Genomic DNA, 57,671 nt, shown 5'->3' with positions numbered 1-57,671 from the left:
AATATCCTCTGTAATGCCATAGCTGTAGATCAACTGGTCCTGGATGTATCTTCTTTGCGAAAGAACGAGTCCGGCCATGTATAATGTACGATTGGCAAAAAACGGACTAAGGTCAGGTTCTACCATCGGATCTTCAAAAAAGCGAAGACCGTGAATGCCGCCGGTTACGGAAAGTTGAGTGAGGTGGTCGTGGTCGTCGCCCAGGTTAAAGGCACGCCCGAGCCAAAAGCTGTTGTAGCCTTCGTCCAGTGGTTCTTCAATGATGATGGGATCGTCTTCGGTGATGCGGTCGGTTCTGAACAGGCGCGTAACATGGGCGCCGTAGCCCCATTTTATTTCGTTGGTCAGTAAGGGTTTATTCAGATCGAAAACAAAACCTTCGCGTCGGAAAGTATTCATGTATCCCAGCTGAAGATCGAGGAACTTACCGCCAATATTGTTGATTTTATAAAAGGTTTCCAGTCCCAGGTAGGGTTCCTTGTTGACATGGCCGACAAATTTTACCGAAATTTCATGTCCGATACCAAAGATATTTTTGTTGTAAACTCTGATGTCTCCCGATTGCGTCCCGCTCACTCCGCCCGATGCTCCAAACGAGAACCGGTCTTTCGTAAGGATAGTGACGTTGACAAAACCGGAGTAGATACTATCCTGATCAATCAAAAAGCGTACATCCTTTATGTAGGGTAGCTGACGAATAAGCCTTTCATTTTCGTACATTTTCTCGGCATCCAGCACGTCGCCCACTTTAAAAATCAGTTGTTTTTGAATTGTTCTCAGATTTGATTTGGTGTGAACGACGTTGGCTGTTCGTTCCATCCATGTGTCAGCTTTTGAGGTTGTGTCGGAGCAGGAGGGGCCAAAAACATCCAGCGCCTGAATCTTAATGCTGGCGATAATTTTCCCTTCGTACTGATTGTAGTAGTCCATGGCCAGCGCCTTTTTGTCGACATAAGGGCGGCGTGGAGTGATGAGTGCGTCGTACAACCAACTGGTCAGTTTTCTTTGATTTGCTTTGTACTGGAGGCTGTCATAAAAAACTTCCTGCCTGTGGTTTTTTTCAAGAAGCATGGAATCGGGCAAAATGATTTGAGCACAAACAGGCCGGGTCTCTAAAAAAAGATTCCCCAATAAAAGCAATATGTACCATGCATTCTTCATCACAAAGTTCCGCCACATTCAGTATTGGAATCCGGGTTTCATAATAGCGAAAAATTAGGCAAATTATTTTTAAGGCCGAAAATTCGCTGTTAAATTTCGTTAATGCAATGCCAAAAATTAGCCATTATCGGGGAATATAGATTCAACGTTGGACTCAATTATTTTTTATTCGCAGCGCGCTGTTTTACTTTTTCCTCATGATCGAGGTAGGCTTTCAGGTACTTTTGATCGTATTCGTCGTTGTCGCCATACAGTTTCCGGGTTTCGTCCAGTTTTTTATGAAGGTCTTTTTGCACTTCTGCATAAGCCGGATCGTTGTACACATTCTTCATTTCATGCGGATCTTTTTCCAGATCGTAGAGTTCCCATTCGTCCACATCGTAGTAGAAGTGAATCAGTTTGTAACGCTCTGTTGCAATGCCGTAATGCCGTTTTACCATGTGTACCGCCGGGTATTCGTAATAGGTGTAGTAAACGGCATCTCTCCATTCATTGGTTTCGCCGCTAACCAGGTGTCGGAATGATTCTCCCTGCATTTCTTTCGGAATAGTAATCCCGGCGTAGTCGAGGAAAGTTGGTGCGAAATCAAGATTCTGAACCAGTTTGCCGATTTCTGTTTTGGGTTTTATTTCTTTTGGATAGCGCACGACCAATGGAGTACGGAACGATTCTTCGTACATAAACCGTTTGTCGAACCAACCGTGCTCACCCAGGTAAAATCCCTGATCGGAAGTATAAACCACAATCGTATTTTCAGCCTGGCCGGTTTCGTCGAGATAATCCAGAAGCTGTCCTACTCCGTCGTCCACCGATTTAATGCAACGCAGATAATCTTTGATGTAGCGGTTGAACTTCCATTTAGCCAGCTCAACACCTTGTGGCATATTGGCCAGGAATTCCTGGTTTTCACTTTCGTAGGCAGCCATCCAGGCGGCTCGTTGTTCTTCGTTCATTCGTTTCAGATCGGGCACAAAATTGGTGCTGTCGCCGTTGGGATTAACGATAAGTTTAAAATCGTGTCCCCACATCATGTCGCGGTTAATTTCCATTTCCTGTTCTTTTGCCGCGCTGCCTCTTCCTTCGTAATCGTCGAAAAAGCTTTCCGGAAGTTCAAAGGTCTTGTCATCGTATAGATTCATGTACTTGGCGGCGGGAAGCCAGTTTCGGTGCGGAGCCTTTTGGTGATAAAGCATACAAAACGGCTTCGAACTGTCGCGTTTATTTTTTAGCCAATCGAGAGCAGAGTCGGTGATAATTTCGGTTACGTAACCTTCCAGCCTTTTGCGCTCTCCGTTGATCAGAAAGTCCGGATTATAATATTGTCCTTGTCCGGGAAGAACCATGGAGTAGTCAAAGCCTTGCGGTAGCCCGTCGAGATGAATTTTTCCGATCATTGCAGTTTGGTAGCCATTCGCCTGTAGCAGTTTGGGAAAGTTATCCTGGTTCCAGTCAAAAGTCTGCACATTGTCTACTTTTCCGTTGATAAAACTGTGTTTCCCGGTTAAAAGCACGGCACGGCTCGGTGCACATAGCGAATTGGTAACACACGCCCGGGTGAAAATAGCGCCTTCTTCGGCGATACGGTCAATATTGGGTGTTTCGTTCAGTCCAAACCCATACGCGCTGATGGCCTGGTAGGCATGGTCGTCGCTCATAATAAAAAGGATGTTGGGTTTTACGACCTGCCCTTTTTCGGTGTTGGAGCACTTCCAGAAAAAAAACGCCAGTGTCAGGAGAATGAGCGGAGTAATTTGCTTTAGTTTCATAATGTTGATTTTAATCCGGTTGAATTTTATTCAAGTTTACAAAAAGAAGCAGAAGCTAACAAATGAGGATTATTGCTAAAAAAGACTGTTTTCTATTAGTGTGTGGTCAAATTAGTGTAAAATTCTTACAATTTTTAGGTGAGAATCTTTAATATTGTGATGGAAATCAATATTTTTGCAACCAAACAATCTTTGTAAAAAATTTTAACAATTAATAAATTTTTGATTAAAAATTTATTTAAATTGCACATTCATTAATACGTTGGCTAACTTGATAACCACACAATGATTCTTATCAACAATATAAATGAAGTTCAGCTTAGCGGTAATGAGCTTAAGAATTACCGTCGTAAAAAGAAAATCCTGGATCTCTTGTATCGCGAGGATACACTTTCTGCTACCGAGATCGGAAAGAGGATAGGCGTGAGCGTACCTACCTCGCTGTCGCTTTTAAAAGAGCTCGGACAAAAGGAACTGGTCGAGTTTAAAGGAACAGGCGAATCGAAAGGGGGACGCCGGCCTGCCTTGTTTGGGTTGAAACAGGATTCCATTTTTGTATTGGTGTGCGAATTGGGCCGTTATACCGGGAGAGTGGGGATTTTTGATTCGCACAATAAGTTGGTAGCACCCGTGGTGAGGTTTAAGGCAACGATCGACGACGAAGATCTTCTCGAAAAAATAGACAATGTGTCGCGCGAAATGGTTGCCACTCATAAAATTGATGCGTCACGGATTTTTGGAGTTGGATTGTCGATGCCCGGATTGATTGATGAAGTAAACGGGATTAATTATACCATTAAAGATAAAAAGCTTCAGAATATAGCCGATCGTATCAAGGCAAAGTTTAATAGGCTGGTATATGTAAACAACGATGCCCGTATGCAGGCGTATGGAGAATTTATTTTCGGACATGCCAAAGGGCACCAGAATGCGTTGATCATTAACTGGAATTGGGGCCTTGGTATGGGGATGATCTTTGACGGAAAGCTGTATAACGGAGCAACCGGATTTTCAGGCGAACTTTCGCATACTAAATTTGTGGAAGACGGAGATCTTTGTATATGTGGAAAACGAGGCTGTTTGGAAACTGTTACTTCGGTTTATGTCTTAATCAGGCAGGCACAGGAAGCTGTTCGCGAAGGAAAGGTTTCGCAGCTGACCGCTAAGTTTAAAGGCCGGGAAGAGGAAATTGGCGTAGATGATATCATTCGCGCTGCCAAACAAGGCGACGAATGTTCGATCGCACTTCTAAATTCCGTTGGAATGGCTTTGGGAAAAGCGCTTGCCAATGCCATTCAGTTACTTAATCCCGATATTATTGTATTGGGGGGTATCGTATCGGAAGCCAATCAATATGTATTAACACCGATCCAACAGTCCATCAATAAACATTGTCTGGAGCAAATCTCCGGCAATATTCAGATTGTAATTTCCGAAAACTGGGAGAAATCAGGATTGTTAGGCACAACTGCAATGCTCTATCAGAAACTTTTTAGTAATATGATGGTTTAGTTTGCAGCATAGCTCCAGAGGGGGGGTAAAATCAGATCAAATTCATTTTATATTTTGTAAGGAATAGTTAAGCCGCTGTAATAAAATTGCAGCGGCTTAACTTTGTGCCAATGATGTGGGAGAGTAGTGATTTCTGGATCAGGAATACAGAAACGCATCCCATATAACTTTATTCGTACTTCCTGCGAAATCTTAACCCAAAGATACTGTGTAGCAGGTGAACCGGATACGGCGATTCAATGTCGATGGCCTATTACTGATTTCGACACCATTATAAATCATTCAAAACTTGCCAGCTAATGTTGCCCCGCAAAGAAGTTTGGTCTCTTTTTGCCCTCAATGCTGATGTGATTGTCTAAGATCCTATTGTCAGCATTTCTACGAGTTAATACTTCGCGGGTAGGTCGGTATTGTTTTAAATGGTAATTTTTAATTCAGTTATTAAGATGTGTTTCCTTTATAAGGAATATTATTGCGATGATTATAAATAGAAAATAATTAAATTAAAAAGTTATATAGCGAAGTGATTTTAAAATCGATGAAATGATTTTAAAATATTTTACAAATTATTTACGAAAATTAAAATAAATCCCTAATTTTACCCAGAATTACTTGAGAGATGTAATTGATGTAACTGTAAATTGAGTTGCAATTAAACTAACAGAATCGAAAAACTAGCTTAATGAAAATCTTAAAAGAATTTGATAGTCATCGAATCCTCTTATCAATTATCATAATATATACATCGAGTTTATTTTCTATTTAACAACTAAAATTTATTCTTTATGAGAAAAATTATCTTGCTTGTTGCATTGTGTTTTTCGCTACTTGGCAGCGTTTATGCACAGCAAACAGTAACAGGTACAGTTACTGATGAAGAAGGCCTAGGGATTCCTGGGACATCTGTTTTGGAGAAAGGAACCAGTAACGGTACAATCACTGATGTGGATGGAAATTACACATTGAGTGTTTCTTCATCCAAAGCAGTTTTGGTGTATTCATTTGTTGGAATGACATCAATTGAAGAAGCAGTTAACGGACGTTCTGTAATTAATGTAACGCTTAAAGCTGCCGCAATCGGTATTGATGAGGTAGTTGTAACGGCGCTAGGTATTGAACGAGAAGCAAAAGCTTTAGGTTATGCCGCTACCAAAGTAGTGGGGGAGGAACTTGCCAAAGTAAATACAGTTAACCCGGTTTCAGCGCTTCAGGGTAAAGCGGCCGGTTTGAGTATTTCAGGTAGTGATGGTGGTATTTTTGGATCTGCGAAAATTGAAATCAGAGGTGTTTCTACTTTGAACAGCCAAAATAACCAGCCAATATTTGTTGTTGATGGTGTAATTCTTGAAAACGACATCGCTAATGTTGGGCATTACGATTGGTCAGGAGATGCGAACGATTTTGGTAACATGTTGAAAAACTTAAACGTCGAAAACTATGAGTCAATAAACGTGCTTAAGGGCTCAGCTGCTACTGCGCTTTATGGTTCTCGTGGTATCAATGGTGCAATTGTAATTAAAACCAAAGATGGTAAAGGGGCAAAAGGTCTGGGTGTTGTCATTACACAAACAACGTCAATCGACCATGTATATGCTCAGCCTGATTTTCAAATGGTTTACGGTCCTGGAAACTATTATGGTAACCGTCCATACACCGGAAATTCATTCGGACAAGGTTTCTATACTACAGTAAAAGATGGAGCTTCTGTTCCAACTTTGATTGGAGCTGGTGCCAGCCGGATGTTTGGTCCGAAATTCGACTCTAGTATTATGATCGAAGATTACGATGGACAAATGATACCTTATAGCCCCGTGGATGACTTTTTCGTGAAAATGTATGATATTGGTTGGGGGTCAAGTACAAACATCGCCCTTAGAGGGGCAGACGAAAAAGGTAACTTTTATCTTTCAACCGGTTACACAAAAAGAAACGGTACATCGCCAAACAATACTTTTGAAAAGACTTCTTTATTCTTTTCAGGTTCCAGAAATCTGGCTGATTTTTTAACCGTAAATGCATCTGTTTCTGTAACAGGCTCTGAAGCAGGTAACCCACCGGTAAACTTAGGTGAAAATATTATCACCAATTTACAATGGAATAATATGTATGATGCTGATAAATGGAAACGACGTGAAGTTTACCAGGCAACCCACGGAGGTACACCGAGTAGTAATTTCGCGGATCAGTATGCAAATGTTCCGGCAAACGGAGTTTGGTTTAGTGCCTATCTTAATGAGAATATCAGAAAAGAAACAGTTGTTCGTCCAATTGTAAAACTTACTGCTACTCTTACCGATTGGATGAAGATCATGCTTGAAGGAAACGTAAATATTTATAATACACAGGGCGAGGGAAAAACGCTTGGTCAGGGATATCAGAATGAAGGTGGTGCATACAGTATTTCGCATTCAACCGATATTTCAAAAACCGGTAAACTATCCTTCCTTTTTGATAAACAAACCGGTGATTTCACTCATAGCCTTTTGCTACATGGCGAATTATGGAACCAGAGGGTTACACAAACAGGTGTTAGCACCAATGGCGGATTAATCGTTCCCGGACAATTTTTTATCTCCAACTCAAGAAATACTCCAAACTTGGGCACTAACGGAGTATCGGGTACAAAGCAAATCAATTCATTGCTTTTCCGTTATAGCGTTGACTGGCGCGGACAACTTTTTGTTGATGTGACCGGACGTAACGACTGGTCTTCTGCACTGGTTTATACAAATGGAAGTGGAACTTACTCCTATTTCTATCCTTCGGTTAGTGGTTCGTGGTTGTTCTCCGATACATTTGCCGATAACATGCCTTCTTGGTTAAGTTTTGGTAAACTACGTGCATCGTGGGCACAGGTAGGTAACGACACCAGCCCGTATTTCATTAACAGAGGATATGGGGTTGGTAACATTGAACATGCGAATGGAAACATTATTACAAACTACCTGGATGGAACAACTGTGGATACAGAATTAAAACCTGAAAGAAAAAATTCAGTAGAGTTTGGATTGACTTTGAATACATTGAGAAACAGGTTAAATCTTGATGTTGCTTATTTCGTTGATGAAACTACCAACCAGATTAGTACTATCCCTCTGCCAGCGGCATCGGGCTTCAACAATTTGCTGACCAACGTTGGTACGATTCAGGGGAAAGGGGTTGAATTGACTTTAACCGGAAAACCAGTTGACAACAGAAATTTCAAATGGAGATCGACTTTTAATTACTGGAATGTTAAAAATAAGGTAACCGAATTGCATGATCTTGTAGGAGATTATAAATTACTATACGGCGATCCGCAATATGGTAACTACAGGGTAGGCGCTGTTGCGTTCGAAGGAGGAGAATATGGTATACTGTACAGTGATTCAAAAGTCGCAACAGATGATCAGGGTCGTCCGTTAATGACCTGGCACGACGGAGTAAAAGCTCCTTATTATCAGCGTTCCGGGGTTGTTGAAAAGGTCGGAAAAATTCGTCCGGATTTTGAAGGATCATGGGAAAACGAATTCCAATACAAAAACTTCACTTTTAGTTTCTTGCTTGATATGCGCTTTGGCGGTAACGTTGCCAGTTTCCCGGCACGCTACGGAACAGCTTACGGCGTACTTGAAACATCGTTAAACGGTGGTGAAACTACTGATGAATATCTTTCCGACAGAGGCCTTTCATGGGTGAGTAAATATTCTGGTGATCAGTATGAAAATGGTGTAATTCCAGTTGGTGTTTTTGCTTCAGGAACTATAATTACTGGTCCTGACGGAGCTCAACACAATGTTGGTGGCATGACATGGCAGGAGGCAGCAAGTGCAGGTGCTGTTGACGATGCTGTTGATGAAGGTCAATGGGCTTACTGGTACAACTCATGGGGTGCTGGTGTAATCAATCCTAACTGGTTTTATAAGTTGAGTTATATCTCACTTCGTAACATTTCGTTTGGTTACAACGTAAAGTTGCCTCAGTTAAAAATTCAGAACCTGAATGTGAATCTGAATATCAGGGACGCAGGTTACTTATATAACTCGTCTCCGAATAACTTACATCCTGAAGCGGCACGTGGTACTGGTAGTGCACAAACAGCATTCCACAGAACACTGATGCCTTATACCAGAACCTATACATTAGGACTTCAATTCACATTTTAATCACTTAAACAGCAAGTAAAATGAATAAAAAAATATTTATAGTTGCGACGGTCCTTGTTTCTCTCTTATTGGGGATGCAAAGCTGCAACGAAGACAACTTTTTTGCAGACAAGGACAAATTTGCTGATCTAAACTCTGACCCTTCGGTTGTTTCAGAGCCTGATATAAGATTTCTAATTTCAAGAGCGGAGCAGCAGATGTATAATAATGATTACACGATATGGTTCTACACCTATAACGACTATGTGTTTCCATATTCTCAGGTTGCAGCATCTACAAATGGAGGTAACACTACCACGTTCAACGAAGGAGGTTTGACAGGACTTCATAACCTTTATGCTTCATTGGTTCCTGGTGTTGATGCCCGTATGAGAATTGATGGTTTGAATGAGGATGAAATGAACGCCAGTCAAGCCATGAAAGCGATTACCTACGCAATTCAGATCTACGTCGGTATTTCAAATTTTGATTATATCGGAGGTATGTCATATTCTGAAGCCGGTTTGGCAAATTACACTTCACCACCGCTTCTTACTCCAAAAATGGACACAGAACAGGAATTGTTAAATCTTTGGTTGACTGAGCTGGATGAAGCAATTGCTGACCTTGGAAAGGCAGATCAGTTTTCGTTAGGTAATCAGGATATGATGTACAAGGGAGATTATACGAAGTGGCTGAAATTTGCAAATTTATTGAAATTGAGAATTGCTGCCCGGTTGGTAAATGCAGACCGTGCGAAAGCATTGCAAGTTGCACAGCAAGTAGCTTCTTCAAGTTATATGGATGATCTGGGAGATGACCTGCTGTATAACTCCGGAGTGAATTATCGTGGAACCGGAAACGGTGTTGGCGATGGCTGGATCGGTTATGCCGGTAATAACCTTATCGAATTCCTTAAAGCAAATAGAGACCCGCGATTACGTTTTATTTTCAGAAAGAACAACTTTAATCCTGAAGTTATTGATGCGATAATTGAAACAAACGGAGTTGCAGGACTACCAAGTAAAATAAGGGATATAATCAACTTGAATGGCGAAGGAAAGTTCGACAGTTGGAAAACTGGTTTTGAAGAGCCGTGGGGCCGCTATTGGGGAGTTCCTTTATCAACGACTGCTACAACCAATAATGAGTATTTTCAGCAATCGACTTTGTTTTATGCAACAAAAACAGATGGCTCATCAAGAAAAACTTATACATGGTCTTCGGTTATTGAAGAAAAGAACCAACGTACTACTTTAACTTATACTTATCCAACTAAACCTGGAGGAGCAGTGATTCAGGTCGTTGGGAATCAAGTGCCACTTTATGTATTGTTAGGTAGTGCTGCTGAAACCAATCTATATTTGGCAGAATTTAAATTGTTGGGAGCTAACCTTCCCGGTTCTGCTCAAGACTACTTTACAAAAGGTGTTACATTGTCGATACAAAGAATGGATAATTTGGCGCAACGTCATCAAATTCCGTATTACAATGAAGATCCTGTTCTTGCTAATCCGGAAGAAGGTGCTGCGAAGCTGAAGGATGGCGAGATTGCTGATTTATTGACAAATGAAGCGTTCTTGTTGAACGGCACAGATAATCTTGAAAAGGTTTACATTCAGCAATATGTTCATAACCTAATCACGCCAGGAGATCTTTGGACAACCGTAAGAAGAAGTGGTATCCCTAAAATTGGAAGTTCGTATTTTGCATGGGAAGACTTTGGCGTTGGAAACATTCCACGACGGGTTGCAATTAATACTCCAAGTGAAGCTGATCTTATGTATGATATCCTAAAAGATTACTACCAGCAGGCAGGTATTACAACAAATACAAATACTGCATCTGTATTAAGTTCAGAACGCTTGTGGTTCGATAAAAATAATCCTGACTATGGTGCAGGTCCTAAAAACTAAATTTAGATTAATACTAGATAGGCAAATTTGTTAGTTGAATAAACCGCTGATCGTTTTTGTTCAGCGGTTTTTTCGCATTTTCACGTAAAAGGACGATATGCCCTTCCTGCGAAACCAAGCTTTGAGATGTTGTGCTTTGGGCTGGAGTAGTAATCATTAAAAATTCTTTCAAAATGAAAACTAAACTAATACTGCTGTTTCTTTTTTTTGCTGCTTCCTGTTATCAGCCGCTTGTGGCTCAAAAAAGAGACGTAAAAGGCAAAGTGACCACATTCGGGGAAATCCCACTTAATAAAGTACTTATCACAGGGAAGAATTTGGATAAGGAGTATTTTTCAGACGAGAACGGAAATTTTTCATTGGTTTGCGATGAAGCAGAGAAATTGACTTTTGAAGCACATGGCTTTACATCAAAAAAAATAAAAGTTTCGGGCTTTAATGAAGGCGATTCCATTAAGGTTGATTTGCCCTATAAAAAAGGCGAAAAGTATTTTGAAGCGGCTACGGGTTACGGGCATATCAGCGAAAAACAGTTGAATTATGCGATAGCACATTTGGAAGCCGGTCCCGATTACAGTGCCTACCGGACCATTTTTGAGGCAATCGAAGGAAGAGTTTCCGGGGTGTCGGTTGGTTCGAATATGGTCAATATTCGCGGCACAACAACTTTGAATGAAGGTCCTACACCGGCGCTTTTGGTAGTTGACGGCACGATTGTTGAATTTTCGGTTTTTGCGAATATTCCACCCTCTCAGGTAAAATCAATCGATGTACTGAAAGGAGCAGCAGCTTCGGCTCGCTATGGTACAAGAGGAATGGGAGGCGTAATTGTGGTGAAGACTAAATCCGGAAATTAACCCGCATGTAATTACCAGACCGAATTAAAAATATTTACCCTCGTGTGTATGATAATGCCGTACTAGCGTAGGATAATTCTGTTAAGTATTAAAACCGCTGTCCGTTGCCTAACGGGTGGTGGTTTTTTTTGTACAAAAGATCATTTGCTCCAACGCAACCTTCCTGTCACTTTGTGCATCTATACCCAAACCAAACTTTTGATCTGTGTTCAAAATTCTTGATTTTATTAAGCTTGGTTTCGAATCGTTTCATTAATAACCTGTAATCTAAAGCCAATGAAAAAATTGTGTCTGTTACTGTTTGCCCTGGTTGTATCGCTTGCAGCGTTTCCGCAAGCCGACAAAGGGTTCATCTACCTGAAAAACGGGACCATTCTGAAAGGAAAATATTCGTATTCTTCCGATCAGAAAAATGTGAGTGTATTTACCGCCGGAAATCTCTGGGTTTTTAGCCGAAGTGAGATCGATACCATCGCTGCAAAAAGGGTTGGCGATTGTAGAAGTGCAAAGCCTTTGATGCCCGATTCAAAATTCTTTTACCGGATCGAACTGGGTGTACTCGTAGGTAATTCCGATAACAGCCAGAATGCTCCTTTTAGTATGACCGGATCCATAAATTACCGCATAAATCCACATTTTTCTGCGGGACTTGGAACGGGAATCGAATTTTTAAAGGAGTCTTTTCTGCCGGTATTTGTCAATTTCGAGTACAAACTGCACCAGTACCCTTCGTCTCCCTATTTCTTTCTGAAAACCGGTTACCAGGTTCCTATCGAGGAATCAAACGCTGTGTATTACGATGTTGTACCCGACTGGATCAGCTACTGGCCCTGGCCGGGAACAAGCGGAACACAGTCGCTGGATAGTAAAGGCGGGTTTCTCATAAACCCCGGAATCGGCTATCAGCATATGTTTTCTCCCTCGTTTGGGATGAATTTCGCAGTGGGATACCAATACCACCGACTGAATTATTCCGGTGAGAACGATTACGAACTCGACATCGACTACAACCGCTTAACGGTTAAACTGGGTATCATCTTTAACTAAAAAATTAAATCAATGAAAACAATACAAAATATATTTGGCCTCCTTGTTTTGCTCTTCTCGTTATGGGCCTGTAAGGATGAATACACCGAAGAATTTACGGCAAACTCACCGGTTTATCTTACTTACGAAGAACTGCGGTCGGCCGTAAAAGTGACGGAATCACGCGAGTTGAAAGTTCCCGGTAAAATCTATTTCAAAGACAACCTCTTGTTTGTAAATGAAATGTTTGAAGGGATTCATATTTTGGATATGACCAATCCGGCTGATCCGGAGAATATTGGTTTTATCGAAATTCCCGGGAATGTCGACATTGCCATCAGAAACAACACGCTGTATGCTGACAGTTATGTTGATTTGGTGGCCATCGATATCAGCGATATTGACCATCCGGCTGAAGTGGATCGGGTGGAAGACGTGTTCCCTTACACCCTGCCACCTTACGACGAAAATTACCGACTTGCCGATATTGATGAAGAGAAAGGCGTGGTGGTTGATTGGGAAATTACACGCGTTCGGCAGGAAATGGAATACCACTATTATCCGATCTATTTCTATTCTGCCCGTGAAGATTTTGCCCTGGCCGATTTGGCCAACGGAGGCGGTTCCGCTGCAGGGGGAAGTACCTTTGGAGTGGGAGGTTCCATGGCGCGCTTTGGTTTGTATAACTCGTATTTATATACGGTTGATCGTTCCATGCTTCATCTTTTTGATGTGAGTGATGATGCCAAGCCTAAAAAGATTGGTCAGCAAGGTGTGGGCTGGGATGTGGAAACGATGTTTATCTACGACGATCACATGTTTTTGGGAACACAGTCGGGTATGCGCGTATTTAGCCTCGAAGTACCCACCGTTCCCAGTTATTTAAGCACGTTTTGGCATATCACCAGTTGCGATCCGGTGGTGGTAGCAGATGGTTATGCCTACATTACACTGCGCGGCGGGAACACTTGTGGCGGAAGCGTAAACCGGCTCGATGTGCTTCGGTTGTCGGACAATTATGTGAACAACACGCTGCTTGCTTCTTATCCGCTGGAAGGTCCTTACGGGCTGGGAATCGACGACGATATTCTGTTTGTTTGCGATGGAGACGCCGGACTTAAGGTGTACGATGCCAGTGATAAAACACATATTTCAGAGAACAAGATCGCCACTTTCCCCAACATCAATGCCTACGATGTGATTCCACTAAACGATTACCTGTTTATGATTGGCGAAGATGGATTTTATCTCTATGATTATTCAAATCTTCAGAATATTCAGCAATTAAGTTTTATTCCGGTTGCGGATGCCGATTAATTGATAATCAGTATTCAGGAAGAATGCCGGGAAAAGATAGTGCATAACTTCAGCAAAAGAAAAATATATTTTAAGGCTTGACAAACAGTCAGGCCTTTTTCATTGTTAACCAAGGGTAAAAATGTATTTTTGAAGATTAATTTTTGGCGCAGTCGGATGCAGTTATTTTGATGCCCTGGTGCGCCCGAAACAAAAACATGACACAATATGATGGAGAAGAAATGGTGGAAAATGTCAGTGCCGGTGTTATTGGTGGGTAATGTAGTTCTGATTTTGATGTTGCTGGGCTCGGCAAAACCGGAAGACCCAAAGGACACGTCTAAAAAAGGAGTACGTTTTGAGGCGGTTGAAATTCCTGAAAAAGTAAGTTTTGCCGGCGAACCCATGCCACTCGATCGTTTTTATGTGAAAGAAGCACTCGATCGCGAATTGCTTTCCAATGCCTATTTTCATTCGCAAACGATTCGCTTAATCAAACTGGCGCCCCGTTATTTGCCGATCATTGAGTCCATTTTGAAAGAAGAGGGGATTCACGACGACTTTAAATACCTGGCTGTGGCCGAAAGTGGGTTCAATCCGCGGGCCATTTCGCCGGCCAGTGCAGCCGGATTCTGGCAGTTTCTGAAAGGAACCGCCACAGATTATGGATTGGAAGTCAACAGCGAGGTGGACGAACGTTACCATATCGAGAAATCCACACGCGCAGCATGTGCTTACCTGAAGGATGGCTACAAAAAATTTGGCAGCTGGACCATGGTGGCCGCGTCGTATAACCGGGGAATGAATGGTGTGCAAAAACAAATGGATGTTCAGAAAGAAGACGACTATTACGATTTACTGATTACCACAGAAACTGCCCGCTATGTTTACCGCATTGTGGCATTAAAACTTATCCTCGAGAATCCCGAGAAATACAATTTTTATGTGGCCGACAAAGAAAAATATCCGGTCATTCCAATTAAAAAAGTTGAAATTACGGGGTCGGTGGCCAATTTTACCGATTATGCAAAAGAACAGGGATTGAGTTACAAGGTATTCAAAGACTTTAATCCCTGGCTGCGGGAAAATACATTGACCTATTCCGGTAAAAAAAGATATTGGGTAGAAATACCTCAGTTGTAGAGTTTGTTGTTTCATTGTCAGATAACAAACAGGAGAAGATTTTAGAAGCAAATGACCGAAAAAGTAAATGCAAATACCGAAGTTCAGTTAGCTGAACTTGAATCGGAAGAAAAAATTGTTGTACATGGAGCGCGTGTCCACAACCTGAAAAATGTGGATGTGGAAATTCCCCGTAACAAACTCACCGTGATTACCGGGCTGAGCGGCAGTGGCAAGTCGTCGCTTGCGTTCGACACGATTTACGCCGAAGGCCAGCGCCGTTACGTCGAGACTTTTTCGGCTTATGCGCGTTCGTTTCTGGGAAACATGGAACGCCCCGATGTCGATAAAATCACGGGGCTAAGTCCCGTTATTTCCATTGAACAGAAAGTGACCACGCGCAATCCGCGTTCAACCGTTGGGACGGTTACCGAGGTTTACGACTTTCTGCGTTTGCTTTATGCGAGGGCGGGCGAAGCTTATTCGTACAATACGGGTGAAAAAATGGTGAAGTACACCGAAGAGAAAATCATCCAGCTCATTAAAACCGATTTCGCAGGCAAACGCATTCACATCCTGGCACCGGTGGTAAAAGGCCGGAAAGGGCATTACCGCGAGTTGTTTGAGTCGATCCTTCGCAAAGGTTTTCTCACTGCCCGTGTGGATGGGGAGTTAACCGAACTTCGCCACAACCACAAGGTGGACCGGTATAAAAACCACTTTATCGAAATACTGATCGATAAACTGGTAGTGGATGAGGCTTCCACAAAAAGGTTGAAAGACAGCATTCAAACTGCTCTGAAACATGGGCATGGCGTGTTGATGATCCTTAACAACGACACCGGCGAGGCCAAATATTACAGCCGTTTGCTGATGTGTCCTACTACCGGGATTTCGTATGCCGAACCGGCACCACACAACTTTTCGTTTAACTCGCCACAGGGCGCTTGTCCCAAATGTAACGGGCTGGGGCGCATCACCGAGATCGATATGGATAAAGTGATTCCCGATAAAAACCTAAGTATCGGGAAGGGCGGTATTGCTCCGTTGGGGCCCTACAAAAATTCGCTGATTTTCTGGCAGATTGAGGCTCTCGGTGAGAAATTTGATTTCGATCTGCAAACTCCGATGAAAGATATTTCGGAAGAGGGGGTTGATGCTGTTTTGTACGGATCGAACGAGCGCATTCAGTTAAAAAATACGCCGCTGGGAAATAGCCTGAATTACATGATGACCTACGAAGGGGTGATCAAGTACATCGACGGCCAGCGCGAAGAAAATACGTCGAAAACGGCGCAAAAGTGGGCCAACCAGTTTGTGAAGAAAATCGAATGCCCCGAATGTCACGGGCGGCGGTTGAAAAAAGAGTCGCTGCATTTTAAAATCGACGGAAAAAATATTTCGGAACTGGCACAAATGGATCTCGACGAACTCGGAGTCTGGCTCGATGGCTTGGAAGAACGCGTGAGCGAACGCCAGCGTGTAATCGGTGTCGAAGTAATCAAGGAAATTCGCGACCGCCTCGGATTTATGCTGGGCGTGGGCCTGAATTACCTGTCGCTCGACCGTACCGCGCAAACGCTATCCGGGGGAGAATCGCAGCGAATCCGCCTGGCTACCCAAATTGGTTCGCAGCTGGTCAATGTGTTGTACATCCTCGATGAGCCCAGTATCGGGCTGCATCACCGCGATAACCTGAAACTGATACAGGCGCTGGAACAACTTCGCGACAGTGGAAACTCGGTGGTGGTGGTGGAACACGATAAAGATACCATGATGCATGCCGACCACCTGATCGACATGGGGCCGATGGCCGGACGACACGGTGGTGAAATTGTAGCCGCCGGAAAACCTCAGGAGGTGCTGAAAGCTAAAACACTGACCGCCGATTACCTGAACGATCGCCGGAAAATCGAAATTCCCGCTGAACGGCGAAACGGAAAGTCGGACAAACTCAAGATATTTGGATGCACAGGGAATAATCTGCAGAATGTGGACCTGGAAATTCCGCTCGGAAAATTTATCTGTGTGACCGGTGTTTCCGGTAGCGGAAAATCAACGCTGATCAACGAGACCCTGCAGCCCATTTTGAGTCAGCATTTTTACAAAAGCGTAAAAGATCCGCTGCCTTACACAAAAGTGGAAGGACTGAAACTGATCGACAAGGTGATCCGTGTGGACCAGTCGCCAATTGGACGCACGCCGCGCTCCAACCCGGTTACTTATACCAACGTATTTTCTGATATCCGAAACCTGTTTGCGCAGCTTCCCGAATCAAAGATTCGCGGCTACAAGGCGGGGCGTTTTTCGTTTAACGTAAAAGGCGGACGTTGTGAAGAGTGCCAGGGTGGGGGACTCAAACTTATCGAAATGAATTTCCTGCCCGATGTGTATGTGCATTGCGACAAATGCAACGGCAAACGCTACAACCGCGAAACGCTGGAAGTGCGCTACAAGGGAAAATCCATCAGCGATGTGTTGGATATGACGATCAATCAGGGCGTGGAGTTTTTTGAGAATATTCCGTCGATTTCCACCAAACTGGAGACTTTGAAAGAAGTGGGACTGGGCTACATCACACTGGGGCAGTCGTCGACCACGCTTTCGGGAGGAGAGTCGCAGCGCGTAAAACTGGCTTCGGAACTGGCCAAACGCGACACTGGGAAAACATTGTACATCCTCGATGAACCCACCACCGGGCTGCATTTCGAAGATATCCGCGTGTTGCTCGAAGTGCTGAACAAACTGGTGGAAAAGGGAAACACGGTGATTGTGATCGAACATAACCTGGATGTTATAAAAGTGGCTGACCACATCATCGATCTGGGCCCCGAAGGCGGAAAACACGGAGGCCGTATTCTTTGCACCGGAACTCCCGAAGAAGTGGCGTTAAACAAAGAGTCGCACACCGCCAGGTTCCTGAAACAGGAACTGGGGATCTAGGTGCTTGATACTTGATATTCGATACTGGATACTCGATGCTCGTGTTGCTTGATACTTGATAATTTCGGGATTAAGGAAGAAGGTGCACAAAAGTCCTTTAAACCAAGTTCTCGCAAAGGTGCATAAGAAGCGCAAAGATCGCAAAGTAATGAGTGTCAGTGCCTATTTTTGCGTGCTTTGTGTAAAACTTGGCGTTCTTTGCGTGAGTTTTTACTTTTGGACACCCGCTTCATTATTTGAAATTGATGTTTGATATTAGCCCCTGGATACTTGATTTCCGGTTAGTGGATCATTTCAGTTGTTCACCCAATAAAGATACTTTCTTTAGCCATTTGTTCCTGAATTTTTCACTCGAATTTTTTATGGGCGATATGTAGGTGACCTTTACCGGATCGATTCCGCAAAATTGCAGTGTTCCCTTTTTGAACTGATTGATGGCGGGCCGTCTTAAATACAAAACATCATACCAGCTTGGAGTATCCGATGTAATGATAATTCGCGAAGTTTTTCCTTTTAATAATTTTTTGGGAAGCGGCTTTCCTTCTACGGGTTGAAAAGTAACTCCCGGCAAAAAGGTCCGGTCGATAAATCCTTTCATCAATGCCGGGTATCCGCTCCACCACATCGGAAATATCCACACAATGTGCTGCGCTGCTTTTATTTTGCCGATCGCATTTTCGAGGTCGGGTTCCCAATCGGTTCTTTTGCGGTAGCCAAATTGCAGGTTGGGATTAAAGTCCAGATCGGCAATATTGAGCGTAGTGACTGATGCGTTTGTTTGAGCAGCCCCCGTTTTATAGGCCTCCGCCAGTGCGTGGTTAAAACTTTGTTTGTCGGGGTGTCCGTTAATGATTAATACCTGAGTCATACTTTTTTTCAGCAAAAAAAGGTATTGTATTGCCGGCACGAAAGGACATTTGTCTAATTCGCAACCGACCTGCGCAAACGGCTCAGGTGTCGTTGTGTAATGCCCAGGTACGATGCCAGGTAATTCAGGGGAATCAGCTTCAGGTATTCGGGATAGTTATTCAGCAAATCGTGGTATCTTTTTTCCGCATTTTCGCGTTGCAGCAGGAAGATCCTTTTTTCTAGGTTGATGTATTCGCGTTCGGCGATCATCTTCATTATTTTCATCCAGTTTGGACTGGTATTTTCCAACTGTTCCACTGCTTGCTTCGAAATGGTCATCATCTCGACATCGGCCAAAGCCTGAATGTTTTCCTCGGTGGCGGTTTGTGTAATAAACGACGAATAAGCGGTAACAAACGAATTGTTAAAGAGCAAACAGTAGGTCACTTCTTCACCCGACGAGGAGAGGTAAAACGATCGGAAGAAACCGGAAGAAACAAAAGCCACTTCTTTACAAACAGAACCTGCTTTAATAAAAAAGTCACCTTTTTTCAGTGTTTTGGGCTGAAGCAGGCTTTCCGGTAATTCCAGTTCTTCCGGGCTAAGTATATCGAACGATTTGAAATATTCTTTTATCATATTCCGGTGTTTTAAGGGTAGTAAAGATTAGAATTTGAATTTAACTAACCGCATTAGCTATTAATTTTTTCTTCAAACTTGCTGATCAAAGTGTCGAGTTCGTTTCCAAATACTGCCTTTGCATGTTCATAGCTTTGATCACCAAAAAATGCCATAAATTTTTCCTGGCCGAATTTTTCAATCAACGCTTTAACAAATAGACCAGAAAGCGGATAAGTCAGTTCTGTCGGGAAGGCTCCCCAATTTGACCAGATTTCTTTGATTGCTACTTTTTTACTGTTTGCTTTTAGCCAGCCTTTTACGATTTGTTCTTTATCCTGGGTCGACTGATCAAAACATACTGCTGTTCCTTCGTTAATCAGCTCCGTTTTCGCCAGCATGGTGGTTGAATAGTTTGAAATAACATGTGTCATTTCATGTCCTTTTGTTTGTAGGTAGTGAGAATGTACAACGCAAAATTCAGGCTTTGCAAAACCTAAGTTGGCTTTCAGAACACTTTTCGCATCTTCTCTTGATTCCCAAACAAAAAAATCAATCTTTTTGGGTAAGGCACTATTAAAAAAGCCATTTATTTTGGTAAAAGCCTTTTCTCTTACCGAAGTATATATCGCAATATCTTCATCATCCATCTTCTGAAAATGAAAACGAAAGTGTTCCGTTTCAACAATCTTCCAACTATTAAAGAACTCATTGTATCCCAAACGTAAAGACTTGCCGTATGCGTCGTTTGTAGCATTTTTTGTCGCATTAAGCCTTATGCATTCATTTAGAGATTTTTCTGCTTCCGCATATTTTTGCAACATAAAATAGCAAGTTCCGAGGTAGGTATACGCCCACGCTTTTTGCCACGAATTGTCTTTGTCGTTTTTTACGGTTGATTCAAGATAGGGAACAGCATTTTGATAGTCAGCCTTGTCTGCATAAGACCTGCCGATAATTAAGTTTAATTCAGCGTTGTTGGGTTCGTTGTTAAGAAGTGGCTTTGCTTTTTCTATAACCGATTCGAAATCGCGTGAGCTGTACAATTTCCATAAGTCGCCGATTGCGTTGTTTTGTCCAAAGGCAATTAAACTAATCAGAACAAAAATAGGTGTGATAATGGTTTTCATTGTTGTTGGGTTATGGTTTTCTAAAAATCAGTTTTTTCGTTCAATATTTATTTCTCTTAATGCCTTAGATTCTGACTTTGGGCCTATTCTTTGGTCCAGATTCTGGTATTCAGGTTCATCTCGTTAACAATTACCGAAATGGTATTGAACTGGTAATACATTTGCTCAATGTCGGAATAACGCACTCCCGACCGGAATAAGCGCGGTTCAAACAAATCCTGCGAAAACGACATGGCCACGTATACCCTGGTGCCCACAAACGAAAGGTAGATCTCGGTGTCGAACTGCTGCCGAATGTGTACGATGGCTTCCATTATTTTGGGTGTTAAAATATACCGGGCCTCGTTCTGATCGTGCGAGTACACCACAAAGTATTTTTCAAACTCAATGTTTTCGAGTTTTACCAGCTCGCCCCTCGGACTGAACTTTTGCAGTTTCTGTCCCCATTTCCCAAACATCCGTTCGGCTATATCGGGAAGTACAAATGTTTCGCCCCTGATTTCCTTGTTGAAATCGGCGTGCGCAAACAGTCCCTTAAAAATGGTGTGCCAGTGTTCCGACCGGCGTCCTTTGCTGTCGACCGACACCGTTTTGTACTGGGTGTGCAATTCCGACAGGCGGAAATCGGTTTTGTCGATCACGCCGCTAATCAGATCGTCGCCGTTGTAACGGTCCCAGTGTCGTTGGAAAAGCCCGCTTTCCACATATTCGTTTTCGCTGATGCACGCTTCGGGATGGTAGTTCCAGTCGGGATCAATACTCTCGATAACTTTCCGTACCACCTTGTTTTTAAAGGCTTGTTTGTAACTGTTGTACTTGCTGAATGCAAATCCGAACGAAACAAAGGCACCGATAACGATTAGCACACCGGGAATAAAGCCATATTCGCTTTGCTGACCGACGACAAAAGCAACAATGCCCAACAGAAGAATGGCGACCGACAGCAGGATGCGTTTTACCACGTCCTTGCGTTGCGATTCGAGCGAAAGTAAAGCGGGGCTTAATTTTGAACGGTAGATTTCTTTTAGGTTGACTGACGACATCATTTACGCCTGGTTAAACATTTGGCTGACATCGACATTTTCGCGCTCGGCTTGCTGAATCACAAAAACTTCCTTACGTTTCATTCCCATCATCCCAGCAATAATGCTGTTCGGAAATACCTGGATCCCGTTGTTGTAATCGGTTACCACCGCGTTAAAGGTCCGGCGGGCTGCCGAAATCTGCGATTCCACTTCGTTTAACGAGCGTTGCAGAAAAATAAAATTTTCGTTGGCCTTTAATTCCGGGTAATTTTCCACCGAGATCAGCATACTTTTGATGGCGCCCGATATTTGGTTGTCAAGCGCTATTTTTTCGTTGACCGACAAATCGGGTTTTAAGGCCGAAGCCCGAAGTTCGGTAATTTTGTTAAGCAGTTCTTTTTCGTGTTTGGCATATTCTTTTACCGAAGCCACCAGGTTGGGGATTAGGTCATAGCGTTTTTTTAGCTGCACATCCATTCCGCCAAAAGCGTTGTCCACTTCGTTTCTTCTTCTGATCAGTCCGTTGTACATCCCGATGAAAATAAGGGCAACAACTACCAGTATTGCAAGCAGAATAAGTAAGGTTGAATTCATGGTTGTTTATTTTTATTGTTATGTTATTGGTATCTATTTGACTACTTTATTACAGTTGAAACCTAATCACTGTTGTTTCCGATGGCATAATCCAGAGTCCTCAGAACCGTATGCGAAAGTTGCGTCCGTCAGCTGACGGATAGTGTGAAAGGCGCTCCGGTGAGCTATTGGCTCACCGGCCGTCTACTCGATAGTGTACTTTGTTTATTCAAACATAGATTCCCAGGTTTGAGTAACTTTATTCTCTTCTCCTCCAGCTTTAATTACTATCTGAATCCCATTTTTACCCATATAACAACTTAATTCAACATCTGCTGTTCCAATTAAGTCTTCAATTTCAACTGTCTTTGTTTTGTAATCACTTTCAGTCAACCCTGCTTCACTTAACATATTTTCTATAAGCGTTATTGTTAAAGTAGAAAAGATTGCAACAAATTGGTCTCTACTGATAAAACTATTGGCGGGTGCTTCTGCATAAGCTTTCACTTGCATTGATGTCCCATCCGCTAACATTGTTATTAATGTCAAATCAGTAGCAGTCATTTTTTCTGCTTTAATTTCAACTAAATCTTTAGCTAATTCATCTTTCCAATCTTGTGCATAAGCATTAACAGATAAAACTGCAAACAATACAAATAATAACTTTTTCATTTTTTAAGATTTTCTTTAATTTCCTACTCCTATGGCTTTTCGGTATTCTCCCCGTTTTTATAATGGTTCCTGGTCTCCATTTTATATTAGAAAAGTCTAACGTTTGTGTATTTTAAATTCATAGTAATGCAAATGTAAACCTCAAGATATCGGGAATTTATGAATTTGTGTTTTTCATCAAATCGGCGCGATATTAAAGGCCTTATTTAGCGTTAGCAAGAAAAATCAATGTTTCTGGCATTTGGGAAATTTGTTATAACGGTTGGTAAATGTTGTTGGGGCAGATTTCGGAGAGCGTTCCTGTCCGAACGACACGGAACTGCGATGCGAGAATTGGAGCGAAGCGGAAATCGGCCTAAAGCCAATCCGCAGTTGGTGTACCGCCGAACCCCGCCCTGCAATATGTACTTTGCTGTAGCCTGTATTTTATTCATCTCTTGAAATAAGTTTCTGGAAAACATCTGATTTTAATGATTGTGAAGGTGCAACCAATAAAGATAAATCACCAACACCAAATTCATTTTGCAATCTAACACGTATTTTTGCCATCAATTCTTTGCCAGGACACAATGTTTCAAGTTTAGTATTTACTTCGTTCGCTATTATTTCATCTAAAAGTTGTGTTTTGATTCTCTTTTTGTCATCCATTATTAATGCTGACCTTTCATTTAGAATGAAATCAGAAAGTTTCTGAGATGTTAAAGCTTTTAGGTTTTGTAGTTCTGTCGTATATAATTCTTGGATGTCAGGTAGATTTAAGTGATAAATGTTTGATATGTGTTCTGGATTACAGAAATAATTCTCGATTTCACTAAACTCGGTTATAAACAACAATACATCATGGGTGTTTGCTTTACTTGAAAGCGTGACAATATCTGCATCATTTTCATCCAAGCGTTGGTCTTTATCGATATGCACAATTACTTTAGCAGCAGGAATATGTTTGCGAACAAGAGCCTGTAATACACTAGCAGTATGCATATTTTTACAGCCTTGATAAGAATGTAACACAAATTCATTTTCGTTTAATCCATGCGATAGAACAAATTGCTTAATAAAATTTTTCTTCTCTTTTATGTTATCTACGTTATCCTCGGTTAATATTACATATTTCAAGTTTGGTTTTGAAAACAAATAGTCAGCATCTAGCGCTCCAATGTCCATTAAAACAGCACTCTCATTTTCAGTTAATTCAGCTTTTCCATTGATAAAGTGATATGTTTTTACTGTACTCAAGGATCTCAATAATTGCATTGAGTGAGTTGAAAATACGACTTTCATATCTGGATTCAATTCTGACCTTCTTTTAATTTCGCTAGCTAATAATCTCTGTTTTGTTGGGTGAAGGTGACTATCTGGCTCGTCGAGTAATAAAATTTTAGGTGAAAAATATTCCATATATGCGAATATTTGCATTGTTTGAAGAACTCCTGTTCCAATCGAATCTAATGGCAATGTTTCACCATCATAGGTTACATTACTTACGATAAATTCAGATTCATTTTCATTATAACTAACGGTGATATCAAGTTCCGAATAAATTTTGTTTAACGATTCAATGAAATTTGTCCATTTTTGAGCATTTTCATCATTTCTAATTCGAAGAAGAATATTCCTAAGAAAATTATTGCTATCTCCTCGTACGGCGGATTTACGTACTTTAATTTCTGGTTCATAAACTTCCACTATTGGTATCCCGGCTATACCTGGGACATACACACAAAATGGATTGTTTAAGTTGCAGAGTTCGTTTCCAAGTGGTTTATTAACTAATTTTGTTGATATTCCTTTATTTCTTCCCTTGCCAAAAGTTATAGTTGAAGTTCCTATTTCATTTTCAAAACTAATTTTAATAGATTCCGTTCTTTCAGTAAGTTTCGCTTTGTGATATAGTGATTCAATATTTCTTGTTGGAGTATATAAGAATTCATCAGAATTAAAAGATGTTGCTCTATCTGTCTGAGCGTTTCTCCATGGAATAGAGTGTAAGTCCATTGTCTGGCAACCAGAAACCGCAAATTGAATTGCTTGAATAAAGCTACTTTTACCTGCATTATTAGCTCCAACAAATATTGTAATGTCATCTAATTCAATTACTGCGTTATCAATGCCTTTGAATTTATTAACCGTGATTTTCATGTTTCGTTAGTATTTATCAATAATGTGCGGCTCTTTTTAATATTGGATATAACGTATGTGGAACCCACCCAGTCGGGTTATTTAGTTACGCTGATTTTCAATTTCTTATTGTCAGGTTGGTTTATCACTCCAATTTGGGTGTGTAACCCAACTTTTTCTGTTTTTTTTGTGTAATCGCGTATTCAAGGTTATTGATTTTTTGTGCCAGTAAATTTTGGAATAAAAGTAAACATAAATAGAATTAATGATACCTCAGGCAATATGTTATGGAGTAGTTTTCAGGCTTTAGGGGGGTACTTCGGAAGTACCCCTCCCCACTTCAGAAGTACCCCCGGGTACTTCAAAACAAACTCGCCGGGGTTCAGAAGGTACTACAGTCGGCAAAAAGGTAACTGCTTTTGCTTCAGAAGCTACTCCAGTCGGCAAAATGGTGACTCGTGTTACTTCATAAGCTACTTTAGTCGGTAAAATGGTGACTCGTGTATGCTCCCGGGTAACTGCAGCCGGCTTTTTACCAACCCGGGTCGGTTCTTTGGTAACTGCAGTCGGTTTTGTGGAGACTTGTACCGATTGAATTTCGGTGCTCATCCTAAAAACAATCCTGTAAGGATTGGATTATAATAACATCAGACAAAATCGGTAAAACAGACCCCGTTCGCCTGCCTGGCGGCAGACAGGGATTCGATAGCTTCGGCACACGCCTCAGTTAACACCTCAGTAAATCCAACCCGTACCGGGTTGCGGCTGCCGGGGAATGTCCGGCTCTATGAAAATCAAACGCATACTGCGTTTTCCGTTATAAAGTGTTATCGTAAAAAAGCCGGAGTTTTGCAAAGTTCTGTGCCCCGTATCCATTTTTACAATTTAGCAGTTTCACAATTTATCAATAGCTCGCAGCTCTTTGCTCCATGCTCTCTGCTCCATGCACTTCACCTACCTCATATACCCAATCGTGTACTTTCCGCTTTTCAGCGCAATGCTTTTGTTGCTGAGTAGTTCTTTGGCTGAGCCATCAATCAGGTATTCCTGGGTGGTGAAGGGGAAAACAAATTCGGCTTCCACGCCCACCGGAATTTCGACGGTCATTTCGACGTTGATTCCGTTGAGCTTCCAGTTTACCGCCAGTTTACCGTAAGGTGTTTCCTTCCAGGTTTTGGCCCAGCTGATGCCATTGGGGATTTGTGGCTCGATCCGTACCTTTTGGTAGGCGGGGGCATCTTCCACGGGAGACATTCCGCCAAGCGCCTGGTAAAACCACGAACCTGTTCCGTTGTAGCAGTTGTGAATCCGGCTCCGGGCGCCGTCCCAGTGTTCCCAGGTAGTGGTGGCGCCGTTGTCGATCATATAGAGGTAGCTGGGGTAGTCGCGCTTTTTCATCATCGAAAGCATGAGGTCGGGCGCCTGGTTTTTAAGCACCCATTCGGTCAGCACCGGAAGCCCCACCAGCCCGCAGGCAAAATGGCCTTTACGCACTTCGTTTGTTTCGTGGTAAAGCGATTGTTTTACGTCTTTCAGTTTATCGCCGGGCACTACGCCGGCGAGCATCGGGAAAGCAAGATCGATTTGCGTACCCGTTCCGTAAGTGTTAGTCGCTTCGTTAAAATACACTTCGTGTATGCGTTGCTGAAGTTGCTCTTTTTGCGCGGCATACTTTTGCTCGTCTTCGGATTTTCCGAGAACGCGGGCAATTTTTTGCATATCGCCGAGGCAAACCGCTACAAAGGCATTATTCACCACATCCACCGAAGCTTCTTCTGTTTGGTTAATGCCCACCGGTGTTGCCCAGTCGCCCAGGTACCAGTTGCGGTAGTCGTTGTTGGGCCATGGTTTCAGAATTCCGTCAATACTGTATTTTTCCACATAGCCGAGCCATTTTTGCATCACCGGGTAATATTTCTGCAGCACCAGCGTATCGCCGTAATTCAGGTAGGTATTCCACGAAGCGGTAATAATAAAACCACACCAGTAAGGGCCGCCACCTGCTGAATACGGGTTGGGAGCGGTGTGGGGCATTCCGCCGTCTTCGCGGATCACGTCGGCCCAGGTTTGCAGCCAGTTGTTGTACAGCGGAGCCAGGTTGTACATGGTTTGCGCGGTTACTGTCGAGGCATTTCCGTCGCCGCCATAGCCCAGCCGCTCCAGTTGCGGACAGTCGACCAAATCGCCGCCAATGCTCAGGCACTGCAGCGTGTAATGCAGCATGTTGTGAATGGCGTTTAAATCGGGATCGGAACATTCAAAACCCGAGGCTTCCTCAAAACCGGTGCGGACAAGCGAAGCGGTGATCGAATCGGCTGAAGGAATTTCGTTGAGGCCGGTCACCTGCACGTACCTGAATCCGTGGTAATTGAATTTATTGCTAAAAACTTCGGGCTCTGTTCCCGAGGCAATGTATTGATCGTATTGATTCCGGTCGTTGAATTTTCCTTCCTGGTTGAGGTGGTCACAGTAACTCAGCGTAACGGTTTGTCCGGCTTGCAGTGGGTTGAAATGAAATTCGAGCCAGCCGGTGAGGTTGGTCCCCATGTCAATCAAAAAAGTGTCGTTCGAAAGGGCTGTGATTGCCGCCGGTTTGATGGTGTTCTGAAGGGTATTCAGCTCCACCATTTGCGGACTAACCTCGTGTTCCGGTACATCGATAATGGAAACTGCTTTCCATTCGCGTTTGGGATCATTCACCAGTAAATCGCTTTTTGCACGTATACCATCCAGTATTTCGCCGCCAAACTGATGAGGCCGCCAGCTGCCATGACGGGAATAACTACTGGATCGCCCGCGCCAGGTGGAGTCGGTCGAAAGGACGATCTGGCGTTCGTTACCGGCTACTTTTTCGAGTTGTGCGCGAACCACCGGTCCATCGTTTACCACGCCAGGTAGCCCGGTGGTGTACCAGCCACTGCCCAGCCAGAGTATTAAGTCGTTTGTCCCTTTTTTTATCAGCTCCGAAACATCGTAGGTGTTAATCAGCGAGCGCTTGTTAAATTGCGAAACAGCCGGAGTCAGCACGCCGCTTCCTGCCTTTTTCCCATTCATATACACTTCGTGATAGCCCAGCGAATTGACGTGCAACAAGTATCGGGCATTGGTATCATCGGCATCAAACGATTGGTAGACCTGCGGACATTCGCGGTAACCGGCATCGGTGTTACAGGCAATGTAAGCTGCCTGCCAGTCGGCGGGATTCAATAACCCGATTCCAAAGCTTGCGGGGGCGCTCCACGGTGATACATTTCCGTGGTTGTCCCACACACGAACCTTCCAAACGGCGGTTGTCCCTGAATTCAGTTTCTTTCCGTTATAGGGAAGCAAAATGCTGGTTGACGAACTTGTTTTATCGGAGTTCCAGAGATCGGCTTTTTTTTCGGTCAGCAAAGCAACATCGCTGGCCACCAGCAGCTGAAAAGCCTTTTGTCTGGTGCCGTTTTGTTCGCTGCTGATTTTCCAGCTAAAACGTGGTGTGGTTTTATCGATGGCAGTTGGGTTGTCCAGGTTTTCGCAAAGAAGGTCGTAAACGTGAAGTGTTTCATTTTTTTGACAGGCAGAAAAAATAAAAAACAATCCCAGCAGGACGATCAGGTTATTTCGGTTCATTGGTGTAAGTTTTTGACGGCGTTAAATTTAACATCATTTTATGGATTTGAGCTTGGTCGTACGAAATATGTTTAAAAAATGAGGATGGAATCGCACATTTCAAGCCTGAAACTTGGTGCGGATTGCTTCAGCCAAGTCGGAACTTTTAGTTACTTTTAGTCCCTAAAACCGACAGCTATGAAGGATATTGAGATATATTGCAAGAATACAGGAGCGTATCATTCTTACCCCATGGGCACTTCGCTGCTCGAAATCAGCCGCGACCTGAACATCAGCCTCGAACACCGTGTTTGTGGCGCTATAGTGAACAATAAAGTGCGCGAACTTTCTTTTTGCGTGGTAAAACCCAAGCAGGTTGAATTTATCGACGTTACACACATGGACGGCACGCGTTTGTACATCCGCAGTCTTATTTTTGTGATGTATGCGGCGGTGAAGGAAGTTTTTCCGCATGTGAATTTCAGGGTGCAGAACGGAATGTCAAATGGCTATTTTTGTGAATTGCACGGGCTGGAACGCGAAATCGATGAATCCGATCTTTTTGCGATCCGTCAGGAAATGGAAGCGATAATTCATGCCGATCTGCCTTTTGTGAAAAGGGGAATTCGCACCACCGATGCTGTGGATCTGCTGATGAAACAGGGGCTGGAAGAAAAGGCGCAGTTGTTTGAACAGCAGGGGCAGTTGTACACGCCGCTTTACTTTTTAAAAGATCTGGGCAACTATTTTTATGGACACCTGCTGCCGTCGACGGGCTATATCACCAGTTTCGGACTCGTAAAATATTACGATGGCGTTTTGTTGCAGATTCCGCACCGCAAGCATTTCGACAGGCTCCGAAAAGTATTTTACAATACCAAGTTGTACGAAATTTTCCAGGAACAGAAAGACTGGGCCGATATTATCAATGTTTCCACGGTTGGTAATTTAAACGAGCGGACACTGGCCGGACGTGGCGGCGATGTGATCAAGATTTCGGAAGCGCTGCACGAAAAGAAGATCGCCGAAATTGCGAATATGATTTCTTCGCGCAACGGCGATGTGAAAGTGGTACTGGTGGCCGGGCCGTCGGCATCGGGAAAAACTACTTTTAGCAAACGCTTGGGCGTGCAGCTGGCGGTTAACGGTTTGCGGCCGCACCAGATTTCGCTCGACGATTATTTTGTGGATCGCGAACATACACCGCGCGACGAACACGGAGATTACGATTTTGAGGCGCTTGAGGCTGTGGATATCCCGTTTTTTAATCAGCAGCTGGTTGAGTTGTTTGAAGGGAAAGAGGTGCGTTTGCCCCGTTTTGATTTTCATTTGGGGCGAAGAACTGAAAATGGCAATACGCTGCAACTGGGCCCCGGCGAAATCCTGATTGTAGAGGGAATTCACGGGATGAACCCCGGACTGCTGACTCAGGTGAAAGCAAAAAATACCTTTAAGATATTTATCTCGGCGCTGACCCAGATTTCGATGGACGAGCACACGCACATTTCAACCGCCGACAACCGCTTGATCCGTCGTTTGATCCGCGACAGCAAATACCGCGGCTACCCGGCGGCGGCCACGATCAACCGCTGGCCTTCGGTAAGGAAAGGCGAGGAGCGGAATATTTTCCCTTACCAGGAAAATGCCGATGTGATGTTTAACTCGGCGACGCTATACGAACTGGCGGTTTTGAAAAAGTATGCCGAGCCGATTTTGAAAACAGTGCTGGAAAATCAGTGCGAATACAAAGAATCGTCGCGATTGCTGGAGTTTCTTTCCTATTTTAAGATGATCAACGACGATGAAATTCCACCGACTTCGCTGTTACGCGAATTTTTAGGCGGGAGCAGTTTTGTATATTAAAAGGTATATTTCTGAGATAACCGAAAATTATATCCTGAAGCCGGGACTTTAAAACAAAACACCCGGTTTCAGGATGTAAACGCAAGAAAATGTTACGAATCCTGGCTCTGCGTAATCGTTACTTTATCGCCGCGCTCTCCGTTCCATACCGTAAAAATTAATTGCCGTTCAGCGCCGGTGGTGTTTGCCCGGGCAGTAACTTTAATTTTATTGGGAAGCGTATTCGCGCCGTATCCAATGGTTTCAACGGTAAACCAGCTTCCGGAAATGGTTTGCTCGCCGGCAATGAACTCCGAAAATTTTTGTCGCAGCGTATCGCCCGCCTGAATAATTGTAAGGTATTGAATGCTGAAAAAAACATTTTCGGCATTGATCAGTTCTTCTCCGCCTTCGGCATGAAAAGTGGCTGCCAGTTTTTCCATAAACGAGTGTTTTCCCGGCCCGTCAATATGATCTTTTCTACATCCGAAAAAAAATAGCAGAAGGGTAAACGTGATTAAAGGGAGTGATTTTTTCATGAGTGTATGGGTTTAAAGTGTTAACGACTGTAATGTTACTAAAAATTATTTAACCCGTGTTTTTTTGGGGTATGTTTTTCCTTTTTCAGGAAACGTTTCTTTCATAAGTTGGTATCGAAAGGGGCAGGATTTGCCTGTATATTTACGATAGAATTTTTTATGTTATTTGACACCGAAAATTCCTTCTTTTGGTGATTTAGGTCACCTTTGTTTCGTTCTTATTTTCAATGTATTTTAAGAATTTATCCAGATTCATTCTTTTTAGAGTTTTACTCAATTTCAACGGCATAACTTTACTATTTTTGCACCGTTTTTTTAAAAGGAAATTGGTTCCTCAAAATAATTTTAGATGATTAAGAAAGGTATTTATGTAACAAACACCGAAAAGCGTTCAGGCCGATCGGTGGTGGCGCTGGGAATCATGAAATTGCTTCTTTCCCGTTCCGGAAAAGTAGGTTATTTCAGGCCAATTATCAGCGACTATCCCACAGGAGTTAGGGATAACCATATCGAAACCATGATGTCGTATTTCAACCTGAATATAGACTACAAGGAAACTTACGGGTTTACCATGTCGCAGGTGGTGAAGTACAAAAACATGGGGCAGGAAAGCCGTTTGATCGACAAGATCATCGAGCAGTACAAAGAGTTGGAAAACAAGTACGATGTGGTGCTGGTGGAAGGCTCTGATTTTTCGGGGAAAGGCGTTTCGTTTGAGGTGGATCTGAACACCGAAATTGCCAAAAACCTGGCGATCCCAACCATTATTGTGAGTTCGGCTCACAACAAAGATCTGAAGGATGCGGTGGCCAACCTCGACCTGGTGGTAAAAACATTTGCTGAAAAAGATGTTCCGGTGCAGGCCGTTTGTATGAACCGCGTGCCTGAAAAATATGCCGAAGAAGTAAAAGCAGAACTGAAAAAAGTTGTTCCTGCCGATACTACCATCGAAATTATTCCGGAGGTAACCAAGTTAAGCAGCCCGACCATTCATGAGATATACGATCAGATTGGCGGCGAAATTCTTTTGGGCGAAAATTTACTTAGCAAGCAGGTCGATCATTTCGATGTGGGCGCCATGCAGTTGCGCAACTACCTGGAGCGGGTAAGAGAAAACAGCCTGATTATTACACCCGGCGACCGTGCCGATATTCTGATGGGAGCTTTTCAGGCGAATGCGTCTGTTAACTATCCGTCGATTTCGGGTATTGTACTTACCGGGGGAATTCGTCCGGAACCACCGATTATGAAACTGATTGATGGTTTGCCTAACCCGGTCCCGATTATTTTGGTGGACGACGTTACTTTTGTGGCCGCCAGCAAAATTGCCAACATCAAACCGGGCATTCGTCCGGGAGATACCCGCAAGATTGAGCTTAGCATTGCTACTTTTGATAACTATGTGGACACCGAATCGCTGCTCCATAAATTTGCCAATTTCAGAAGCAGTGTAATTACGCCGCGCATGTTTCAGTATAACCTGGTTTCAAAAGCAAAGTCGAATAAAAAACATATTGTACTGCCCGAAGGAACCGATCCCAGGATTCTTACCGCTGCCGTTCATCTGATCGAACAAAACGTGGTGAAAATTACGCTTTTGGGAAATCGCGATGAAATTCTGGCAAAAGCCGATCATTTGGGATTGGCACTGAACGAAGACGAGATTACGATTGTTGATCCGAATAACTCGGAATTGTACGAAGGTTACTGGCGGACCTATTATGAGCTGAGGAAGCATAAAAATATTCCGGAAGACATGGCACGCGATACCATGCTCGATGTTTCCTACTTCGGGACCATGATGGTGTACAAAGGCGACGCCGACGGTATGGTTTCTGGTGCCGCGCACACAACGGCGCACACCATTATTCCGGCGCTTCAGTTTGTAAAAACCCGTCCGGGTGTTTCTACGGTTTCATCTTGTTTCTTTATGTGTCTCGACGACCATGTTACGGTAATGGGCGACTGTGCCGTTAACGTAAGCCCCAATGCCGATCAGCTCGCAGAAATTGCTGTTTCGTCGGCAGAATCGGCCATCGCTTTTGGTATCGATCCGAAAGTGGCCCTGCTTTCTTACTCGTCGGGAACATCGGGTACCGGCGCAGAAGTTGACAAAGTACGTGCAGCTACCGAAAAAGCAAAAGCACTGCGTCCCGACCTGAAAATTGAAGGCCCGATTCAGTACGATGCGGCGGTTGATCCAAGTGTGGGAATCAGTAAAATGCCCAACTCTGAGGTTGCCGGGAAAGCGAATGTTTTGGTATTCCCCGATTTAAATACCGGAAACAATACCTACAAAGCAGTTCAGCGCGAAACCGGTGCACTGGCCATTGGCCCAATGTTGCAGGGACTGAACAAACCGGTGAACGATTTAAGCCGCGGTTGTACCGTCGACGATATTTTTAATACGGTAGTTATTACAGCGATCCAGGCACAGGAAGGAATCTAGCCAGCCGCGGAAGCAGGTAAAAAGCAAATACAAAGGCTAAGACGAATGTTTCTGGTTCAGTTTTAGCCTTATTGAGTAAATAAATAACAAATGAATATTTTAGTAATTAATGCAGGTAGTTCATCGATTAAGTATCAGTTGATTGATATGAATACTGAACTGCCATTGGCAAGCGGGTTGGTTGAAAGAATTGGCCTGGAAGAGGGTGTAGTAAAGTACAAGACTTTTGTAAACGGTGAGAAAAAGGAGTTGAAAGAAACTTTCCCGATTCCAAATCACACTGTAGGCTTAAAAAGGGTAGCCGAATTGCTTACCGACGAAAAAGTGGGTGTAATCAGCGATCCTTCAGAAATTCAGGCTGTGGGACACCGTTTGGTACACGGAGGCGAAGCTTTTACGAAAACCGTTGAAATTACCGCTGAGGTAAAAGCAAAGGTAAAGGAACTGTTTCCGTTGGCACCGCTGCATAACCCGGCCAACCTGGTGGGTGTGGAAGTGGCCGAAACTGTATTTCCAAACGCCAAACAAGTGGGTGTTTTCGATACAGCATTCCATCAAACGCTTCCCGAAAAAGCTTTCCGTTATGCTATTCCTGCCGAATTTTATAAAGAGATGGGAATTCGCAAATACGGTTTCCACGGAACTTCGCACAAGTTTGTTTCGGAGAAAGCTGCAGAATACCTGGGAAAAAAAGATGCAAAAGTCATTACTATTCACTTAGGTAACGGCGCTTCTATGGCCGCTGTAAAAGGTGGTGTTTGTTTGGATACGACCATGGGAATGGGACCGCTTAGCGGACTGATCATGGGAACCCGCTCAGGCGATATCGATCCGGCAATCATTTTCTTTTTGGCCGAACAAAAAGGATATTCGGTAACCGAAATTTCCAACTTGCTGAACAAGGAAAGCGGAATGAAAGGTTTGACCGGACTGACCGATATGCGTGATGTGGAAAAATTACTGGATGAAGGAGACAAAGATGCCACACTTGCCTGCGAAATGTATGCTTACCGCATCAAACAGTTTATCGGTAGTTACGCTTCGGTATTGAATGGAGTGGATGCCATTGTATTTACTGCCGGCGTTGGCGAAAATAAAACTTCGATCCGCCAGATGGTTTGCGAAGGCATGGATTACCTGGGCATAGAATGGGACGAAGAAAAAGATAAAAACCGGAAAGACGGTGTTCACGAAATCAACACAGAAAATTCAAAAACAAAAGTGCTGATTATTCAGACCAACGAAGAACTGGAAATAGCCAAACAAACGTTGGAACTGGTAAAATAAAAACCAAAACCAGATAATGCAAAGCGACGGGATTTTCCTGTCGCTTTTTTTCAGATTGGAAAGGTGAACTGACGGGCGGAAGAAAAATGCGCTTCATTTTTTTCGGTTTATCTAAAATGTTGATATTTGAGCTTGCTAAAAAAGATAGAATGATTGATAAAAATATACCTGCAGTATTGGGGGTGGGGAATGCACTGGTTGATGTAATTTCAGTGATTAACGATGACTCACTGCTCGAAAAATTTGGATTGCCACGCGGCAGCATGACACTGGTTGATGCTGAACGTTCGCAACAGATTTATGCTGCAACTTTTTCAGAAAGCAGCACCCTGACCACAGGTGGCTCAGTAGCCAATACCATGCGTTCGTTTGCTAACCTGGGCGGAAACGGAGGCTACATGGGGAAAGTGGGCAAAGATAAGTTGGGTGACCTTTTTAAAGAGGATTTTGAAAAACGTGGTTTAAGAACGCATCTCAGTTACAGCGAGAACGGCACGGGCCGTGTAATGGGACTGGTTAGCCGCGATTCGGAAAGAACCATGGCAACTTATCTTGGTGCGGCTTCAGAGCTGCAGCCTTACGATTTTACTCCGGGTTTGTTTAAAGGCTACAAATACCTGTACATGGAAGGTTACCTGGTTTTTAACCACGAGTTGATTAAAGCCGGTGTTGAGAAAGCCAAAGCTGCCGGGCTAAAAATAGCCATCGATCTTTCGAGTTTTAACGTGGTGGATGCCAACCTTGAATTTCTGAAAGACCTGGTAAAAAACAATGTCGATATAGTAATTGCCAACGAAGAAGAAGCACGCTCGTTTACCGGTCTTGAGCCCGAGGCGGCGCTTCACGAAATTGCAAAATATTGCGAGTTGGCCATCGTGAAAGTAGGAAAAGAAGGCTCGATGATCAAACACGGCGATGAGGTAACGCGTATTGGTATTGTTCCTGCAAAAGCAGTGGATACCACCGGAGCCGGAGATGCCTATGCCGCCGGATTTTTTTACGGACTGACCAAAGGCTACCCGATGAACGTAAGCGGAAAGATTGCGGCACTTGTTTCGGGGAAAGTAGTAGAAGTAATGGGGCCTAATTTACCCGATGCTCAATGGCCCGAAGTAATGGCCGAAATCAACAAAATAGTTGCTGAAGAATAAGATTCAGTATACAGTATTCAGTCGCAGTTGGCAGTAGTATCTGTCCGGTTAAATTCGAACAGGTTCTTTCCCGTCAAGTTGATGGAGAAGAGAAAGCGTTTTTCCAATAAAGATCACTTTAACCTGATAACAGCGAAAAAAATAACCAACCGTTACAACGATTGGTTATTTTTTTATGATTATTTCAAACTCACAGCTTGAAGCTCGTGGCTTGCAGCTATGCGCTTTCTTCTAAAACAACCCGTGAATTTGTGCATCAATTCGGTCGATCACAAAACTCAGGTCTTCGGGGTTGGTGGTGAAGTCGAGGTCATCCACGTTAATCACCAGCAGTTTTCCCATTTTGTAGTTGTTTATCCAGGCATCGTAACGGTCGTTAAGCTGTTTTAGATAATCCAGCCTGATCGAATTCTCGTATTCTCTGCCGCGTTTCTGAATCTGGTTCACCAAAGTGGGGATCGAGGCCCGCAGATAAATCAGCAAATCGGGTGGCTGAATCAGGCTCACCATTAAATCAAACAGCGTTTTGTAGTTGTTGAAGTCGCGGGTGCTCATCAAACCCATGGCATGCAGGTTGGGCGCAAATATTTCTGCATCTTCATAAATGGTACGGTCCTGGATAATCGTTTTGCCCGATTTCCGGATATCGATAATCTGCTGAAATCTTGAGTTCAGGAAGTAAACCTGCAGATTGAACGACCAGCGCTGCATATCGTTGTAAAAGTCGTTCAGGTACGGATTTTCATCCACATCTTCGTAATGAGGGGTCCATTTATAGTGTTTGGACAGTAATTCGCTCAGCGTTGTTTTACCGGCGCCAATATTTCCTGCAATTGCTATGTGCATCGTAAATTTTTGATTTGAATATCTAAAGTATAAAAAAAAGCTTATTTCTCTAAGATTTTTAAAAGATCGTCGAGATACTTGCGGTCGTTCGATAAGCGGGGAATTTTGTTTTGCCCGCCCACTTTGCCGCGTTGTTTCATCCAGTTGTAGAACGTTCCTTTGGGCGCTTCAATTATGTGAGGCATCTCTAAAGTTAGGTTTTTGTGGCGTTTGGCTTCATAATCAGAGTTTAGCGTTTTTAGGGTATTGTCGAGTATGCGGGTAAAATGGTCCAGTTCATCGGGCGATTTCTCAAACTCGATGATCCATTGATGGGCTCCCTTTTGATCGTCTCCAATAAAAATGGGGCCGGCGGTATATTCATTCACCAGGGCACCGGTATGCTGGCAGGCCACTTTTAGCGCTTGCTCGGCATTGTCGATAATCACTTCTTCGCCAAATGCATTGATAAAATGCTTGGTACGCCCCGTGATTTTTATTTTGAACGGGTATTTACACGTAAATTTTACCGTATCGCCAATAATGTAACGCCATAACCCGGCGCTGGTCGAAATAACCATCGCGTAGTTTTCGTTCAGCTCCACTTCGTCCAGTCCGAGTACCCGTGGATTTTCTTTTCCAAATTCCGACATCGGGATGAATTCGTAGAAAATACCGTAATCCAGCATTAGCATCATGTCGTCCTGGTGCTCGTTGGTTTGAATGGCGAAAAAGCCTTCCGACGCATTGTAGGTCTCAATGTAATGCATTTGGTTCGACGGAATGAGTTTCCGGTATTGCTCGCGGTAGGGATCAAAATTAACGCCTCCGTGCGCAAACACTTCCAGGTTGGGCCAAACCTCCAGCAGGTTTGATTTTCCTGTTTTTTCCAGCACCCTTTTAAAAAGTACCAGGTACCACGACGGAACGCCGGTAAAGGCAGTTACGTTTTCTTCGAGTGCCGTTTCAATGATTTTTTCGATCTTCTCCTCAAATTCTTCTATCAGGGCAACTTCGGTAGTCGGAGTTCTCAGGAAATCGGACCAAAAAGGCACATTTTCGAGCATAATGGCCGAAAGATCGCCGTAATAGGAATTGTTGCTGAAGTTGTTCACCCGGTGACTTCCCCCCAAAGTCAGAATCTTGCCTTTCAGTAATTTTGTATCGGGGTGGGTGTGCAGGTACAGGAAAAACACGTCTTTGGAGCCTTTCAGGTGACAGTCTTCCAAAGCTTCTCGGGTGACCGGAATAAACTTGCTTTTGTCGCTGGTGGTTCCCGATGATTTGGCAAACCATTTGGTTTCTCCCGGCCACAAAAGATCGCTTTCGCCGTTACGCATCCGTTCAACATAGGGTTTTACCTGGTTGTAATCCTGAAGCGGCGTACTTTTTTGATAATCCTCTAACGAACTTATTTTGTCGTAATTATGCTGTTTTCCCCACACCGTGTCTTTAGCAGTGGTTAACAGATTAAAAAGCACTTCGTTTTGAATTTCAAGCGGGTATTCACTATAATACTGAATTTCATCGCCTCTCCGGGTGGTGATCCAACGTATTACTGAATTTAAAATGGGCATACTCGGTAAAAATTTATCGAATTCAAATTTATGAATATTTATGTCAACCCGAACCCAAAAAAAACAGATCTTGTCAACATTCTGGTTCACCTATAAGGAAAGCATTCACCGGTTTTTGAATTTTGTGAATGCCGGTAATTGTTTATTTTTACCGTCAGCTAACAGGTCTGATTCAAGGGTGCGGTTGCTTCGAACCAAAACAGCCGGCTTTTAAACCAAAGAGATTATGAATTATATTGATATTATCCTGCTGATTTTGTTGGGTCTTTCGGCCATCAACGGATTTCGCAAAGGGTTGATTGCCGAAGTGGTTTCTTTGGCAGCGCTGATTTTGGGGATTTGGGGAGCCATCGAATTCTCCTATGTTACCTCCGAATTTCTGGTCGAAAATTTTGATTTCACCACACGCTACCTGAACATCATCTCGTTTGTGGTCACTTTTGTGGTCATTGTTATCCTGGTGCACATTGTCGGGAACGTGGTCAATAAACTGGCCGAAGCTGTTTTGCTGGGCTTTGTGAATAAACTGGCCGGGCTGGTTTTTGGGATCATAAAATCGGCCCTGATTATTAGCGTGTTGTTGGTGGTTTTTGATAAAGTGGATCAGGATGTCGGCATCGTTTCGCCCGAAGCCAAAGCCAATTCCAGGATGTATGAACCCATTCGTTCGCTGGCACCGTCGATTTTCCCGTTTATCGATGACTGGGAAATCAACCTGGGTGAACGAAACAGCAAAAAATCGCATGTGGTCTAAAATCAGGAAAAGAATAGGAAAGTCTGAAAAGGAAAAGGCAAGCCGTGAAGTCGTTTGTAAAAATTGCGAAACGGTTTTTACCGGATACTATTGCCCGCATTGCGGACAATCGATAAGCGACTTCGACCGTCCCTTTAGTTTTCTTTTTTACAATTTTGTCGGTGATTTCTTCGCTTTCGACGAACGCTTTTTTAAGACGACCATCGACCTGCTCTTTAAACCGGGTTACCTGACCAAAGAATATTTCGAGGGAAGAAGAGTCCGTTATGCTCCGCCGTTTCGCATTTTCATTTTTGCCAGTTTCGTTCTTTTTCTTTTGTTGGAAGTTTTAACAAACAGAGGGTTGGATGCAATGCTGGATGCTGATTTAAGAGATCAAGCAAGTGCCGTAGATTCACTAAATATGCCTGCAGTGGATTCAATGTTAAGAGTTGAACTAAAGGATGTTCCCGTTGGAGATTCGGCGCAGTTGAATTTAAACTCAAATTTAAAAACTCTTTTTGGCGGTAATATACGCCAAGGCATGGCAACAGAGGCAGAAAGACTTGAACAGGAACTGAAAACAGAGACAGATAAGGCCGAAAGAAAAGAAAAAAGGGAGCTGATACAATTGCTTCGCTCGCCTGAACAGATAAAAGCGCGAATACTGAAATATATGTCATGGGCATTTTTTCTTTTGCTGCCTGTTTTTGCACTTATTTTAAAGCTGTTTTATATCCGGCGAAATCAAAATTACATTCGGCATTTGATCTTTTCGATCCATATTCATTCTTACCTTTTTATTTTGATGATTCTTATTATCGGAATGTACCTTACTTTATCTGTTAATTTCGGGATAGTTACTTTAATCTTGTCGCTTACTTTCCCCATCTACACTATTATTGCCATGAAAAAATTCTATGGACAGGGAATCGGCAAGGTGGTGGCAAAGTTTGTCGGTATGTCGTTTATTTACAATACAATATTCCTGGGAATCTTCTTGTTTGTGATCGTAGAAGCACTCAATCTCTGATACGGTTTTTAATAAAAGGGAAAATAATTGCAACATTTCAGTAGCTGCTGTAGTCAAACGTTCAGAATTTAATTTTAAACGATAAGAATATGAGTACTGAATTATTTATTACAGCAGTTATTTTTTTTGCTGCGTATCACATTGTCAAACTGATTTCAACCCATTTGCTGAAAAGAAAGCTAATTAAAGCCCAGCAATATGAACGGGTGGGTATATTAGACGAAGGACAGCCGGTTAATGATGAGACAAATCGTTTCCCCTCGTTAAAATGGGGTTTGGTGGCATTGATGACAGGTTTGGGATTTATCGTAATTGATATACTGAAGCTGTTCGATCGCGAATGGGTCACCGGGCGCGATGCTGTTCTGCCCTTAGGGATTTTACTGGTGTTTGTATCGCTCGGCTTCCTGATCTATTTCTTTATCATGAACGGAAAGCGGAAATAGCAAGTTCCCAGTCTCAGTTCCCAGTCTCAGTTTTCAGTCTCAGTTTTTAGTCACATCAAAAGTGAAAAACAGAAAACTGAGACTGAACATTCTTTAAGCACCATGCGAAAATGCATAAATGCTTGAATAAGCTGCAAGCCGCGAGCCATGGGTCGTTGATCATTGGATATTCATTATTTGTTATTGGTAATTCAATCCATCAACCCTTCAGCCCATCAATCCTTCCTGCGCTGAGTCCTTTTCAAACAAACAGGTAATCCTCAATATGCTGAAATCCCCTTAAAAATTCATTCGTTTTCATTCTTTTCTTCCCGGCAATCTGCAGGTCGGTGATTTGCAACCACCCGGCACCACAAGCTACTTTGATATAGTTTTTGCCGTCAGAAACAGCTGTTCCCGGTTGGGCACTTTTCCCATCAGCATGCATGGCAAAAAATACTTTGGCAGAGATTTCTTCTCCGGTGGTTTTGTGTTTTAAAATGGTCCAGGCTGCAGGGTAGGGCGACAGTCCGCGGATCAGGTTTCTAACCGATTCCACGTCTTTTGTCCAGTCGATTCTGCAATCGTCTTTAAAGATTTTGGGAGCATGTTTTATTTCCTGCCCGGCAATTATCTCCTCTTGCGAAACTGCTTCGTAATTTCCTTCAGCCAAAGCATCAACGGTTTCGGTTACCAGTTTCGCACCTATTTCCATCAGGCTGTCGTGAATGGTCCCAACGGTATCGTTTTCCCAAATGTCAATTTCTTTGCTGAAAATAATTTTGCCGGTATCGATCTCGTGATCCAGTAAAAAAGTGGTTACTCCGGTTTTTTCTTCTCCGTTAATAATGGCCCAGTTTAAAGGAGCAGCGCCCCGGTATTGGGGCAATAATGATCCGTGCAGGTTAAAGGTACCGAGCGGCGGCATGGCCCAAACTGCTTCGGGCAACATCCTGAAAGCTACCACTACCTGCAAATCGGCTTTCAGTGCACGCAGTTCTTCCAGAAACTCGGGATTCTTTAGTTTTTCGGGTTGCAGAACGTTCAGGTTGTTCTCCACGGCATATTTTTTTACCGCCGATTCAGCCAGTTGTTTTCCCCGTCCTGCCGGGCGGTCGGGAGCGGTAATTACGCCTACCACATTGTAACCGCCTTCCACTAATTTTTTCAGGCTGGCCACCGCAAAATCGGGGGTGCCCATAAATGCGATCCGTAATTCTGTTCCCTTCATCACATGTTTTTTCTTAGGTTGGTATTTCCTTTTTGTGCCTTTGGCCAGTACGGGCAATGCCGGCAACCATTGGCACAGCAATAGCCGCGTCGGGTAAGATATTCTTCGGTCATCACCCGATAGCCGTTTTCCAAATAAAAATCTTTCCCTTCTTTCACATCATCGCTAAAGCTGTCGGGAAAAAGATCGTCGAAGTATCCCATTCAATAAAAATTTGTGCAAAACTAAGGAATATTGTGGAATGCTTTCATGCAAAAATGGAACTAAAGAGGTTGTGCAGATCGTGTTCATCAGATCAATCAGCTTTCGCTTCTCAAAAATCTCTATTTTTATAGCTACTTCAACAATCTAAAACATGGGTATTGAACGCGATTTTCTGATGAGGCAACTAATGCAGTTGTTTGAGGTGATTCACAAGATACTGGGACACCGGGAGCGGGGAGAAGATAAACAGGCCGAAGACCAGATCCGGTATTTTTACAATTGTCTGAAAATTGACACAGATGTCCGAAAGATGAGTATCGAAGAATTACTGGCTTTTCTTCAATATGAAAAGAAACTCAGCAACGAACACATTGAACTGTTTGCCTTCGTACTAAAAGAGCAAGGCGAGATGGCGCCGGAAGAAAGAGATCGGGTTGACTATTTCAGAAAAGCTTATTTCTTACTCAATAAAGTTGATCGCGAAAGTGTGGTCTATTCGATGGATCGTCAGCTGAAGTTAGGCGAGCTGAAAGAATACCTTAACTAACTTTTCATTAGAAAGTCTCTTAGTCCTCAGCTTAATGGAAAATTATATCTTTAGCTCTTCAATTTTTAAAAATTTAAACATGCAACTTAAACCACACCTAAGATTATTTTCTATTGTTTTCGTATTGTTTGCATTCTTGTCGGAAGCAAATGCACAAAAAAGTGATTCCGGAAAAATTTTTGCAAGAGACTCGATCTCAAAAGAAGGTTACACACTTATCTACATCAACAAAGATGAAGAATTTAGCCCGGAGATTGGTGAGAAGCTGAAGAATACCTTCTTTGAAGTGTATCCAGAAATGGCCAAAGAATACAACAAAAAAGCCGCGAAAAAGGTAAAGTTTGTCATTGATCCTGCCTACGATGGTGTTGCTGCCACTTCCAACGGCAAGGTGGTTTTTAACCCGCGATGGTTTGATCGGTTGCCCGGCGATATTGACGTGGTTACGCACGAGGTTATGCACATTGTTCAGGATTACGGCAGAACGCCCGGTCCGTGGTGGGTAACCGAAGGAATTGCCGATTACGTGCGCTACAAATACGGTGTTGACAATGCCGGTGCCGGGTGGTCGTTACCCGAAGTTACCGACAAGCAAAATTACGACAATTCTTACCGCGTAACTGCCCGCTTTTTTGCCTGGATTGTGCAAAACAAAAACAAGAATTTCATTAAGAAGATGGATGTCGTTATGCGAAAACATACCTACAACGACGAAATCTGGGTGAAGCTAACGGGTAAAAATCCTGCGGAATTGTGGGAAGAATACAAGGCCAATCCAACCATTTAACACTTAGTTGGGCGGAGGTTGAATTTCTGAAACTTTAGAAATTTGTTCGCAGCAAATCCAACATCCGATCGGAGAACTCGAACAAAAACTGGCACGATTAAGAAATTCTGCGAATTGATTATTTTTTCCCCGCCAGTTTTGAGTACTTCTTTAAATACGCCTGATGCATGGCCCAGGCCGAGAATTTGTTGATGCTTTTAGCTCCTCCCAGAAATTCCGCCTCAATAAATGCTTTGCAGGCTTTTTCGAGCACCTCACACACGGCAAAGGCCTCGTCCAGGTTACTTCCGGCGCAAACGGCGCCATGGTTAGCCATCAACGCAGCATTCCGGCCGCGCAGGGCTTTTACCGTATTCCGAACCAGTTTGTTGGTGGAGGAAAGTGCGTATTTGGCTACGCGAACCGACGGACCTACAATTTGCGCCATGTCGTCAAGAACCGGAGGCACTTCACGGCGGGCAGCAGCACAGGTCGATGCATTCATCTGGTGTGTATGAATTATCGCGCTGAATTCAGGACGATCGACATAAATACCCGAATGCAGTTTAAATTCAGATGACGGTTTTCCGCTGTTTTTATTGTATTCGTTGGTGCGTATGTCGATCAGAACCATGTCCTCGGGCAGCGTATCTTCGTAATATTTTCCGCTGGGCGTAACCAGCATTTCATTTTCATTCACCCTGATGCTGATGTTTCCCCAGGTGCGGGAGACCAACCCCAGTTCCACCAGTTTCAGCCCGGCTTTTACCAGCGCTTCCCGTTCTGCTTTATAGTTTAGTTCGCTCATTTATATCTTACTGCTCATTGAATTGTTTTTCAACACAAATCTTTCAACTTTTATTTTGAATTGAATCTCATCTAAAAATGATGTTTACCTTTAAGCAAAGTAAAATTAAGCATCCGTATTGATTTGTAAGAAGGAAGTGAAATTTTCTTTTTTGTACGATACCCGACGGATAAAACAAACCGACTTATGAAGCATTCAAAGATTTTTTTCTTCTCGATTGTTGTGGCCCTGGCAGGTTTTCTGTTTGGATTTGACACCGTGGTAATTTCGGGCGCCGATCAGCAGTTGCAGGTATTGTGGCAAAGTTCCGATTTGTTTCACGGACTGGTTGTGATGTCTACTGCCTTATGGGGAACGGTTGTGGGGGCGATTTTCGGATCGATTCCAACCAATCGCCTTGGACGAAAACGCACCTTGATAAGTATTGGAGCCTTGTTTTTTATTTCGGCATTGGGTTCGGCCCTGGCATCTGATCCGTATGTTTTTGCCCTGCTACGTTTTATTGGTGGTTTGGGAATTGGTGTTTCCACCGTGGTAGCGCCTTCCTATGTTTCCGAAATTGCGCCTCCCGCTCAACGCGGAAAATTGGTTGCCTTGTATCAGTTCAATATTGTGTTTGGTATTCTGATGGCTTATGTTTCGAACTATTTGCTGCGCGATATCGGCGAAAATGCCTGGCGTTGGATGCTGGGAGTTGAAGCAATCCCTGCGCTGATTTATTCGATGTTGGTGTTGAAAGTGCCCGAAAGTCCGCGCTGGTTGCTCGAATATAAAAACAACAAGGCGAAAGCATTGGAGATTCTTCAAAGCATTGCTCCTGATACGGATATTGAAAAAGAGCTGGCTGAGATTGAAACTGAAAAATCTCAGGAAGTGGCAAAGGAAAATATCTATATGAAGAAGTTCAGAGTACCGCTGATGTTAGCGTTTTTTATCGCTTTTTTTAACCAGCTCTCAGGCATTAATGCGTTTTTGTATTATGCTCCGAGGATATTTGAACTGGCAGGACTGGAAAAATCAGCCTCGTTTCTGAGTTCAATCGGTATTGGTGTTGTCAATCTTACTTTTACTTTGATCGGGATTTCGATGATCGATAAATACGGGCGAAAAACCCTGATGTACATCTGCTCTTTTGGGTACATCGTTTCTTTGTCGCTGGTTGCTTTGGCTTTTGCCCTAAAATGGGAAGGAATGCTGGTGCCCTTGTTTTTCTTTTTGTTTATCGCTGCACACGCAGTGGGGCAGGGCGCTGTTATCTGGGTATTTATTTCCGAAATCTTCCCGACAAAACTTCGGGCTTCGGGCCAGGCATTCGGAGCCTCAGTTCACTGGATACTGGCAGCTGCCATTCCGGCTCTCATCCCGTTTCTTTTTGGACAGATTGGCCCGGCACTGGTTTATGTGTTTTTCGGAATAATGATGGTGGGGCAGTTGCTTTGGGTGATCTTTAAAATGCCCGAAACGAAAGGACAAACACTGGAAAACCTGGCTGCAAAATTATCAAAGTAGGTCTCCCCAGCGTTTTAATAAGTCTTTCCGGCAGCTGGCCGCAATATTGGGATCGTTAATGGCGCGCTTTATTTCCGGATCAAAATCAGAGGCGTAAATCCACGTGTAAACCTGTTGAATGGAAACAGATTCTTTCCGTTCGATACGTTTCATTTCAGTACCCGCAGTTACCTGACCACCTTCCAGTACCCGCACGTAAACACCCGAAAAACCTGAATCGACAAATTGGCGCACAATTTCCTTGTCGTGAAAACGAAAATTGAGTTTATAACAGGGTTGACGCGGTTGGGTAGCCTGAACGATCACATCTCCTATGCTGAATACATCTCCGATGTTTACCTGAGCTTCGTGCAATCCTTCCACCGTCAGGTTTTCACCAAACATTCCCCAGGGCATTTCCAGCTCAGGATAAAGTTTTTGCCAGTATTCATAATGATCTGCAGAGTAGAGGTAACAAGCCTTGTCGATGCCCCCGTGATAACGCCGGTCAATAACGTGGTCTTTCTCCACATCTTCAGCGCCGAGAAAAATACCTTCTTCTACCGGGAATTTAAAAATTCCGGTAGTAACTTCCTTCCCGTTGAACGGCAGGGTGCGGGGCTCGCCGATGTTGGTGGAAACAATTTTCATGTTTTGATCTTATAATTACTGTTCTAAACTATGCACTGATGACTGGATTCCCCTGTATATTGTAAAAAATTCAGGAATGCTTTACTGCTTAAATAAGCCGAAAGCTACAAGCTTCAAGCCGCAAGTCTCAAAAAAATGATTGGTTATTCAATCCTTCAATCCCTCAATCCTTCAGTCCCTCAATCCTTCCTTCCTGAAAACTGTGACTGCAAACTGCGACTATCAACTACGCGATGTTCCTTTCCTTTTTGATATTCTCATAGGCCTGGTTCACTTTCTGGAACTTTTCTTTGGCAGCATTCTGAATCTCTTCGCCCAGCGTACTTACTTTATCGGGGTGAAATTTCATCGCCATTCTGCGGTAGGCTTTTTTCACTTCATCATCGGTAGCGGTGCGTTCAATTTCCAAGATTTTATAGTCAGAATCGGTATTCGGAACAAACATCGCCTGAATGGATTCGTAGTCATTCCGCTGAATTCCCATCAGGCTGCAAATCTGATTAATAAGCTCCGATTCTCTTGGATCAACCTGTCCGTCAGCCTGGGCAATTCCAAACAGAAAATGTACAAGCTGCAAGCGGGCAGAGTAGTTCATGTTGGCCTGTATCTGACGGCATACTTCGTTTACCGGAATGGTTTGCTGTAACAGATCGCGCAACATTCGGGTTGCTTCCTGTGCCGAATCTTCTCCGAAATTATGAACCAGGAATTTCTTTACATAGTCAAGTTCCGATTTCAGTACTTTACCATCGGCTTTCATAACTGCGGCTACCAAAACCAAAAGGCTCATTACGTAACCTCCGGTGGTGGTGCGCGACGAATATCCGCCTGTTCCTTTTTTAATGGCTTCCTGGCCGCCATCGAACATCGAGCCCACTACAAAACCGAAGATTGCACCTATGGGGCCTCCAAATGCCCAACCCAGGCCGCCGCCTACCCATTTACCAAATTTTGCCATATTCTCTTAACTGTTTGTCAATATTAACTATCTGCGGAAGAATCAACTCCCGGTTGTCGTTTTTAATTTCAATGCTGGCGAGTTTTCTTTTCTCGTCATCAGCCCATTGTTTGTTCATTCTTTCGATCACTTGCTCGCGGGAAGAACCGTCACGCATGGTTACTCTTTTTATCCGGTCTTCCTCGGGCGCGGTAACCAAAATGGTATAATCCATCATTTGGTAAAAACCGCTTTCAAAAAGAATGGCTGCTTCGTGAACCACGTAAGGCACATCCTGAGATTCGGCCCATTTCAAAAACTCTGCACGGACGGCCGGATGTACCAAGGCATTCACCTTTGCCAGCTGAATTTCATCATTAAATATTTTTTCAGCGAGTTTTTTTCGGTCAACACTTTCTTTTTCGGTATAAATGTCGGGTCCGAAAAGGTCAATCAGCCCTTGTCGTATTTCAGGATCGGTATCGATCAGTCTTTTGGCTACCGGGTCGGCTTCGAAAACCGGTGCACCCAGCTTTTCGAAAACCTTGCAAATGGTTGATTTTCCACTTCCTATTCCACCGGTGATCCCTACTTTTAACGCCATTTTTTAGTTGGTTTCGATGAGGTATTCCACTGCTTCGGGTGTAACGCGCACCAGCTGAATGAAGGAAGATTTCCGATCGATTTTTACCGGAATATGCAGGGCATTGTTAGTCATGTCGGCATAATCTACCACCGCACTAAAATCGTTGGCCGTCACATCTTCGAACTCACTCAAGCCAACCAGACAGGTAACTTTTACTTCCGAAGGGAAGAGTTTAACACTTAGGCTATCGGGGCGGTTACGAATGATAAGCGGTATTTTTAATTCTTTTTCGGTGAATTTTTCGACATCGATCCTTAATGTGACTTTTTCCGGCGAGATCGTTGTCGCTTTCGGTTTAAGCACATCTGCGTATTTTTCAACGGTGGCATCGAGGTCGTCAAGTTTCAGAAGCTGGGTGGAGAGCTCGCTAATGGTATCGATTACCGATGACGGGCCGGTTATTTTAACTTCCGCAGGAATAACTTTTACCGGGTTTTGCAGGTTGAACTGTGATTTAAATTTTAGCTCAACATTGGGTTTTACCGGAACAGTTATGGTGCTTAAACTGTCGAGAATTATTTCGAGCGTTTCCGGTTGCACCTCCAAAATCGATATTTCGCTGCTGACCTGGGCCTTAATTCTTCGCATCAATCCCGAGGACGGAACTTTATATATGCCGTCTTCCGGTTTCAGATCTTTGGTGATATTGGTAAGATTCAGAATGATCGGAGAGAATGACAGACTGAGTTTATAACGCAGCAGGGTAAATCCATGCGCATCAATTTTTAACTCCAGTTTCGATGGTGGCTCGTTGGCCAGAAACTGTTTGCTGGGTGGGTTTACATATTTCACCGGATACGCAATGGTGGTTGAATAATCTTTGCTAAGCGCGTTCAGAAACCAAAGTGAAGTCGAGATCAGAAGACAAATTAAAAAAACAACAACGCGTTTGTCGTTTATGAGTTTCTCGATCTTGAAATATTCCGGTAGTTTATTAATGTTTTTCTTCATATTCCGATGAAAACACAAATTTAACCAAATCTGCCAATAAGTGATTTCAGTGTAAAATTTTATGCTTCGATTTAATACTCTTCAATAAAAAAATCCCTGTATCTCTTTACGGAAAAGGTTTCCGGTAAAAAGATACAGAGATGACAGACTGATCCGTATTTTGTCAGATTCCCGGAGGAATGCTCGATATCAGTGGTTTGTAGTTGTTTTCGTCGATCACAATGCTTTCGCCAACCGAAATGTCGCGGGCTGAAAAAAGCCCCAAAACTCGTTTGCCATCGCTCGACGTGAGGTTGCCGGGAACATTTGCCGGCGGAACACTAAACGGACTTCCTGAGAAAGCCTGGTTTATCAGCCCGAAATAAAAATCATAGCTTGCTTCCGAAATCGATAACTGTTCAACCCGAACGGTATCTCCCATATGAAAGACCTTGTCTTCCTCTTTATCTTCGAAATCCGTCAGTATTTCAAAATCGTAAATGTAGTTGCCATCTACCAGTTCGTCGCTGGCAAAAGCCAGGTATTCGCTTTCGTACAACAACTCATTGTTGATGTAAATGTCCCATTTGTAATAATTTCCTTCGCCGGGTGTTTCCTGTGAGTTGATGAAAACAGCCAGAAATTCGTAATCGCCCCTCGCCGAAAGATTGATCTTTGTTTTATCCAGTGTCTCTACGTGTTGCAGATATTCAGTGGCAGTAATTACGGTTCCGTCTGTGGTTGTAATGGTCAGATGATAAGTGCGTCCGGGGACGGCTTCATAAACCGTGTTCTCCGGTAATTTGTAGATTCCGGTGTTTCCCTGTTCTTTAAGAATAACCGTGTTTGGAACTGTTTCATCATCCGAAATCTCTACAATGGCGCTGTTCACCGCCGGATTTGTTGCAGCCTGATCTACCTGCAGCGTTTTTTCAATTTTTACATAAACGTTGTCGGCAGGTTTTGTATTGATGTAGGCTTCCACTGCAAACAGGTCAATGTCTTCGTCGTTAAGGTCTACTTCAACAATGTCTTCGCAACTAACCAGGATAAGGGCAGTTAGCAGGGATAAAAGTATGGCGCGGTATAAATATGTCTTCTTCATGGCTAAAATTTTACGTTGTAAGTGATGGATGGAATGGCGGAACCGATAATCGACAAGCGAACAAACTGGGTTTGGTTTGGATTGTCTTCGTTGGCTTCGGGTGTGATCGAATAAGCGTTTCGGCGTGCATAAACGTTATAGATCGAAAAGTTGAGCGATTGTTTGAAACGCCGGTGCTCGTTCTTTTTGAAGTCGTAGGTTGCCGATAAATCGAGACGGTTGTAATCCGGTAAACGGTTGCTGTTTCTTGCCGAATATTCAAACACCTGGTTTCCCTGTACGGTGTACTTTGCCACAGGATAAGAAATGGGAGAGCCGGTTGAATAAACAAAGTTGGCAGCAAAGTTCCAGCGTTTGTTAAGTTCGTAATTGGCAACTACTGAAAGGTCGTGGGTACGGTCGTAATCTGAAGGGTAAGGATTTCCGTTGTTGATTCCTTCAATTTTCCGCGTTGTTTTTGACCAGGTATAGCCAATCCAACCTGTGAGCTGGCCCTTGGTTTTCTTGGCCAGAAGTTCCAGGCCTTTTGATTCTCCGGTGCCGTGCAGCAATTCTGTTTCAATGTTTTCATTCAGAAAAAGTTCGGCGCCTTCCTTGTAATCCAGCACATTCTGCATGTCTTTGTAATACACTTCAACCGAGGTTTCCCACATGTTATTTTTGAAATTGCGGAAATAACCCATCGAAACCTGGTCGACAATCAACGGTTTTATATAGGTGCTGGTGGGCAGCCAAATATCGAGCGGAGACGGAGACTGAGTATTCGATATCAGGTGCAGGTTTTGCACCATTCGGTTGTACGAAGCCTTTACCGAACTCGCTCCGTCGAGTGTGAATTTCATCCCAACACGTGGTTCCAGGTGAACGATGGCATCGCCGATTTTGTCACCTTTGCCGTATTGAATGGTTTCTACCAGTTCATCCTTGTCGGGTTGCTCCGGGTTTTCATAAATATTTACTTCACCTTCGCCCACTTGCTGGAAATGGCTTAAACGAAGTCCGTACTGAAGCGTGAACCGATCCGAGAATTGTTGTTCGTTCGAAACGTAAAACGCATTTTCAAGGGTGTTGTATTCGGCCAGCTCCATATCGTTGAACATGGAGTTCTCACCTTTTGTAATTACTTTCCCGGGTTTGAAGTTGTGGTAGATCGAATTTATTCCAAATTTGAAGGTGTTACGCGGATTGAAAAAGTAGGAAAAATCGGCTTTCCCATTATAATCGCGAATTTGTGACGACCAGTCGAAGTTATCTGCATTTTCACCCGGAACACCGAGATTGTAGCGGTACTTCGAATAAATAGCCGATACATTCATAAAAAGCTTGTCGCCATAAATGTGGTTCCAGCGCAGCGTGGCGGTGGTATTCCCCCAGCGCATATAAAGCGATTCCCCCAGTTCAAATACATCTTTTCCGTTGTATCCCGACAGGTAAATCCGGTTTTTATCGTTGATGATGAGGTTCGACTTTCCGTTGAGGTCATAAAAGTACAGGGCATTGTCTTTTAGTTCTTCCAGTCCCATGGCTTTCCCAAGCACATCGTAATAAGTGCGGCGACCGGCCAACAGAAAACTCCAGCGGTCTTTGATGATCGGGCCTTCGAGCGTGAGTCGGCTGGAGAGATTGCCGATTCCGCCGTCGAGCGACAGCTGTTTGTTGTTCCCGTCTTTCTGGCGAATATCGATCACCGAAGAGGCTTTCCCACCATATTCAGCAGGGATACCACTTTTGTACACCTGAATGTCTTTGATGGCGTTGGAATTAAACACCGAAAAGAATCCCATCAGGTGAGAGGCGTTGTAAACAGGTGCCTCGTCGAGGATCATCAGGTTCTCGTCGGGACCACCGCCACGGACGTACAAACCCGAACTGGCTTCGCCGCCGCTTTGAATGCCCGGCAGCAACTGGATGGTCCGGATCACATCTACTTCGCCCATAAAAGCCGGCAGCTTTTGAATAGTTTTTACCGGTAAGGTAGTCATTCCCATTTCAACCCGTTGCACATTTGCATCGGCTGCTTCGCCGCGCACGATAACTTCCTGGATTTCTTCTGAAAAATCGGAGAGAGAAAAATCGCGTGTAATACTTTCACTGGCTTCCAGTTGTTGTTCAGCAGGCTGGTACCCGATAAATGAAACACGGATGGTGTAGGTTCCTTCCGGAATGGTCAGCGAATAAAAGCCGTAGGCATTACTGGCGGTTCCCTGTTTCAGTTCCGGAATATAAACGGTCGCTCCAATCAGGGCTTCGCCGTTGGAGGCATCTTTTAAATAACCGCTTAAGGTAACTTCCTGTGCCCTTGCCAAAAAGGCACAAAAGAGCAGTAGTGTGAGGATTTTTAATTTCTGCATGTTGGATAATTGTTTTCTGTTTTGTTTTCTATGGACGACTAAATTATTGTTTAAGTTACTGTCTTGCTGAGATTATCCGACAAACAACTGATATTCTTCGATAAACGTTCCGGATTTCAGTGTAAGCGATTTTTGTGTTTCCCATTGTTAATTGTTTTCAAGTTCATAGACAGGGAAAAAAAAGCAGGGTTGTAATGTTGGTAAAAAAACTTTGGAAAAATTGTAGTCTCTCTGAATTCGGAAGAATAAAGACAATTAAATAAAGAGATCGATTTTGCAGGGATATGTCTCATTTCTTCAGAATTCTATGTACATTTGTTCGGTAAGTTACGAACAACATGGCGCGTAAAGAAGTAATAACTGATAAGCAGAAGAAGATGGCCCGTTACGCCAAAGCAATGGGCCATCCGATTCGTATGTACGTGCTTGAATTGCTGGCCAGCCAAAGCTGCTGTTACAGCGGCGATTTAACCGAAGAACTTCCGATTGTTAAATCAACCCTTTCGCAGCATTTAAAGGAATTAAAAGATGCCGGACTGATACAGGGGGAGATTGAAGCGCCACGCATCAAATATTGTATCAACCGTGAAAACTGGGAAGAAGCGAAAGCTTTATTTAAGGAATTCTGGAAGGTCTAAAAATTTTACGTAGGTTGTTCGGTGTTTTGCGAACGCCGAACTAATAAGGAGTTGGTAGGCAGAAAATGAAGGATTTACAATTGCCTTATAATATGAAGATTAGAATTTTGTAAAAACTAAATAAAAACAAATAATTGAATCAAATGAGTACAAAAATCAACATTGCCTTATTGAGCCTCTGCGCTGTTTTATTGTTTGGAATTCAGGTTTCAGCGCAGACCGATTCCGGGAAAAAAGAAACAAAAGAAGCGACTGTAAAAGTTTACTACTTTCATCTGAATTCGCGGTGTGCCACCTGCAAAGCGATTGAGTCGGAAGCACAGCAGGATGTAAAAGAATTGTTTGGTAGCCAGGTTAGTTTTGATGCTTATAATTTGGATAAACCCGAAGGGGAAGCCAAGGGGAAAGAACTGGGGGTAAACAGCCAGTCGCTTATCGTGATGAAGGGAAATAAAAAGATCGACCTGACGAACCAGGGATTTTTATACGCCCGAACCGATCCGGCTAAATTCAAAAAGGTGATTGAAGAGAAAATAAAACCATTGTTGTAAGATGGATGGATTCCTAACCGGATTACTTGAAAACAGCTCTTTTCCGGTTCTAACAGCTTTTATCCTGGGATTGATGACTGCCATCAGTCCTTGTCCTCTGGCAACAAATATTACGGCCGTTGGTTTTATTGGTAAAGACATAGAAAACCGAAACCGGGTTTTTTACAACGGTTTAATTTACACTCTGGGAAGAGCTGTTGCCTATACTTTGCTGGCCTTTGTCCTTTTTCTTGGAGCGGATCAGTTTGCTGTGTCTGGCATTTTTCAACGTTACGGTGAAAAGATCATTGGCCCTTTGCTGATCGTTATCGGACTATTTATGCTCGGTGTTTTGAAGATCAGTCTTCCGGGAGGAGGAAAAATTGCGGAACGGTTCGAAAAAAAAGGAGTTACCGGCTACTGGGATGTTCTTTTGCTGGGAATGTTGTTTGCCATGGCCTTTTGTCCTTACAGCGGCGTTTTATACTTCGGAATGCTGATTCCGCTCACCATCAGCAGCGCATCGGGTTTGTACCTTCCCGTTGTTTTTGCCATTGCCACCGGAATTCCGGTAATCTTGTTTGCCTGGCTGATTGCTTATGCCGTTTCAGGAGTAGGTGGATTATATAATCGCTTAAAAACCTTCGAACTTTGGTTTCGCCGGGTAATTGCGCTTGTATTCATTTTGGTTGGAATCTACTACGTATTCACGGTATTCTTTTAGTATTCTGAAAGGAGGACGATTGATCAAACTGTTGCATAAATAACTTAAAACTTAAAACTGATGAAACTACAATCGATAGGTTTTATTGGAGGAGGCCGCATTACGCGGATCTTTCTTCAGGGGCTTGTCAATAAAAATGCCCTGCCCGAAAATGTGCTGGTTTTTGAGCCCAACACGGAAACAAGTACTGCACTGATAAATGATTTTCCCGGAGTTCAGGCTGCCCGATCTGCAGCCGAAGCAGCTACTCAACAGCTTGTATTTATTGCGGTTCACCCTCCGGTTGTAATGGAAACCTTGCAGGCTATAAAAGAAGCGGTGGACACTTCAACGGTTGTGATTTCGCTGGCACCCAAGATTACGCTCGAAAAAATGGCAGCGGTGTTGCCGACTCAAAAACTGATTCGGATGATACCCAACGCAACTTCATTTATCAACGAAGGCTACAACCCTGTGACTTTTGCCCCTGGTTTTGACGATCAGGATAAAAAGAAGGTGTTGAAGCTGCTTAAAAAGCTCGGCAAAACCTTCGAGGCAGAAGAAGCAAAACTGGAAAGTTATGCCATCTGTTCGGCCATGTTGCCCACTTATTTCTGGTTTCAGTGGCAGCAAATGGAGGCGATTGCCAGAGAAACCGGGTTAACCGATGAGGAGGCACGAAAAACTGTTTCTGCCAGCTTGAAGAAAGCGTGGAGAATATATTACCAGGCAGGTTTGGAAGCTGAAGAAGTGATGGATCTGATTCCTGTGAAACCAATCGGCGAGAATGAACCGGAAATCAAAAATATTCTGAATTCAAAACTGCTGGGACTGTTTGGGAAAATTAAGCCCTGATTGCTCCCAAAGACATCAACTGTGCTGATTTTCTTATCATTGGAGAATTATTCCTAACTGTAATAAAAATTTAATGACGTATTTATACGTTATTAAATTTTGTGACGTATATTTGCGTCATAAACGAAAAGTTCACAAAAGATGGTTCAATCAAAAACGGAATTATTTGATAAGGAATTGGCTGAAAAGGCGGTTCTTTTTAAAGCGCTGGCACATCCGGCACGTTTGCGCGTTCTGCAGTTTTTAGCCGAAACCCGGAGTTGCATGACGGGCGATATCTGCGAGGTGCTGCCTTTAAGTCGAACAACGGTCAATCAGCATCTGAAGGAATTAAAGGATTCTGGTCTGATAAAAGGAGAGATTGACGGGGTGAAAACCAATTACTGTTTGAATTCAGAGAAAATAAATAATTTAAAGGACATGCTGGGCGGATTTCTATCCGAGATCGACTGCTGTTCGGATAACAACTGCTAAAACATTTACAAATGAAGATACTGATTTTATGTACCGGCAACAGTTGCCGCAGCCAAATGGCACATGGATTTATGCAATCGTTCGACAGCCGGTTGGAAGTTGCTTCTGCCGGAACCGAAGCTTCGGGCAAGCTCAACCACAAAGCTGTTGAAGTGATGAAGGAGATTGGGATTGATATCAGCGGACACAGTTCTGATTCGGTGGAGATCTATCTTGATCAGGAGTGGGATTATGTAATTACGGTGTGTGGTGGCGCCAACGAAAATTGCCCTGCATTTATCGGAAAAGTAAAACATCGTTTGCACATCGGGTTCGACGATCCGTCGCATGCTGTGGGAACGCCCGAGTTTATCCAAAGCGAATACTATCGCGTGAGGGATGAGATCAAAGAAGGTTTTTACAAATTTTATCAGGAAGAAATTTTACCTCAATTGTCATGAAAGCAGAAGATGTAAAAAAGATGGTTCAGGAAAAGTACGGGAGCATTGCTTCCCAGAGTGTTGTACTGAATCAGTCAGGGTGTTGTGGCCCCTCGGCTTGCTGCGGTGAGCTGGAGTTTAGCATGATCGGCGACGAATACACCTCGATGAAAGGCCATAATCCCGATGCAGATTTGGGCTTAGGTTGCGGACTGCCTACTGAATATGCCGGAATCCACCCCGGAGACTCGGTGTTGGATTTAGGCTCGGGTGCAGGAAACGATTGCTTTGTGGCGCGCAGCATTGTGGGCGAAAATGGGAAAGTTACCGGGCTTGATTTTACAGAGGAAATGATCAGCAAAGCGCAGGTGAATCTTGCCAAAACCGGTTTTACAAACATGGAATTTGTTCTGGGAGACATTGAAAATATGCCCTTACCCGAGAATGCTTTTGATGTGTTGATCAGCAATTGTGTGCTAAACCTTGTGCCGGATAAGCAACAGGCCTTTTCTGAAATATTCCGGGTGTTGAAACCGGGCGGACATTTCTGCATTTCGGATGTGGTACTCGTAGGCGATTTGCCTGAAAAGATAAAACATGAAGCCGAAATGTATGCAGGATGTGTGGCGGGTGCATCGCAGGAACCCGATTATTTGCAAATCATTCAGAACATTGGTTTTTCGGATCTTCAGATTCATAAAAGAAGAGCCATAACCGTTCCGGACGATGTTCTTCGTAAATACCTTTCTGAGGAGGAAGTCGCCGAATTAAAATCAAAAGGAGCAGGTATTTTTAGTTTAACGCTAAGTGCAACAAAATAGGAAGTATGAATCAAGAGAAAAAACGCATTGGTTTTTTTGAAAAATACCTGACTTTGTGGGTGGCTGTGTGTATTGCCGCAGGTATCGGCATTGGCCACTGGACGGGTGATAGCATCGAATTTTTAAGCAGTATGGAGCTGTTCAGCGTAAACATTCCGGTGGCTGTTTTAATCTGGTTGATGATCTATCCCATGATGTTGCAGGTCGATTTTTCAAGTTTGAAGAACATCGGGAAACGCCCGAAAGGATTGATCCTGACGCTGGTGGTGAACTGGTTGATCAAGCCTTTTACAATGGCCTTTTTTGCCTGGCTGTTCTTTTCAAAACTGTACGCGGCTTTTATTTCGCCCGAGCAGGCCGGTGAGTACATTGCCGGGGCTATTTTACTGGGAGCAGCACCTTGTACCGCAATGGTTTTTGTATGGAGCTACCTCACCGACGGCGATCCAAATTATACGTTGGTGCAGGTTTCGGTAAACGACCTGATCATTTTGGTAGCCTTTATTCCCATTGTCGGGTTGTTGCTGGGGATCACCAACATCACGATTCCTTACGATACGCTGGCAGCCAGTATTGTGGTGTTTGTGGTAATTCCACTTCTGGCCGGGTTTATCACCCACAAAATACTGATCCGCAGAAAAGGAGAGGAGTGGTTCCGAAACGAATTTCTGCCCCGCTTTAAACCGGTTTCGATTGTTGCCTTGTTGAGTACACTGGTGTTGTTGTTTGCCTTCCAGGGGAAAACGATCATTGAAAAGCCGCTGATCATTCTGCTGGTGGCTGTTCCGCTGGTGATTCAAACCTACTTTATCTTTTTTATTACCTGGGTAGGTGGCCGCAAATTAAAACTGCCGCATGCCATTTGTTCGCCGGCAGCGATGATTGGCGCCAGTAACTTTTTTGAACTGGCTGTAGCCGTAGCCATTGCCTTGTTTGGCTTGCAATCGCCTGCTGCGCTGGTGACGGTTGTGGGTGTGCTGGTAGAAGTACCGGTGATGCTTTCGCTGGTGAACCTGGCCAACCGCTGGAGGTATTGAAAGAAGTTTCAGTGACATTCAAAACCAAAGAAAGTTGCGTGCGAGCTTTAATAGCGGTTATAGGTTGGAAGTAATGATTGGATGAAAAGCAGATGTTTTCCTGAACTTCAAACGGTTATTTGCGTACATTTAAACTGGTTTTTATAAGTGCTTCAGAGAGATAAAGCATTGGAATTAATGAAAGGAGACTATTGGGTTCACAAATAAAAACTCATCTTCCGAAATTAATTCCGACCTAAAATTTCCACGGATGTCAAATAATTGTATAAATCAGTTTATTGCTTTATCAGGAAAGTATTTCAAAACTTATCTTGGCATAAGTATTTCTGTTTTTTTATTTATTCTGTTTTTCCAACCTTTCCCAACTGCT

50 protein-coding genes (2 of these 50 cut by a window edge) are annotated in these 57,671 nt (G+C 43.4%); 27 read left to right on the top strand and 23 right to left on the bottom strand.

Features of this window, described 5'->3' with window-relative positions; all coding sequences use genetic code 11:
* A protein-coding gene (locus MR764_RS09280) for a hypothetical protein (RefSeq protein WP_247979136.1) crosses the window boundary here: on the bottom strand, positions 1–1,071 show its 5' portion. 678 nt of this gene lie to the left of the window's left edge; only the first 1,071 of its 1,749 coding nucleotides appear in the window; its start codon is at positions 1,069–1,071; the stop codon falls past the left edge of the window.
* A 248-nt stretch (positions 1,072–1,319) separates the two neighbouring features.
* Positions 1,320–2,927 (bottom strand): sulfatase, encoded by a 1,608-nt coding sequence (locus MR764_RS09275; RefSeq protein WP_247979135.1) that lies wholly within the window; start codon positions 2,925–2,927, stop codon positions 1,320–1,322.
* 285 nt (positions 2,928–3,212) lie between these two features.
* On the opposite strand from MR764_RS09275, the gene MR764_RS09270 reads away from it, so the two are divergent.
* The 8 genes from MR764_RS09270 (at position 3,213) to uvrA (ending at position 17,723) form a co-directional block, all read left to right on the top strand.
* Positions 3,213–4,439 carry an ROK family transcriptional regulator gene (locus MR764_RS09270; protein WP_247979134.1) on the top strand — a complete coding sequence of 409 codons (1,227 nt, stop codon included), beginning with the start codon at positions 3,213–3,215 and terminating at the stop codon, positions 4,437–4,439.
* Between the two features lie 785 nt (positions 4,440–5,224).
* Positions 5,225–8,584 (top strand): SusC/RagA family TonB-linked outer membrane protein, encoded by a 3,360-nt coding sequence (locus MR764_RS09265; protein ID WP_247979133.1) that lies wholly within the window; start codon positions 5,225–5,227, stop codon positions 8,582–8,584.
* Positions 8,585–8,604: 20 nt separating this feature from the next.
* Positions 8,605–10,479, top strand: a complete 1,875-nt coding sequence (locus MR764_RS09260) for a SusD/RagB family nutrient-binding outer membrane lipoprotein (RefSeq protein ID WP_247979132.1) — start codon at positions 8,605–8,607, stop codon at positions 10,477–10,479.
* A 173-nt stretch (positions 10,480–10,652) separates the two neighbouring features.
* Positions 10,653–11,336 carry a TonB-dependent receptor plug domain-containing protein gene (locus tag MR764_RS09255; protein WP_247979131.1) on the top strand — a complete coding sequence of 228 codons (684 nt, stop codon included), beginning with the start codon at positions 10,653–10,655 and terminating at the stop codon, positions 11,334–11,336.
* A 276-nt stretch (positions 11,337–11,612) separates the two neighbouring features.
* Positions 11,613–12,383: a porin family protein gene (locus MR764_RS09250; RefSeq protein ID WP_247979130.1), complete on the top strand. Its 771-nt coding sequence runs from the start codon at positions 11,613–11,615 to the stop codon at positions 12,381–12,383.
* Between the two features lie 12 nt (positions 12,384–12,395).
* Positions 12,396–13,679 (top strand): hypothetical protein, encoded by a 1,284-nt coding sequence (locus MR764_RS09245; RefSeq protein WP_247979129.1) that lies wholly within the window; start codon positions 12,396–12,398, stop codon positions 13,677–13,679.
* Positions 13,680–13,886: 207 nt separating this feature from the next.
* On the top strand, positions 13,887–14,801 hold the full coding sequence (locus MR764_RS09240) for a lytic transglycosylase domain-containing protein (protein ID WP_247979128.1): 915 nt from the start codon (positions 13,887–13,889) through the stop codon (positions 14,799–14,801).
* A 51-nt stretch (positions 14,802–14,852) separates the two neighbouring features.
* On the top strand, positions 14,853–17,723 hold the full coding sequence (gene uvrA / locus MR764_RS09235; protein WP_247979127.1) for an excinuclease ABC subunit UvrA: 2,871 nt from the start codon (positions 14,853–14,855) through the stop codon (positions 17,721–17,723).
* A gap of 289 nt (positions 17,724–18,012) precedes the next feature.
* Here uvrA and MR764_RS09230 read toward each other — a convergent pair whose 3' ends face one another.
* The 9 genes from MR764_RS09230 to MR764_RS09190 form a co-directional block, all read right to left on the bottom strand.
* Positions 18,013–18,591 carry an NAD(P)H-dependent oxidoreductase gene (locus MR764_RS09230; RefSeq protein ID WP_247979126.1) on the bottom strand — a complete coding sequence of 193 codons (579 nt, stop codon included), beginning with the start codon at positions 18,589–18,591 and terminating at the stop codon, positions 18,013–18,015.
* Between the two features lie 53 nt (positions 18,592–18,644).
* Complete coding sequence (locus MR764_RS09225; protein WP_247979125.1) at positions 18,645–19,211, bottom strand: Crp/Fnr family transcriptional regulator; 567 nt, start codon at positions 19,209–19,211, stop codon at positions 18,645–18,647.
* Positions 19,212–19,264: 53 nt separating this feature from the next.
* Complete coding sequence (locus MR764_RS09220) at positions 19,265–20,320, bottom strand: tetratricopeptide repeat protein (RefSeq protein WP_282189179.1); 1,056 nt, start codon at positions 20,318–20,320, stop codon at positions 19,265–19,267.
* A gap of 83 nt (positions 20,321–20,403) precedes the next feature.
* Entirely contained in the window at positions 20,404–21,366 is a 963-nt protein-coding gene (locus tag MR764_RS09215; RefSeq protein ID WP_247979123.1) for a DUF3137 domain-containing protein, read from the bottom strand.
* Positions 21,367–21,939, bottom strand: a complete 573-nt coding sequence (locus MR764_RS09210; protein WP_247979122.1) for a LemA family protein — start codon at positions 21,937–21,939, stop codon at positions 21,367–21,369.
* Between the two features lie 204 nt (positions 21,940–22,143).
* Positions 22,144–22,590, bottom strand: coding sequence for a hypothetical protein (locus tag MR764_RS09205; protein ID WP_247979121.1), 447 nt, complete (start codon positions 22,588–22,590; stop codon positions 22,144–22,146).
* A gap of 426 nt (positions 22,591–23,016) precedes the next feature.
* Positions 23,017–24,729 carry an ATP-binding protein gene (locus tag MR764_RS09200; RefSeq protein ID WP_247979120.1) on the bottom strand — a complete coding sequence of 571 codons (1,713 nt, stop codon included), beginning with the start codon at positions 24,727–24,729 and terminating at the stop codon, positions 23,017–23,019.
* 285 nt (positions 24,730–25,014) lie between these two features.
* Positions 25,015–25,317: a hypothetical protein gene (locus MR764_RS09195; RefSeq protein WP_247979119.1), complete on the bottom strand. Its 303-nt coding sequence runs from the start codon at positions 25,315–25,317 to the stop codon at positions 25,015–25,017.
* A 345-nt stretch (positions 25,318–25,662) separates the two neighbouring features.
* A complete protein-coding gene (locus tag MR764_RS09190; RefSeq protein ID WP_247979118.1) occupies positions 25,663–28,320 on the bottom strand; it encodes an alpha-L-rhamnosidase in 2,658 nt (885 codons plus the stop codon).
* A 177-nt stretch (positions 28,321–28,497) separates the two neighbouring features.
* Here MR764_RS09190 and MR764_RS09185 point away from each other — a divergent pair, with 177 nt between their 5' ends.
* A complete protein-coding gene (locus MR764_RS09185) occupies positions 28,498–30,162 on the top strand; it encodes a nucleoside kinase (protein ID WP_247979117.1) in 1,665 nt (554 codons plus the stop codon).
* A 92-nt stretch (positions 30,163–30,254) separates the two neighbouring features.
* Here the strand turns inward: MR764_RS09185 and MR764_RS09180 are convergent, their stop codons facing one another.
* On the bottom strand, positions 30,255–30,680 hold the full coding sequence (locus MR764_RS09180) for a BACON domain-containing carbohydrate-binding protein (protein ID WP_247979116.1): 426 nt from the start codon (positions 30,678–30,680) through the stop codon (positions 30,255–30,257).
* Between the two features lie 349 nt (positions 30,681–31,029).
* On the opposite strand from MR764_RS09180, the gene pta reads away from it, so the two are divergent.
* The 3 genes from pta to MR764_RS09165 all read left to right on the top strand — a co-directional run bounded on the left by pta (position 31,030) and on the right by MR764_RS09165 (position 35,567).
* The gene (gene pta, locus MR764_RS09175) at positions 31,030–33,129 is read left to right on the top strand and encodes a phosphate acetyltransferase (RefSeq protein ID WP_247979115.1); all 2,100 of its coding nucleotides are present in this window, start codon (positions 31,030–31,032) and stop codon (positions 33,127–33,129) included.
* Between the two features lie 90 nt (positions 33,130–33,219).
* Positions 33,220–34,416, top strand: a complete 1,197-nt coding sequence (locus MR764_RS09170; protein ID WP_247979114.1) for an acetate kinase — start codon at positions 33,220–33,222, stop codon at positions 34,414–34,416.
* Between the two features lie 149 nt (positions 34,417–34,565).
* Entirely contained in the window at positions 34,566–35,567 is a 1,002-nt protein-coding gene (locus MR764_RS09165) for an adenosine kinase (RefSeq protein WP_247979113.1), read from the top strand.
* A 231-nt stretch (positions 35,568–35,798) separates the two neighbouring features.
* On the opposite strand, the gene MR764_RS09160 is transcribed toward MR764_RS09165, so the two are convergent.
* Together MR764_RS09160 and MR764_RS09155 are read right to left on the bottom strand one after the other, a co-directional pair.
* Positions 35,799–36,413: a deoxynucleoside kinase gene (locus MR764_RS09160; RefSeq protein WP_247979112.1), complete on the bottom strand. Its 615-nt coding sequence runs from the start codon at positions 36,411–36,413 to the stop codon at positions 35,799–35,801.
* A gap of 41 nt (positions 36,414–36,454) precedes the next feature.
* Entirely contained in the window at positions 36,455–37,969 is a 1,515-nt protein-coding gene (locus MR764_RS09155; RefSeq protein WP_247979111.1) for a GH3 auxin-responsive promoter family protein, read from the bottom strand.
* A 226-nt stretch (positions 37,970–38,195) separates the two neighbouring features.
* Here MR764_RS09155 and MR764_RS09150 point away from each other — a divergent pair, with 226 nt between their 5' ends.
* The 3 genes from MR764_RS09150 to MR764_RS09140 all read left to right on the top strand — a co-directional run bounded on the left by MR764_RS09150 (position 38,196) and on the right by MR764_RS09140 (position 40,181).
* Positions 38,196–38,723 carry a CvpA family protein gene (locus MR764_RS09150; protein WP_247979110.1) on the top strand — a complete coding sequence of 176 codons (528 nt, stop codon included), beginning with the start codon at positions 38,196–38,198 and terminating at the stop codon, positions 38,721–38,723.
* Complete coding sequence (locus MR764_RS09145) at positions 38,689–39,735, top strand: DUF3667 domain-containing protein (protein WP_247979109.1); 1,047 nt, start codon at positions 38,689–38,691, stop codon at positions 39,733–39,735. Before MR764_RS09150 ends, MR764_RS09145 begins: the two co-directional genes overlap by 35 nt.
* Positions 39,736–39,824: 89 nt before the next feature.
* The gene (locus MR764_RS09140) at positions 39,825–40,181 is read left to right on the top strand and encodes a DUF6249 domain-containing protein (RefSeq protein ID WP_247979108.1); all 357 of its coding nucleotides are present in this window, start codon (positions 39,825–39,827) and stop codon (positions 40,179–40,181) included.
* Between the two features lie 241 nt (positions 40,182–40,422).
* Here the strand turns inward: MR764_RS09140 and fmt are convergent, their stop codons facing one another.
* Positions 40,423–41,391, bottom strand: coding sequence for a methionyl-tRNA formyltransferase (gene fmt / locus MR764_RS09135; protein WP_247979107.1), 969 nt, complete (start codon positions 41,389–41,391; stop codon positions 40,423–40,425).
* Positions 41,391–41,594 (bottom strand): DUF5522 domain-containing protein, encoded by a 204-nt coding sequence (locus MR764_RS09130; RefSeq protein ID WP_247979106.1) that lies wholly within the window; start codon positions 41,592–41,594, stop codon positions 41,391–41,393. Before MR764_RS09130 ends, fmt begins: the two co-directional genes overlap by 1 nt.
* 152 nt (positions 41,595–41,746) lie before the next feature.
* Between MR764_RS09130 and MR764_RS09125 the strand changes: the two genes are divergently transcribed.
* Positions 41,747–42,142: a hypothetical protein gene (locus MR764_RS09125; protein ID WP_247979105.1), complete on the top strand. Its 396-nt coding sequence runs from the start codon at positions 41,747–41,749 to the stop codon at positions 42,140–42,142.
* Positions 42,143–42,221: 79 nt separating this feature from the next.
* Positions 42,222–42,929: a basic secretory family protein gene (locus tag MR764_RS09120; protein ID WP_247979104.1), complete on the top strand. Its 708-nt coding sequence runs from the start codon at positions 42,222–42,224 to the stop codon at positions 42,927–42,929.
* Positions 42,930–43,047: 118 nt separating this feature from the next.
* On the opposite strand, the gene MR764_RS09115 is transcribed toward MR764_RS09120, so the two are convergent.
* Positions 43,048–43,716 carry a class II aldolase/adducin family protein gene (locus MR764_RS09115; protein WP_247979103.1) on the bottom strand — a complete coding sequence of 223 codons (669 nt, stop codon included), beginning with the start codon at positions 43,714–43,716 and terminating at the stop codon, positions 43,048–43,050.
* 186 nt (positions 43,717–43,902) lie between these two features.
* Between MR764_RS09115 and MR764_RS09110 the strand changes: the two genes are divergently transcribed.
* A complete protein-coding gene (locus MR764_RS09110; RefSeq protein WP_247979102.1) occupies positions 43,903–45,225 on the top strand; it encodes a sugar porter family MFS transporter in 1,323 nt (440 codons plus the stop codon).
* Here the strand turns inward: MR764_RS09110 and MR764_RS09105 are convergent.
* The 6 genes from MR764_RS09105 to MR764_RS09080 form a co-directional block, all read right to left on the bottom strand.
* Entirely contained in the window at positions 45,217–45,855 is a 639-nt protein-coding gene (locus MR764_RS09105) for an MOSC domain-containing protein (protein WP_247979101.1), read from the bottom strand. The genes MR764_RS09110 and MR764_RS09105 overlap by 9 nt on opposite strands.
* 226 nt (positions 45,856–46,081) lie before the next feature.
* Complete coding sequence (locus MR764_RS09100) at positions 46,082–46,813, bottom strand: TerB family tellurite resistance protein (RefSeq protein WP_247979100.1); 732 nt, start codon at positions 46,811–46,813, stop codon at positions 46,082–46,084.
* Complete coding sequence (gene coaE / locus MR764_RS09095; protein ID WP_247979099.1) at positions 46,797–47,396, bottom strand: dephospho-CoA kinase; 600 nt, start codon at positions 47,394–47,396, stop codon at positions 46,797–46,799. Before coaE ends, MR764_RS09100 begins: the two co-directional genes overlap by 17 nt.
* A 3-nt stretch (positions 47,397–47,399) precedes the next feature.
* On the bottom strand, positions 47,400–48,389 hold the full coding sequence (locus tag MR764_RS09090; protein ID WP_247979098.1) for a CdaR family protein: 990 nt from the start codon (positions 48,387–48,389) through the stop codon (positions 47,400–47,402).
* 163 nt (positions 48,390–48,552) lie between these two features.
* Positions 48,553–49,473, bottom strand: coding sequence for a DUF4249 domain-containing protein (locus tag MR764_RS09085; RefSeq protein WP_247979097.1), 921 nt, complete (start codon positions 49,471–49,473; stop codon positions 48,553–48,555).
* Between the two features lie 2 nt (positions 49,474–49,475).
* On the bottom strand, positions 49,476–51,824 hold the full coding sequence (locus tag MR764_RS09080; RefSeq protein ID WP_247979096.1) for a TonB-dependent receptor: 2,349 nt from the start codon (positions 51,822–51,824) through the stop codon (positions 49,476–49,478).
* A gap of 338 nt (positions 51,825–52,162) precedes the next feature.
* Between MR764_RS09080 and MR764_RS09075 the strand changes: the two genes are divergently transcribed.
* The 9 genes from MR764_RS09075 to MR764_RS09035 all read left to right on the top strand — a co-directional run.
* Positions 52,163–52,462: a metalloregulator ArsR/SmtB family transcription factor gene (locus MR764_RS09075; RefSeq protein WP_247979095.1), complete on the top strand. Its 300-nt coding sequence runs from the start codon at positions 52,163–52,165 to the stop codon at positions 52,460–52,462.
* 143 nt (positions 52,463–52,605) lie between these two features.
* Complete coding sequence (locus MR764_RS09070; protein WP_247979094.1) at positions 52,606–53,013, top strand: nitrophenyl compound nitroreductase subunit ArsF family protein; 408 nt, start codon at positions 52,606–52,608, stop codon at positions 53,011–53,013.
* 1 nt (position 53,014) lies between these two features.
* Positions 53,015–53,716: an aromatic aminobenezylarsenical efflux permease ArsG family transporter gene (locus MR764_RS09065; RefSeq protein WP_247979093.1), complete on the top strand. Its 702-nt coding sequence runs from the start codon at positions 53,015–53,017 to the stop codon at positions 53,714–53,716.
* A gap of 60 nt (positions 53,717–53,776) precedes the next feature.
* Positions 53,777–54,550, top strand: coding sequence for an NAD(P)-binding domain-containing protein (locus tag MR764_RS09060; protein WP_247979092.1), 774 nt, complete (start codon positions 53,777–53,779; stop codon positions 54,548–54,550).
* A 141-nt stretch (positions 54,551–54,691) separates the two neighbouring features.
* Positions 54,692–55,024, top strand: coding sequence for a metalloregulator ArsR/SmtB family transcription factor (locus MR764_RS09055; protein WP_247979091.1), 333 nt, complete (start codon positions 54,692–54,694; stop codon positions 55,022–55,024).
* Between the two features lie 11 nt (positions 55,025–55,035).
* Positions 55,036–55,464 (top strand): arsenate reductase ArsC, encoded by a 429-nt coding sequence (locus tag MR764_RS09050; RefSeq protein ID WP_247979090.1) that lies wholly within the window; start codon positions 55,036–55,038, stop codon positions 55,462–55,464.
* Entirely contained in the window at positions 55,461–56,264 is an 804-nt protein-coding gene (locus MR764_RS09045) for an arsenite methyltransferase (protein WP_247979089.1), read from the top strand. Before MR764_RS09050 ends, MR764_RS09045 begins: the two co-directional genes overlap by 4 nt.
* Positions 56,265–56,269: 5 nt before the next feature.
* Complete coding sequence (gene arsB, locus MR764_RS09040; protein WP_247979088.1) at positions 56,270–57,301, top strand: ACR3 family arsenite efflux transporter; 1,032 nt, start codon at positions 56,270–56,272, stop codon at positions 57,299–57,301.
* A 250-nt stretch (positions 57,302–57,551) separates the two neighbouring features.
* Positions 57,552–57,671 carry the 5' end (the start) of a LytTR family DNA-binding domain-containing protein gene (locus MR764_RS09035; RefSeq protein WP_247979087.1) on the top strand. 726 nt of this gene lie beyond the right edge of the window, so the window shows 120 of its 846 coding nt (coding positions 1–120); it begins with the start codon at positions 57,552–57,554; its stop codon lies beyond the right edge, outside the window.

It is taken from the genome of Maribellus sp. YY47 (genome assembly GCF_023111095.1).
Taxonomy (GTDB): Bacteria; Bacteroidota; Bacteroidia; order Bacteroidales; family Prolixibacteraceae; genus Draconibacterium.
The sequence above is the reverse complement of the archived record's forward strand: the minus strand, read 5'-3'. Positions and strand labels throughout refer to the sequence as shown.

Coding starts and splice junctions, on each gene's coding strand:
- MR764_RS09100 (WP_247979100.1), bottom strand. CDS start 46,813: ATGGCAAAATTTGGTAAATGGGTAGGCGGCGGCCTGGGTTGGGCATTT.
- MR764_RS09180 (WP_247979116.1), bottom strand. CDS start 30,680: ATGAAAAAATCACTCCCTTTAATCACGTTTACCCTTCTGCTATTTTTT.
- MR764_RS09250 (WP_247979130.1), top strand. CDS start 11,613: ATGAAAAAATTGTGTCTGTTACTGTTTGCCCTGGTTGTATCGCTTGCA.
- MR764_RS09200 (WP_247979120.1), bottom strand. CDS start 24,729: ATGAAAATCACGGTTAATAAATTCAAAGGCATTGATAACGCAGTAATT.
- MR764_RS09275 (WP_247979135.1), bottom strand. CDS start 2,927: ATGAAACTAAAGCAAATTACTCCGCTCATTCTCCTGACACTGGCGTTT.
- MR764_RS09265 (WP_247979133.1), top strand. CDS start 5,225: ATGAGAAAAATTATCTTGCTTGTTGCATTGTGTTTTTCGCTACTTGGC.
- MR764_RS09240 (WP_247979128.1), top strand. CDS start 13,887: ATGATGGAGAAGAAATGGTGGAAAATGTCAGTGCCGGTGTTATTGGTG.
- MR764_RS09230 (WP_247979126.1), bottom strand. CDS start 18,591: ATGACTCAGGTATTAATCATTAACGGACACCCCGACAAACAAAGTTTT.
- MR764_RS09160 (WP_247979112.1), bottom strand. CDS start 36,413: ATGCACATAGCAATTGCAGGAAATATTGGCGCCGGTAAAACAACGCTG.
- MR764_RS09085 (WP_247979097.1), bottom strand. CDS start 49,473: ATGAAGAAGACATATTTATACCGCGCCATACTTTTATCCCTGCTAACT.
- MR764_RS09190 (WP_247979118.1), bottom strand. CDS start 28,320: ATGAACCGAAATAACCTGATCGTCCTGCTGGGATTGTTTTTTATTTTT.
- coaE (WP_247979099.1), bottom strand. CDS start 47,396: ATGGCGTTAAAAGTAGGGATCACCGGTGGAATAGGAAGTGGAAAATCA.
- pta (WP_247979115.1), top strand. CDS start 31,030: ATGATTAAGAAAGGTATTTATGTAACAAACACCGAAAAGCGTTCAGGC.
- MR764_RS09065 (WP_247979093.1), top strand. CDS start 53,015: ATGGATGGATTCCTAACCGGATTACTTGAAAACAGCTCTTTTCCGGTT.
- MR764_RS09060 (WP_247979092.1), top strand. CDS start 53,777: ATGAAACTACAATCGATAGGTTTTATTGGAGGAGGCCGCATTACGCGG.
- fmt (WP_247979107.1), bottom strand. CDS start 41,391: ATGAAGGGAACAGAATTACGGATCGCATTTATGGGCACCCCCGATTTT.
- MR764_RS09120 (WP_247979104.1), top strand. CDS start 42,222: ATGCAACTTAAACCACACCTAAGATTATTTTCTATTGTTTTCGTATTG.
- MR764_RS09070 (WP_247979094.1), top strand. CDS start 52,606: ATGAGTACAAAAATCAACATTGCCTTATTGAGCCTCTGCGCTGTTTTA.
- MR764_RS09220 (WP_282189179.1), bottom strand. CDS start 20,320: ATGAAAACCATTATCACACCTATTTTTGTTCTGATTAGTTTAATTGCC.
- MR764_RS09115 (WP_247979103.1), bottom strand. CDS start 43,716: ATGAGCGAACTAAACTATAAAGCAGAACGGGAAGCGCTGGTAAAAGCC.
- MR764_RS09150 (WP_247979110.1), top strand. CDS start 38,196: ATGAATTATATTGATATTATCCTGCTGATTTTGTTGGGTCTTTCGGCC.
- uvrA (WP_247979127.1), top strand. CDS start 14,853: ATGACCGAAAAAGTAAATGCAAATACCGAAGTTCAGTTAGCTGAACTT.
- MR764_RS09105 (WP_247979101.1), bottom strand. CDS start 45,855: ATGAAAATTGTTTCCACCAACATCGGCGAGCCCCGCACCCTGCCGTTC.
- MR764_RS09045 (WP_247979089.1), top strand. CDS start 55,461: ATGAAAGCAGAAGATGTAAAAAAGATGGTTCAGGAAAAGTACGGGAGC.
- MR764_RS09195 (WP_247979119.1), bottom strand. CDS start 25,317: ATGAGCACCGAAATTCAATCGGTACAAGTCTCCACAAAACCGACTGCA.
- MR764_RS09255 (WP_247979131.1), top strand. CDS start 10,653: ATGAAAACTAAACTAATACTGCTGTTTCTTTTTTTTGCTGCTTCCTGT.
- MR764_RS09075 (WP_247979095.1), top strand. CDS start 52,163: ATGGCGCGTAAAGAAGTAATAACTGATAAGCAGAAGAAGATGGCCCGT.
- MR764_RS09225 (WP_247979125.1), bottom strand. CDS start 19,211: ATGATAAAAGAATATTTCAAATCGTTCGATATACTTAGCCCGGAAGAA.
- MR764_RS09215 (WP_247979123.1), bottom strand. CDS start 21,366: ATGATGTCGTCAGTCAACCTAAAAGAAATCTACCGTTCAAAATTAAGC.
- MR764_RS09245 (WP_247979129.1), top strand. CDS start 12,396: ATGAAAACAATACAAAATATATTTGGCCTCCTTGTTTTGCTCTTCTCG.
- MR764_RS09080 (WP_247979096.1), bottom strand. CDS start 51,824: ATGCAGAAATTAAAAATCCTCACACTACTGCTCTTTTGTGCCTTTTTG.
- MR764_RS09185 (WP_247979117.1), top strand. CDS start 28,498: ATGAAGGATATTGAGATATATTGCAAGAATACAGGAGCGTATCATTCT.
- MR764_RS09090 (WP_247979098.1), bottom strand. CDS start 48,389: ATGAAGAAAAACATTAATAAACTACCGGAATATTTCAAGATCGAGAAA.
- MR764_RS09270 (WP_247979134.1), top strand. CDS start 3,213: ATGATTCTTATCAACAATATAAATGAAGTTCAGCTTAGCGGTAATGAG.
- MR764_RS09210 (WP_247979122.1), bottom strand. CDS start 21,939: ATGAATTCAACCTTACTTATTCTGCTTGCAATACTGGTAGTTGTTGCC.
- MR764_RS09140 (WP_247979108.1), top strand. CDS start 39,825: ATGAGTACTGAATTATTTATTACAGCAGTTATTTTTTTTGCTGCGTAT.
- MR764_RS09055 (WP_247979091.1), top strand. CDS start 54,692: ATGGTTCAATCAAAAACGGAATTATTTGATAAGGAATTGGCTGAAAAG.
- MR764_RS09205 (WP_247979121.1), bottom strand. CDS start 22,590: ATGAAAAAGTTATTATTTGTATTGTTTGCAGTTTTATCTGTTAATGCT.
- MR764_RS09130 (WP_247979106.1), bottom strand. CDS start 41,594: ATGGGATACTTCGACGATCTTTTTCCCGACAGCTTTAGCGATGATGTG.
- MR764_RS09110 (WP_247979102.1), top strand. CDS start 43,903: ATGAAGCATTCAAAGATTTTTTTCTTCTCGATTGTTGTGGCCCTGGCA.
- MR764_RS09050 (WP_247979090.1), top strand. CDS start 55,036: ATGAAGATACTGATTTTATGTACCGGCAACAGTTGCCGCAGCCAAATG.
- MR764_RS09155 (WP_247979111.1), bottom strand. CDS start 37,969: ATGCCCATTTTAAATTCAGTAATACGTTGGATCACCACCCGGAGAGGC.
- arsB (WP_247979088.1), top strand. CDS start 56,270: ATGAATCAAGAGAAAAAACGCATTGGTTTTTTTGAAAAATACCTGACT.
- MR764_RS09125 (WP_247979105.1), top strand. CDS start 41,747: ATGGGTATTGAACGCGATTTTCTGATGAGGCAACTAATGCAGTTGTTT.
- MR764_RS09165 (WP_247979113.1), top strand. CDS start 34,566: ATGATTGATAAAAATATACCTGCAGTATTGGGGGTGGGGAATGCACTG.
- MR764_RS09170 (WP_247979114.1), top strand. CDS start 33,220: ATGAATATTTTAGTAATTAATGCAGGTAGTTCATCGATTAAGTATCAG.
- MR764_RS09260 (WP_247979132.1), top strand. CDS start 8,605: ATGAATAAAAAAATATTTATAGTTGCGACGGTCCTTGTTTCTCTCTTA.